The organism is Lutispora saccharofermentans (assembly GCF_024363565.1).
GTDB classification, from domain to species: domain Bacteria; phylum Bacillota; class Clostridia; order Lutisporales; family Lutisporaceae; genus Lutispora; species Lutispora saccharofermentans.
Genome location: NZ_JAJEKE010000007.1, coordinates 115343 through 170981 on the forward strand (window position 1 = coordinate 115343; position 55639 = coordinate 170981).

At 36.5% G+C, this 55639-nt stretch carries 57 protein-coding genes and 4 tRNA genes (1 of these 61 only partly in view); 47 read left to right on the forward strand and 14 right to left on the reverse strand.

Translation table 11 applies throughout. The annotated features are described in order from the left end of the window. Nucleotides 1–363 carry the start of a cardiolipin synthase gene (cls, locus tag LJD61_RS09840; protein WP_255227360.1) on the reverse strand. The gene continues 1074 nt to the left of window position 1, outside the view, so 363 of the gene's 1437 nt are visible here — the first part of the coding sequence; its start codon is at nt 361–363; its stop codon lies beyond the left edge, outside the window. 291 nt (nt 364–654) lie between these two features. On the opposite strand from cls, the gene LJD61_RS09845 reads away from it, so the two are divergent. The 17 genes from LJD61_RS09845 to LJD61_RS09925 all read left to right on the forward strand — a co-directional run bounded on the left by LJD61_RS09845 (nt 655) and on the right by LJD61_RS09925 (nt 15364). Then, complete coding sequence (locus LJD61_RS09845) at nt 655–1182, forward strand: NUDIX hydrolase (RefSeq protein WP_255227361.1); 528 nt, start codon at nt 655–657, stop codon at nt 1180–1182. A 67-nt stretch (nt 1183–1249) separates the two neighbouring features. After that, complete coding sequence (gene spoIIM / locus LJD61_RS09850) at nt 1250–1882, forward strand: stage II sporulation protein M (RefSeq protein WP_255227362.1); 633 nt, start codon at nt 1250–1252, stop codon at nt 1880–1882. Between the two features lie 98 nt (nt 1883–1980). Continuing rightward, the gene (gene xerD / locus LJD61_RS09855) at nt 1981–2862 is read left to right on the forward strand and encodes a site-specific tyrosine recombinase XerD (protein WP_255227363.1); all 882 of its coding nucleotides are present in this window, start codon (nt 1981–1983) and stop codon (nt 2860–2862) included. Between the two features lie 163 nt (nt 2863–3025). After that, nucleotides 3026–4222: a phosphopentomutase gene (locus LJD61_RS09860; protein WP_255227416.1), complete on the forward strand. Its 1197-nt coding sequence runs from the start codon at nt 3026–3028 to the stop codon at nt 4220–4222. After that, on the forward strand, nt 4206–5027 hold the full coding sequence (locus LJD61_RS09865; RefSeq protein WP_333783095.1) for a purine-nucleoside phosphorylase: 822 nt from the start codon (nt 4206–4208) through the stop codon (nt 5025–5027). Before LJD61_RS09860 ends, LJD61_RS09865 begins: the two co-directional genes overlap by 17 nt. Nucleotides 5028–5040: 13 nt before the next feature. Next, the gene (locus LJD61_RS09870; RefSeq protein WP_255227364.1) at nt 5041–5877 is read left to right on the forward strand and encodes a purine-nucleoside phosphorylase; all 837 of its coding nucleotides are present in this window, start codon (nt 5041–5043) and stop codon (nt 5875–5877) included. Further along, nucleotides 5864–7165 carry a pyrimidine-nucleoside phosphorylase gene (locus tag LJD61_RS09875; RefSeq protein WP_255227365.1) on the forward strand — a complete coding sequence of 434 codons (1302 nt, stop codon included), beginning with the start codon at nt 5864–5866 and terminating at the stop codon, nt 7163–7165. The genes LJD61_RS09870 and LJD61_RS09875 overlap by 14 nt, the downstream gene beginning before the upstream one ends. Nucleotides 7166–7236: 71 nt before the next feature. Further along, nucleotides 7237–8403 (forward strand): D-alanyl-D-alanine carboxypeptidase family protein, encoded by a 1167-nt coding sequence (locus LJD61_RS09880; protein ID WP_255227366.1) that lies wholly within the window; start codon nt 7237–7239, stop codon nt 8401–8403. A gap of 224 nt (nt 8404–8627) precedes the next feature. After that, a complete protein-coding gene (locus LJD61_RS09885; RefSeq protein ID WP_408615210.1) occupies nt 8628–9236 on the forward strand; it encodes a site-2 protease family protein in 609 nt (202 codons plus the stop codon). 122 nt (nt 9237–9358) lie between these two features. After that, entirely contained in the window at nt 9359–10108 is a 750-nt protein-coding gene (locus LJD61_RS09890) for a segregation and condensation protein A (protein ID WP_255227368.1), read from the forward strand. A 5-nt stretch (nt 10109–10113) separates the two neighbouring features. After that, the gene (gene scpB, locus LJD61_RS09895) at nt 10114–10629 is read left to right on the forward strand and encodes an SMC-Scp complex subunit ScpB (RefSeq protein WP_255227369.1); all 516 of its coding nucleotides are present in this window, start codon (nt 10114–10116) and stop codon (nt 10627–10629) included. A gap of 83 nt (nt 10630–10712) precedes the next feature. Further along, nucleotides 10713–11393, forward strand: coding sequence for a DUF2953 domain-containing protein (locus LJD61_RS09900; RefSeq protein ID WP_255227370.1), 681 nt, complete (start codon nt 10713–10715; stop codon nt 11391–11393). Then, entirely contained in the window at nt 11344–11709 is a 366-nt protein-coding gene (ytfJ, locus tag LJD61_RS09905) for a GerW family sporulation protein (RefSeq protein WP_255227371.1), read from the forward strand. The genes LJD61_RS09900 and ytfJ overlap by 50 nt, the downstream gene beginning before the upstream one ends. A 111-nt stretch (nt 11710–11820) precedes the next feature. Then, nucleotides 11821–12219, forward strand: a complete 399-nt coding sequence (locus tag LJD61_RS09910; RefSeq protein WP_255227372.1) for a nucleoside triphosphate pyrophosphohydrolase family protein — start codon at nt 11821–11823, stop codon at nt 12217–12219. A 75-nt stretch (nt 12220–12294) separates the two neighbouring features. Next, entirely contained in the window at nt 12295–13419 is a 1125-nt protein-coding gene (locus LJD61_RS09915; protein ID WP_255227373.1) for a D-alanyl-D-alanine carboxypeptidase family protein, read from the forward strand. A gap of 19 nt (nt 13420–13438) precedes the next feature. Further along, complete coding sequence (locus LJD61_RS09920) at nt 13439–13876, forward strand: GNAT family N-acetyltransferase (RefSeq protein ID WP_255227374.1); 438 nt, start codon at nt 13439–13441, stop codon at nt 13874–13876. A 90-nt stretch (nt 13877–13966) separates the two neighbouring features. Continuing rightward, nucleotides 13967–15364 carry an oxaloacetate decarboxylase subunit alpha gene (locus LJD61_RS09925; RefSeq protein ID WP_255227375.1) on the forward strand — a complete coding sequence of 466 codons (1398 nt, stop codon included), beginning with the start codon at nt 13967–13969 and terminating at the stop codon, nt 15362–15364. A 24-nt stretch (nt 15365–15388) separates the two neighbouring features. Here the strand turns inward: LJD61_RS09925 and LJD61_RS09930 are convergent, their stop codons facing one another. After that, on the reverse strand, nt 15389–16027 hold the full coding sequence (locus LJD61_RS09930; protein WP_255227376.1) for a hypothetical protein: 639 nt from the start codon (nt 16025–16027) through the stop codon (nt 15389–15391). 77 nt (nt 16028–16104) lie between these two features. Here LJD61_RS09930 and surE point away from each other — a divergent pair, with 77 nt between their 5' ends. From surE to LJD61_RS09995, 13 genes are all read left to right on the forward strand, one after another. Then, nucleotides 16105–16875, forward strand: a complete 771-nt coding sequence (gene surE, locus LJD61_RS09935; RefSeq protein ID WP_255227377.1) for a 5'/3'-nucleotidase SurE — start codon at nt 16105–16107, stop codon at nt 16873–16875. 188 nt (nt 16876–17063) lie between these two features. Continuing rightward, complete coding sequence (locus LJD61_RS09940) at nt 17064–17270, forward strand: 4Fe-4S binding protein (protein ID WP_255227378.1); 207 nt, start codon at nt 17064–17066, stop codon at nt 17268–17270. Nucleotide 17271: 1 nt separating this feature from the next. Continuing rightward, entirely contained in the window at nt 17272–18405 is a 1134-nt protein-coding gene (locus LJD61_RS09945; RefSeq protein ID WP_255227379.1) for a 2-oxoacid:acceptor oxidoreductase subunit alpha, read from the forward strand. A 1-nt stretch (nt 18406) separates the two neighbouring features. Beyond that, the gene (locus tag LJD61_RS09950) at nt 18407–19225 is read left to right on the forward strand and encodes a 2-oxoacid:ferredoxin oxidoreductase subunit beta (protein ID WP_255227380.1); all 819 of its coding nucleotides are present in this window, start codon (nt 18407–18409) and stop codon (nt 19223–19225) included. Between the two features lie 6 nt (nt 19226–19231). Continuing rightward, on the forward strand, nt 19232–19768 hold the full coding sequence (locus LJD61_RS09955) for a 2-oxoacid:acceptor oxidoreductase family protein (RefSeq protein WP_255227381.1): 537 nt from the start codon (nt 19232–19234) through the stop codon (nt 19766–19768). 13 nt (nt 19769–19781) lie between these two features. Next, nucleotides 19782–20657, forward strand: coding sequence for a MurR/RpiR family transcriptional regulator (locus LJD61_RS09960; protein ID WP_255227382.1), 876 nt, complete (start codon nt 19782–19784; stop codon nt 20655–20657). A 149-nt stretch (nt 20658–20806) separates the two neighbouring features. Next, nucleotides 20807–22060 (forward strand): Glu/Leu/Phe/Val family dehydrogenase, encoded by a 1254-nt coding sequence (locus tag LJD61_RS09965; RefSeq protein ID WP_255227383.1) that lies wholly within the window; start codon nt 20807–20809, stop codon nt 22058–22060. Nucleotides 22061–22176: 116 nt separating this feature from the next. Then, nucleotides 22177–23409 (forward strand): BaiN/RdsA family NAD(P)/FAD-dependent oxidoreductase, encoded by a 1233-nt coding sequence (locus tag LJD61_RS09970; protein ID WP_255227384.1) that lies wholly within the window; start codon nt 22177–22179, stop codon nt 23407–23409. A 64-nt stretch (nt 23410–23473) separates the two neighbouring features. Then, nucleotides 23474–23953, forward strand: coding sequence for a hypothetical protein (locus tag LJD61_RS09975; RefSeq protein ID WP_255227385.1), 480 nt, complete (start codon nt 23474–23476; stop codon nt 23951–23953). 12 nt (nt 23954–23965) lie between these two features. Continuing rightward, nucleotides 23966–24625, forward strand: coding sequence for a (d)CMP kinase (gene cmk, locus LJD61_RS09980; protein WP_255227386.1), 660 nt, complete (start codon nt 23966–23968; stop codon nt 24623–24625). A 1-nt stretch (nt 24626) separates the two neighbouring features. Continuing rightward, the gene (locus LJD61_RS09985) at nt 24627–25196 is read left to right on the forward strand and encodes a lysophospholipid acyltransferase family protein (protein ID WP_255227387.1); all 570 of its coding nucleotides are present in this window, start codon (nt 24627–24629) and stop codon (nt 25194–25196) included. 8 nt (nt 25197–25204) lie between these two features. Then, nucleotides 25205–27100, forward strand: coding sequence for a bifunctional 4-hydroxy-3-methylbut-2-enyl diphosphate reductase/30S ribosomal protein S1 (locus LJD61_RS09990; protein WP_255227388.1), 1896 nt, complete (start codon nt 25205–25207; stop codon nt 27098–27100). A 230-nt stretch (nt 27101–27330) separates the two neighbouring features. Continuing rightward, entirely contained in the window at nt 27331–28104 is a 774-nt protein-coding gene (locus LJD61_RS09995) for a CheR family methyltransferase (RefSeq protein ID WP_255227389.1), read from the forward strand. A gap of 61 nt (nt 28105–28165) precedes the next feature. On the opposite strand, the gene LJD61_RS10000 is transcribed toward LJD61_RS09995, so the two are convergent. Both LJD61_RS10000 and LJD61_RS10005 read right to left on the reverse strand, forming a co-directional pair. Continuing rightward, nucleotides 28166–28241: transfer RNA gene (locus tag LJD61_RS10000), tRNA-Phe, on the reverse strand. A gap of 5 nt (nt 28242–28246) precedes the next feature. Then, nucleotides 28247–28323 (reverse strand) — tRNA-Ile (locus LJD61_RS10005). 258 nt (nt 28324–28581) lie between these two features. Here LJD61_RS10005 and LJD61_RS10010 point away from each other — a divergent pair. After that, nucleotides 28582–29643, forward strand: coding sequence for a CotS family spore coat protein (locus tag LJD61_RS10010; RefSeq protein WP_255227390.1), 1062 nt, complete (start codon nt 28582–28584; stop codon nt 29641–29643). Here the strand turns inward: LJD61_RS10010 and LJD61_RS10015 are convergent. Beyond that, a tRNA-Pro gene (locus LJD61_RS10015) sits at nt 29644–29720 on the reverse strand. 203 nt (nt 29721–29923) lie between these two features. Here LJD61_RS10015 and LJD61_RS10020 point away from each other — a divergent pair. The 13 genes from LJD61_RS10020 to LJD61_RS10080 all read left to right on the forward strand — a co-directional run bounded on the left by LJD61_RS10020 (nt 29924) and on the right by LJD61_RS10080 (nt 46639). Continuing rightward, nucleotides 29924–31543 carry an MBL fold metallo-hydrolase RNA specificity domain-containing protein gene (locus LJD61_RS10020; protein WP_255227391.1) on the forward strand — a complete coding sequence of 540 codons (1620 nt, stop codon included), beginning with the start codon at nt 29924–29926 and terminating at the stop codon, nt 31541–31543. 83 nt (nt 31544–31626) lie between these two features. After that, the gene (locus tag LJD61_RS10025; protein ID WP_255227392.1) at nt 31627–32178 is read left to right on the forward strand and encodes a hypothetical protein; all 552 of its coding nucleotides are present in this window, start codon (nt 31627–31629) and stop codon (nt 32176–32178) included. 369 nt (nt 32179–32547) lie between these two features. Beyond that, on the forward strand, nt 32548–33438 hold the full coding sequence (locus tag LJD61_RS10030; protein ID WP_255227418.1) for a branched-chain amino acid ABC transporter permease: 891 nt from the start codon (nt 32548–32550) through the stop codon (nt 33436–33438). A gap of 3 nt (nt 33439–33441) precedes the next feature. Beyond that, nucleotides 33442–34497, forward strand: coding sequence for a branched-chain amino acid ABC transporter permease (locus LJD61_RS10035; protein ID WP_255227393.1), 1056 nt, complete (start codon nt 33442–33444; stop codon nt 34495–34497). Beyond that, nucleotides 34497–35267: an ABC transporter ATP-binding protein gene (locus tag LJD61_RS10040; RefSeq protein ID WP_255227394.1), complete on the forward strand. Its 771-nt coding sequence runs from the start codon at nt 34497–34499 to the stop codon at nt 35265–35267. The genes LJD61_RS10035 and LJD61_RS10040 overlap by 1 nt, the downstream gene beginning before the upstream one ends. Further along, a complete protein-coding gene (locus tag LJD61_RS10045) occupies nt 35260–35976 on the forward strand; it encodes an ABC transporter ATP-binding protein (protein WP_255227395.1) in 717 nt (238 codons plus the stop codon). The genes LJD61_RS10040 and LJD61_RS10045 overlap by 8 nt, the downstream gene beginning before the upstream one ends. Nucleotides 35977–35993: 17 nt before the next feature. Beyond that, the gene (miaB, locus tag LJD61_RS10050; RefSeq protein WP_255227396.1) at nt 35994–37442 is read left to right on the forward strand and encodes a tRNA (N6-isopentenyl adenosine(37)-C2)-methylthiotransferase MiaB; all 1449 of its coding nucleotides are present in this window, start codon (nt 35994–35996) and stop codon (nt 37440–37442) included. A 79-nt stretch (nt 37443–37521) separates the two neighbouring features. Continuing rightward, nucleotides 37522–40125, forward strand: a complete 2604-nt coding sequence (gene mutS / locus LJD61_RS10055; protein ID WP_255227397.1) for a DNA mismatch repair protein MutS — start codon at nt 37522–37524, stop codon at nt 40123–40125. A gap of 19 nt (nt 40126–40144) precedes the next feature. After that, a complete protein-coding gene (mutL, locus tag LJD61_RS10060; protein WP_255227398.1) occupies nt 40145–41935 on the forward strand; it encodes a DNA mismatch repair endonuclease MutL in 1791 nt (596 codons plus the stop codon). 10 nt (nt 41936–41945) lie between these two features. Further along, nucleotides 41946–42890, forward strand: a complete 945-nt coding sequence (gene miaA, locus LJD61_RS10065) for a tRNA (adenosine(37)-N6)-dimethylallyltransferase MiaA (protein WP_255227399.1) — start codon at nt 41946–41948, stop codon at nt 42888–42890. A 102-nt stretch (nt 42891–42992) separates the two neighbouring features. Continuing rightward, entirely contained in the window at nt 42993–43247 is a 255-nt protein-coding gene (gene hfq / locus LJD61_RS10070) for an RNA chaperone Hfq (protein ID WP_255227400.1), read from the forward strand. A 15-nt stretch (nt 43248–43262) separates the two neighbouring features. Next, complete coding sequence (locus LJD61_RS10075) at nt 43263–44558, forward strand: methionine gamma-lyase family protein (protein ID WP_255227401.1); 1296 nt, start codon at nt 43263–43265, stop codon at nt 44556–44558. 173 nt (nt 44559–44731) lie between these two features. Beyond that, the gene (locus tag LJD61_RS10080) at nt 44732–46639 is read left to right on the forward strand and encodes a type I glutamate--ammonia ligase (RefSeq protein ID WP_255227419.1); all 1908 of its coding nucleotides are present in this window, start codon (nt 44732–44734) and stop codon (nt 46637–46639) included. Nucleotides 46640–46696: 57 nt separating this feature from the next. On the opposite strand, the gene lexA is transcribed toward LJD61_RS10080, so the two are convergent. Then, nucleotides 46697–47317, reverse strand: a complete 621-nt coding sequence (gene lexA / locus LJD61_RS10085; protein WP_255227402.1) for a transcriptional repressor LexA — start codon at nt 47315–47317, stop codon at nt 46697–46699. A 159-nt stretch (nt 47318–47476) separates the two neighbouring features. Here lexA and yneA point away from each other — a divergent pair, with 159 nt between their 5' ends. Together yneA and LJD61_RS10095 are read left to right on the forward strand one after the other, a co-directional pair. Beyond that, nucleotides 47477–47788 carry a cell division suppressor protein YneA gene (gene yneA / locus LJD61_RS10090; protein ID WP_255227403.1) on the forward strand — a complete coding sequence of 104 codons (312 nt, stop codon included), beginning with the start codon at nt 47477–47479 and terminating at the stop codon, nt 47786–47788. A gap of 87 nt (nt 47789–47875) precedes the next feature. Continuing rightward, nucleotides 47876–48151 (forward strand): hypothetical protein, encoded by a 276-nt coding sequence (locus LJD61_RS10095; protein WP_255227404.1) that lies wholly within the window; start codon nt 47876–47878, stop codon nt 48149–48151. 41 nt (nt 48152–48192) lie between these two features. On the opposite strand, the gene LJD61_RS10100 is transcribed toward LJD61_RS10095, so the two are convergent. Then, nucleotides 48193–49161 (reverse strand): tyrosine recombinase XerC, encoded by a 969-nt coding sequence (locus tag LJD61_RS10100; protein WP_255227405.1) that lies wholly within the window; start codon nt 49159–49161, stop codon nt 48193–48195. A gap of 453 nt (nt 49162–49614) precedes the next feature. Between LJD61_RS10100 and LJD61_RS10105 the strand changes: the two genes are divergently transcribed. Next, nucleotides 49615–49690 (forward strand) — tRNA-Trp (locus tag LJD61_RS10105). Between the two features lie 200 nt (nt 49691–49890). Here LJD61_RS10105 and LJD61_RS20760 read toward each other — a convergent pair. The 7 genes from LJD61_RS20760 to rny all read right to left on the reverse strand — a co-directional run bounded on the left by LJD61_RS20760 (nt 49891) and on the right by rny (nt 55484). Further along, nucleotides 49891–50055, reverse strand: coding sequence for a putative Se/S carrier-like protein (locus tag LJD61_RS20760; RefSeq protein WP_408615213.1), 165 nt, complete (start codon nt 50053–50055; stop codon nt 49891–49893). Then, nucleotides 50003–50350: an ABC transporter substrate-binding protein gene (locus LJD61_RS10110; protein ID WP_333783098.1), complete on the reverse strand. Its 348-nt coding sequence runs from the start codon at nt 50348–50350 to the stop codon at nt 50003–50005. Before LJD61_RS10110 ends, LJD61_RS20760 begins: the two co-directional genes overlap by 53 nt. Before the next feature lie 204 nt (nt 50351–50554). Continuing rightward, nucleotides 50555–51760 (reverse strand): pyridoxal phosphate-dependent aminotransferase, encoded by a 1206-nt coding sequence (locus LJD61_RS10115; RefSeq protein WP_255227406.1) that lies wholly within the window; start codon nt 51758–51760, stop codon nt 50555–50557. Between the two features lie 28 nt (nt 51761–51788). After that, complete coding sequence (locus tag LJD61_RS10120) at nt 51789–52622, reverse strand: PHP domain-containing protein (RefSeq protein ID WP_255227407.1); 834 nt, start codon at nt 52620–52622, stop codon at nt 51789–51791. Nucleotides 52623–52739: 117 nt separating this feature from the next. Beyond that, complete coding sequence (locus LJD61_RS10125; RefSeq protein WP_255227408.1) at nt 52740–53000, reverse strand: stage V sporulation protein S; 261 nt, start codon at nt 52998–53000, stop codon at nt 52740–52742. Between the two features lie 88 nt (nt 53001–53088). Continuing rightward, the gene (locus LJD61_RS10130) at nt 53089–53859 is read right to left on the reverse strand and encodes a TIGR00282 family metallophosphoesterase (protein WP_255227409.1); all 771 of its coding nucleotides are present in this window, start codon (nt 53857–53859) and stop codon (nt 53089–53091) included. Between the two features lie 107 nt (nt 53860–53966). Next, a complete protein-coding gene (rny, locus tag LJD61_RS10135) occupies nt 53967–55484 on the reverse strand; it encodes a ribonuclease Y (protein ID WP_255227420.1) in 1518 nt (505 codons plus the stop codon). Nucleotides 55485–55639 lie beyond the last annotated feature (155 nt).

Consider the following 55639-nt stretch of genomic DNA (forward strand, 5'->3'; position numbering starts at 1 on the left):
CACTTCAAATTTTTCCTCACCATTTTTAAATATGCTTATATCATTATTGATAAAAATGGGAGAATCACTATTTTTGCCTAGCAGTTCAATCAATGATATATACTCTGAACTTTCAATTTTACATAATGCATGGTTTATCAATTCTTTAATTATCGGACTTATCTCATCATTCAATTTATGCCTTTTCCAATTCCGCCCCAGAAATATATAGAATAGTACTCCTAAAGGGGGCAAAAGTACGATAATAAGCAGCCAGGCTATGGTTTTTTCCGGCCTTTTTCTTTCCAGAATGACTACCAAAACTGTTATTATGATGTTTATCAATATAAATAATGAAATAGCTAGTTCTATTTGCTTGCTCATAGCACCCACCATCCTATCCTAATAATATTATATGATTAAAATCATGATAAGGATAGTATGGAATGAGCCAACAGTATTAATGTGGTCAATTATTGTTTTCGATGAGATATTTTTTAAGCGTGATGTTTTGATTTTGAATGTTATTTAGTATATAAATGAGATCTGAAAATTTGCCGACAAAATAAAAGCTTTTATTTGTTAAAATACTAAGCATATGTTTATTACCTCCCTTTTAAATGCTAAAATATTATATGTGTTTAATTTAAAATAATTCATTTTAGAGGTGGTACGATGGACGTTTTCGAAAAAACAATTGATAATAAAAATATATATAAAGGCAAAATAATCACTTTGGATTTAGAGACTGTATTATTGCCTAACAAAAAAACCGCTGATAGAGAGATAGTAAGGCATCCCGGCGCTGTCGCAATCATACCAGTTGATGAGTCAGGCAATATATATTTCGTTAAACAATTTAGGAAGGCTATAAACTCTGAACTGTTAGAAATACCTGCCGGTAAGCTTGAAAGAGGTGAAGAGCCATCTGAATGTGCTCTGCGGGAATTGCAGGAGGAAATAGGATATACGGCCGATAAGCTGACATTTATAACCGAGATATATACTTCCCCGGGGTTTGCAGATGAAAAAATATATATTTTTAAGGCCGAGGACCTGATTAAAAGTGAACTGGCAAAAGATGACGATGAGTTTATAAATATATATAGGCATAAGCCGGATGAGGTTTTTGAAATGATAAAGAAACGTGAAATTACAGATGCCAAAACTATTGTAGCTTTGATGACGGCCTTTAAACTATAGAGCATATTATGGCTGCCCCAGGCATATATTTTATAGAAAAGTGGACAAAATCTAAGGGGGTGGCAACTTGTTCGGCCGATTAAATTATGCGGCAGCTAAACATATCAGAGAAAATGGAATTTGGTATTTGTGTTTTTTTATTTTATTTTCTCTTGGAATAAGCTTCGGTGCTTTTTGGGTAAGCAAGCTTTCAATAGATTCAAAGGATCTGCTGATAAGATATGTTGAAGGATTTTTTAATCTTATACCAGGAGGTACCATATACAATGGGGGTACGTTCAGAATATCATTTATCAACAATATGATATGGATTGTTATGCTCTTTATATCTGGATTTACATATTTAGGTGCCGTTGTCTCTCCGTTGTATATGACCTTTAAAGGCTTTTGTTTTGGGTTCTCTGTCGCCTTTCTCGTTGAAAGCTTTGGAAGAAAAGGGCTAATTTTTTCACTGATATCCTTATTGCCTCATAGCATAGTTTTGATTCCGGGAACCATTTTTTTATGTACAATATCATTTCAATATAGTTTATTTTTATTAAAATCCAGGAATGATAAAAGATACGAGACTAAAAGACAAAGCTTTGCGAGTTATATTGTTCCATTTGCTTTTGGATTGGCTGCAGTGATATTATCCAGTATAATTGAGTCTTATATAACACCGGTTTTTATAAGGAGCCTTTCAGTTTTTATTATATAAATCTATTTACCTATTATAGTAATTTTTTCATGCCATGGAGGATTTTTTTGCTTTATGTTGAATATGTAAAACGATGATTAGAAAAAGGGGATAAAAACATGGCATATATGGAAGCTTTTGCTGATTATTTACAAAATGAAAGAAAACTTAGTAAAAATACATTTGAATCATATATTCGGGATGTTAGAGCATTCTACATATATTTGCAGAATAATGATCAAAAGATAGATTCTGTTTCAAAGACTAATATAATAACATATCTCATTTACCTGCAAAAAGACGGCAAGACAACATCGACTATATCAAGACATCTTGCATCTTTAAGGTGCTTCTTTCATTTTCTTGTAAATAGCAGATATATAGAGCACGATCCGACTGTTAATTTAGAGTCCCCGAAAGTTGAAAAAAAATTGCCTTCCATATTAACTAAAAAAGAAGTGGAAAAACTGCTGGAGCAGCCGGATGCTGCAGATGCCAAGGGCTTGAGAGATAAAACTATGCTGGAGCTTTTGTATGCTACAGGTATCAGAGTAACAGAATTGATATCCTTAGATATTGATGATATTCAATTAGAAGATGGATTGCTGCTGTGCAAAAACAGCAATGGGAAGCTTAGAACGATTCCTATAGGGAATTATTGCTTAAAGTACATAAAGCTCTTTTTAAGCGACTATAGAGATAAACTTGGACCCTCAGCTGATGAAAAAGCTCTCTTTCTTAATTTTCACGGTGGAAGAATGACGCGGCAAGGCTTCTGGAAGATAGTAAAATATTATACCAAAAAAGCAGACATCAGCAAAACCATTACTCCTCATACCTTAAGGCATTCTTTTGCAGTACATTTAATTGAAAATGGTGCAGATCTGCAATCCATACAGGAAATGTTAGGCCATTCAGATATTTCAACCACTCAAATATACAGCAAAATAAATAACACAAGAATTAGAGAAGTGTACAACAGAACACATCCAAGGGCTTAGAGCTCTTGAACGAGACTTCATTCAGTGGGAGATTTGACTGCCACTGAATATTAGTCGAGTCCATACTGGACTTAGCCGCCCTTTGTCATATACCTCCTTTCGAGGTGCTTGACTTAGGGCGGATTAGTTCAGTGTTTAATTATTAGCAGGAGGAGTTTGTGTGATAAACAGAGTGATATTGATAGTACTGGACAGCATGGGCATTGGTTATTTGCCTGATGCATATGAGTATGGCGATGAAGGCAGCGATACATTAGGCAATATAGCTAAAAGCTATAGAAATTTTAAAATTCATAATTTAACCAAGCTAGGAATCGGTAATATTGAAGGCATCAGCTCCTTCATAGAAAAAACAGACAGCCCAAAAGGAGCCTATGGAAGAGCATCAGAGGCATCAAAGGGCAAGGATACAACAACAGGACATTGGGAAATTGCCGGCCTGAAGCTATCAAATCCATTCCCAACATTTCCAAATGGATTCCCTGATGAGCTGATAATGTCTATTGAAGAAGCAATAGGCATAAAAACCATTGGGAATGAAGTTGCATCAGGAACAGAGATCATCAATCGGCTTGGAGATATTCATGTTAAAACCGGCATGCCAATAATATATACATCAGCTGACAGTGTATTACAGATAGCAGCACATGAGGAAGTTATATGCTTGAATAGGCAATATAAGATATGCAGCATAGTTCGGGACATCATGCAAGGTGCTTACGGGGCGGGAAGAATAATTGCAAGGCCATTTATCGGTGCAGCCGGTCAATACATGCGTACCAAAAACCGTAAGGATTTTTCTTTGAAGCCCTCGGGTAAAACCATGCTGGATTATATCAAAGAAGAAGGCATGGAAGTCGTGGCAGTAGGCAAAATAGAGGATATTTTTGCTTCCCAAGGAATAACTATGTCGGTCCATATCAAGGACAATATGGAAGGCGTAGATAAAACTATTGAATACATTCGGGGCGGCAACAAGGGATTAATATTTACCAATCTGGTTGATTTTGATATGCTTTATGGGCATAGGAATGATATAAATGGATATGCAAATGCTATAATGGAGTTCGATGGACGATTGCCTGATATAATGGAGGCAATGAAGGATGAGGATATTCTTATAATAACTGCTGATCATGGATGCGACCCCACGACCCCAAGCACCGATCATTCACGAGAGTATATACCTATATTGATATATGGAAAGAGTATTAAAGACAAAATAAATATAGGAACCCGAGAATGTTTCTGCGATATTGGAGCTACAATATTGGATATTCTAAATATAAAAGGTCAGATTGAAGGTTCATCCTTTAAATCATTATTGTTTGGGAGTGATTTTAATGAAAGAACTATATGAAATGATTTTGGAAGCAAAAGATTATATTGCAGGCAGTTTAGATGAAAGACCCGAAATAGGCCTTATATTAGGCTCAGGATTAGGAGTTCTGGGAGACGAAGCAGAGAAAAAAAATATAATAGATTATCACGATATACCGAACTTTCCCGTTTCTACTATTGAAGGACACAAAGGAAGATTTATTTTTGGCGAAATTGCAAATCGTAAAGTAGCGGTCATGCAGGGACGTTTTCATTATTATGAAGGATACACAATGAAAGAGGTTGCTTTTCCCGTATGGGTTATGAGAGCACTAGGAATAAAAAAGCTGATTGTTACCAATGCAGCAGGCGGTGTAAATACCGGCTACTCTCCTGGTGACTTGATGCTTATAAAAGACCATATCAATCTTATGGGCAGTAATCCTTTGATAGGACCAAACCTTGATAGTTATGGAACAAGATTTCCAGATATGTCAAATGCATATCCTATGAGCATGAGAGATATGGTTAAAAGAATTTCCGAGGTTTTGAACATACCTATCAAAGAAGGCGTTTATGCATCGATGACGGGCCCTGCTTATGAAACACCTGCCGAAATAAGGATGGCAAGAACTATGGGGGCTGATGCAGTAGGGATGTCAACAGTACCCGAGGTCATCGCAGCCAATCACTCCGGAATGGAAGTAATAGGTATTTCATGCATAACAAATATGGCCGCCGGTGTCCTGGATAAACCTTTAAGCCATGACGAGGTAATAGAGACGGCAAATGAAGTAAAAGATAAATTTATAAAGCTTGTAATGGGCATCATCAAGGAGATGTAGAGGAGGATTATTGATGAGTTATATGGAGAAAATCGATAAAGCATATGATTATATAAAAAACATCATATGCCAAAAACCTCAGATCGGAATTGTTCTTGGTACAGGTCTGGGAACTTTAGCAGACTATATTGAAAATAAAATAATTATTGATTATAAAGATATTCCGGAATTCCCTGTTTCTACGGTAGAGGGGCATGCAGGCCGTTTAATATTCGGAGATCTGGAGGGCAAAAAGATTTTGGCCATGCAAGGGCGTTTTCATTATTATGAAGGCTATACAATGAAGGAAGTAACCTTGCCTGTCAGAGTCATGAAAAAGCTTGGCATTGATATGCTGCTTCTCAGCAATGCTTGCGGTGGCCTGAACAAAGCATTTTCTGCAGGCGATATTATGATCATAAATGATCACATCAATTTAATAGGTGATAACCCGTTGATAGGGGCGAATCTATCCGTTTTCGGGCCAAGATTTCCTGATATGTCTCAGGCTTATGATGCCGAGCTTATCAGGATATGCAGTGAAGTAGCAGAAAGATTAGATATAAAAGTACATAAGGGAGTTTATACTGCCATAAGCGGCCCATATTATCTTTCAAAGGCCGAGCTTAGGATGCTTATAACTATGGGCTCTGATACTGTAGGCATGTCTACAGTGCCTGAAGCTATTGCAGCAAGACACTGCGGAATCAGAACCATAGGGCTTTCATGCATAACAGATATGGCTTTGCCCGATTCCCTGGTTCCGCCTTCCCATGAGGAGGTAGTAAGAGTAGCTGAGCTGACAAAACCGCGTTTTGTTAAGCTTGTTAGGGAGTTTATTAAAGAGGTGAAGTTTAGTGAGAGTTTATGATATCATTCTCAAAAAAAGAAATGGCCATGAATTGAGCGATGAAGAAATAAATTTTTTTATAAACGGAATTATGGATGGAAGCATTCCTGATTATCAAGCTTCTGCATTACTCATGGCAATATATTTCAAAGGCTTGAATAAGAGGGAAACAGCCCAGTTAACCATGGCTATGGTAAATTCGGGAGATGTGCTGGATTTGTCCGGTATTGCCGGTATAAAGGTTGATAAGCACTCCACAGGGGGTGTAGGCGATAAAATAAGCTTGATCGTAATACCATTGGCAGCAGCAGCAGGGGTACCTGTCGCAAAAATTTCAGGCAGAGGCCTTGGCCATACGGGCGGAACTGTAGACAAGCTGGAAGCAATATCAGGTTTTAATACTGAATTGAGCAAGGAGACTTTTTTTGATAATGTGAACAAATATAAGATGTCTATTGCAGGGCAAACAGCCAATCTCACGCCTGCGGATAAAAAACTATATGCATTGAGAGATGTAACGGCTACAGTGGATAGCATACCTTTGATAGCGAGCTCCATAATGAGCAAAAAAATAGCCTCTGGTGCAGACTGCATAGTGCTGGATGTAAAAGTGGGCTCCGGAGCATTCATGAAATCCATTGATGAGGCTGTTTTGCTTGCAGAAACAATGGTTGAGATAGGCAAATCATTAAACAAAAAAACAATAGCAGTTGTATCTGATATGAGCCAGCCCTTGGGCCATGAAGTAGGAAATGCCAACGAGGTTAAAGAAGCCATAGAGGTATTACGAGGAGACGGTGCTGAGGATGAGACCGAGGTAGCATTAACTATTGCTTCATATATGACTGTTTTGGGAGGAGCATTTAGTGAATTTAATGAAGCCTATGGATATTTGAAAGGGATTATTGAATCGGGAAAGGCATTGGATAAATTTAAGCAGCTTATATCAATACAAAGCGGGAATCCGGAGGTAGCAGATAATCCTGAGCTGCTTCCCCAGGCCAAGCATCATATAGAGATAAAATCTTCCCAGGAGGGCTTTGTTTATTCTATAGATGCTGAGAGTATAGGAGTAGCAGCTATGCTGCTCGGAGCAGGCAGGAGAAAAAAGAATGATTCAATAGATCACTCGGCAGGCATCACCATCAAGAAAAAAGTAGGAGAAAAAGTAAATCATGATGATACAATTTGCATATTGCATACAAATCTAGAAAATTGGGATGAAGCACGAGTTTCTGCTGAAAATGCATTTAAAATAATGAAGACTGCAAATAAACCTTTAAAATATATCCATGACATCATACAATAAGCACAGCATATTACGAATAACAATCCTCCTATAGGGAAATATAACAACAAAACAATTATAGGAGGGTTTTTATGACTAAGCAAAGTAGAAATCTATCCATTTTTATTTTAATATTAGCTGCAATGATGCTTAATCAGCCGATTATAGCAAAGTCAGATATTGAGATGTCCCTGAATTGTAAATCTGCACTGCTTATGGAAGCCTCAACCGGGACAATAATATATGAGAAGAGTGCCCATGATAAGCTGGAGCCTGCGAGCGTGACAAAGATAATGACCATGCTGATTGTTATGGAAGCGTTGGATTCAGGTAAAATCACTCTTGAAGATAAAGTGGTCATAAGTCAAAAAGCCAGTAAGATGATCGGCACCTGTTTGCTTTTAGAGGAAGGTGAAGTTAGGACTGTAAAAGATTTGATCACCGGAATTGCCGTAGAATCAGCGAATGATGCCAGCGTAGCAATAGCCGAATATCTTTCAGGCAGCGAAGAAGAGTTTGTAAAGCTGATGAATAAGAGGGCCCAAGAGCTGGGAATGGCTGATACGAACTTTGCGAACTCCCATGGCCTTCACGCTGAAGGACATGTTACCTCAGCTCATGATATAGCTATAATGTCAAGAGAGTTGATACAGCATGAGAGAATTTTTGACTATATTTCAATTTATATGACAAAAGTGACGGTAGGAAAGAAGAATAATGTTGTAAGAGAATTGGCAAACAAAAACAAAATGGTAAATTTTTATGATGATGTAGACGGCATAAAAACCGGATTTACAGATAATGCAATGTATTGCATATCTGCTACAGCTAAAAGAAATGATCTTAGATTTATAAGTGTCATAATGGGAGCTCCCAGTACGAATTCAAGAAATAATGATGCAAGAAAACTGCTGGACTATGGCTTCGCAAATTACTCTACATATGTTGTAGGGAAAAAAGGGGAGACTATTAAAAAAGTAGAAATTTCAAAAGGAAATAAGATAAATGCAAATGCAGTTCTTGAAAAAAATGCCAGTGTTCTCATAAAAAAAGGTGAAGAAAAGCAGATTGAAAAAAGAATAATTGTACCTGATAAAGTAGCAGCGCCTTTATCCAAAGGAGATAAGCTGGGGGAAATAATTATTTTAAAAAATGGAGAAAGCCTTGAGAGCATACCTGTAGTTATAGATGAAGATATCGGAAGAGCAGGATTTTTTAATAATATAAATAAGGCTATACGATATTGGCTAAGCGACTGATCAAAATCATATAAAAAAAGTAATGCAATTGCATTACTTTTTTTATATGATTTTTTATGTTATAATACCCAATATTAACAGTATTCTTAGTTCAGACGAAGTTTAAAGGCTTTAAGAGCTTATAGTGTGCCGCTTATAGAAAATAGCGTTAGTTAGCTATCGGACGGATTGAGACAGACAGATAGATAAATGAAAGGATGATATTTTTGCTGGGTATTGATTTCATGGATTTGCTCCATAGACTGCCTGCTGTGTTCATTGGCTTTTCATTTCATGAATTTGCACATGCTTTAGCAGCTGATGCTATGGGAGACGATACTGCAAGATTAAGCGGACGGTTGACTCTGGATCCGTTGGTTCACATTGATCCTTTAGGTATAATCATGCTGGCCGTATTCCGATTTGGGTGGGCCAAGCCTGTTCCGATAAACCCGCTCAACTTTAAAAATAGAAAAAAAGGCATGATATTGGTTTCTTTGGCAGGGCCAATGATGAATTTTATTATTGCTTTAGCTGCATTGTTTATTTATGCCATACTTTATAGTAAATTTGGATTTATCAATGAGATTGTTGACAATATATTGATCAATATTTATTTAATAAATATTGGATTAGGCGTATTTAATTTAATACCGCTTCCGCCTCTAGACGGCTCAAAGATTCTGGCAGGTTTTCTGCCGGCTAGGTTTGAATACAAATTTTACAGTTATGAACGTTACTCCTATTTGTTGCTGTTGCTTTTGATATTCACAGATGCAATCGATACAATCTTAGGCCCCATGTTTTTTTATGCAGAAATGGGCATTTCATATGTTGTCGGGCTTTTCTTTTGAACGAGACTTCATTCAGTGGAGGATTCAACTCCCGCTGAATGTTAGCCGAGTCCATGCTGGACTTAACCGTCCTTAGCCACTCGTATCCTATAGAGGCGTGGGACTTAGGGCGGGTTAGTTCAGTGTTAAAATTTAAAAATGGTGTGGTAATTATTATGTCAATAAGCATAAAACTTGAAATATTTGAAGGACCTTTTGAATTGCTTTTTCATTTAATCGAAAAGGCCCAGGTGGATATTTATGATATTCCCATAGCTGATATTGCGGATCAATATATCAGCTATTTGAACATGATGCAGAGTCTTGATATAGACTTAGCCAGTGAGTTTCTGGTCATGGCTGCAACCCTTCTTGAAATAAAATCTAAGATGCTATTGCCTAAGCCGCCTAAAGCAGATGAAACGGAAGCTGAGGACCCAAGGGATGACCTGGTGAAAAAGCTGCTTGAATACAAGGCTTATAAGGAGCTATCCTCGGTGTTGAAGGAAAGGCTTTTAGTAAATGAAAAAGCTTTATGCAAGGATTCTTGCCTGGCAGATGAGATAATAGATTCTTTTACGCTTCCTGACAGGCTTTCAGCAGAGATTTTATTTGAAAAATTCCAGGCTATAATGATGAAGAAGCATCAAGAAAAAAACCCAAGCTTTAGAAGGATTTTCAGAGATAATGTTACGGTAGAAGAAAAAATATCTTATGTTCTTAAGTACATGTCAGAAAAAAGATTGCTTTATTTTGATGATCTCATCATAGATTGCATTGATAAGCTTGAAGCCGTAGTTACTTTTCTTGCAGTTTTGGAGCTTATTAAGCGCAGAAGCATACATGTAGAGCAATCAAGGAATTTTGATAAAATTGTTATAAAAAGAAGGTAATAGTTATGGATATAAAAAAAATTAAAGCTACTGTGGAATGCCTCTTGTTTGTTTCCGGTGATCCTGTATCTTTAAAAGAGCTTTCCTCAGCTTTAGAGGTGGACCAGGCTACTCTGAAGAAGATAATCAACCAACTTACAGATGATTTTGATGATGAAGCCAGAGGAATAAAAATTGTAGAGATAAACGGCAGTTATCAGCTATGCTCAAAATCTGAGCTCTATGAATATGTGGAGAAGCTATTGAAGCCAAAAGCCAAAACCGGTTTATCCCAGGCTTCCCTGGAGACCTTATCAATTATTGCATATAAACAGCCTATTACAAAATCCAGCATAGATTCGGTGCGAGGGGTTAAATCAGATGCTTGTATAACAAGACTGGCGGAAAAAGACATGATAAAGGAAATCGGGAGGATGGAGGGCCCCGGAAGGCCTATATTATACGGAACAACCGATACTTTTCTGCGGTTATTTGGATTGAAAAGCATCGTAGAGCTTCCGCCTCTTAACAATATGGATTAAAGAATAATACTCGGCAGCGTATTATTCTTTAATTTTTTGGCAAAATACTTCAAGAATATATAATTATGCCTGGAGGAATAGCTTTGTATTTGTTATTAGCTATCACAGCATTTTCTATTGTAGCTTTAGCTTTATTTCATTCTCATCTAAAATTAAAAATATCATATAAGAGGATGGAAAATAATGATATTGTTACACTTGCTGCATCTGCGTTTTTTGGAATTATAAGATATAAAGCCGAACTGCCCTTTTTAGATTTTGTAAAAAAAATGGACAATTTTACGCTGCGATTTAGATTAAGGTTAAAATCCGGCAAAGAAATCCAGGATGAGATAAGATTGAAAAGGATTGAATCACTGGATGAATTATTGAGCAGCCTGGATGATATAATTTCTTGCTATCGTTTAAATAAAAGGGCGATAAGGTATCTGGCAAAAAAGGCACAGATCAGAGATTTCTCCCTATATTCTGCTTTCGGGTTTGATGATGCTTATATCACAGGAGTTATGTATGGTATTTTATATACAGCCATTGTAAACTTCCTTACATTCATAAAAGCCCATATTGATCTGCAGATCAAGGAAATTGATTTAAAACCGGTTTTTAACAAAGAAGTTTTTCATCTTGTGTTGAGTTGCATAATTGATATAAAGATAGGACATATTATTACTGCATTAAGAATGTTTATAAAAACTTCAAGAGGAAGTGAGATAGATGGAACAACCTATTCAAGGTCTTATGAAAACAACTATGGAAAATATTAAGGAAATGATTGATGTAAACACAGTTATAGGAGACCCTGTAGAGACCTCAGACGGTACAGTGATCATTCCTATATCTAAGGTTGGGTTCGCCTTTATATCTGGCGGAGGGGATGTAAAGAGCGATGAGACTGATCCCTCAAAATCCTTCACCGGAGGCAGCGGCGCAGGAGTATCTGTCCATCCGGTAGGCTTCCTATCCATAAATCAAGGGCAGCTCAGGATGGTCCCGGTAAATTTCAATACTGCTGTAGATAGGCTTATTGATCTGATTCCAAGATTTATTGATAAAATTGAAAAACGAAGCGATAAAATTTAAATAAGCAAGCAGCTAAATCTGGAAGAGAGGAGTTAAAATCCTCTCTTATTTATGTTATAATGAAATGTATCATGCCATAATATACCATGCATTGAATAATAGGAGGTCTTTATGGAGTTAAAGGAAGCGATGGATTTAATCTGGGAAAACAGGAAATATTTAACGGACGATCCAAAGGAAATAATGAGCCATTTAAACGAAGAGGTGGCTGAATCTTTAAAGGCTTTGCTAAAGGGTGATTCTGACAGAGCCAAAAGAGAACTGGAGGATGCATTGTCATGCTTATTTATTGCTCTTAAAGTATTTGATGTAGATCTGGATGAAGCTGTTATTCATCAAGTGGAACAGATGAAAAAGAGAGTAGGAAATGTGATGATTTTTAAGAACGATAAGGTAGAGATTTTTGTTAATGGAATTTTAAAGGGCGGATGGTCTATTTGGGGCGATGATGATATAAAGGAAGCGGAGAAAATTGCCAAGGAATTTGGATGTAAAATAATTAGAAGTTAAAGATTAACATCATACTTCAAAGTATTATATGCATCATTCTGTTAATAATAAATAAAAAGGTAACGGGGTGATTGCATGATAAAAAGAATTTCTATATTCTTATTTTTATTTGCGTTGATATTATTGTTTACAAATATATTTGTTGCCAATGCATCTGATATAGATGCAAAAGCATATATGCTCATGGATGTGAAAACAAATAGGGTTCTGTACAGCCATAATAGCTCAGCCAAGCTTCCGATGGCCAGTACAACAAAAATAATGACTGTTATTTTGGCTATTGAGAGCGGAAGGCTGGACGAAATGGTTACAATAAGCAGAGAAGCATCCATTCAGGAAGGCTCTTCCATCTATTTGAAGGAAGGAGAAAAGATCAAGCTTGAAGACCTGCTTTATGCAATAATGCTTCACTCGGGCAATGACGCTTCTGTAGCAGTGGCTGAACATCTTTGCGGTACCGTTGAAAAATTTGCAGAATTAATGAATGAAAAAGCCAGGCAAATCGGTGCCAATAATACAAATTTCAAAAACCCTCACGGATTGCCTGACGATGAGCACTATACCACTGCCTTTGATTTGGGATTGATAACATGTTATGCTTTGCGGAATGATACGTTTGCCCAAATAGTAAAGACAAAAAGGAAGACAATCCCGGGCCCTGAAGAAGAGAATTGGGATAGGGTGCTGACGAATAAAAATAAAATGCTATGGCAATTTGGGGGAGGAGACGGTGTCAAAACCGGCTATACTAAAAAGGCAGGCAGGTGCCTGGTGTCCTCTGCAACCCGCGAGGATTGGCAACTGGCGTCTGTGGTATTGAATTGCGGAGATATGTGGAACGCATCTTCTCAGCTGCTGGAATACGGCTTTAATAATTATAAAAAGATCAAAGCAATAGATAAAGATGAGCCCTTTAAAGAAATACCGGTGATCAAAGGCAAGAAGAAACTTGCCAAGGTTTATCCGGCTGAGGATTTGTATGGGCCGATCAAGATAAGCGGAAACGAGGAAGAGGTAATAATAAAAGAAAACCTTGACAATAAGGTCAAGGCTCCTATATACGAAAATAAAAAGGCAGGAACTCTGGAAGCTTATATCGGCGATTTTTGTATAGGTAAAACTGATCTGATATACAAAGAAAACATTGAATCAACTAGTATACTCTATAATGTTAAAAAGATTTTGAAAGGGTTTAAATGAAGCAAAGGGGGCTGGATTTTTGATAAGGATAAGGAAGGCTCTGTCGGGAGATATGAAAAATATACTTATGTTCCTGCAGGACAATGATTCTGAGGATAAGGATATAGATAGTGATGATTGCTTTGTATATTATGACAATGACATGCTGCTGGGCTGCGGTATATCCTTTGCAAAGGGCGATTATTGCTTTATAAAGAATATTATAGTTGCTGAAAGGTTTAGAAGAGGTAAGGTTGGCACAGCTATAGCCAAAACTATATTGAATTCATATGAATGCAATGGTGCAAAGTATGCCCTATGCCGGGGAAGATGCAATGGTTTTTGTGAAAGCCTTGGCTTTCGTTCCACGGCAGCAGATGAGCTTCCGGTTTCTGTCCGAGACATGCTGTATGACCAAGGAAATATCAAGCCATTATATTTTGCATCGCTGGCAGGCTATTTTAAAGGCTGCGGATAAATTTGAACATTTCTAATATTTAACTTGAAAAGTTTGAACATTTAACTAATAATATTGATAAGTACATACGTATAGGGGGAAATATTATTAATGGCAAAAATAAAAATTACTGAAACTGTATTAAGGGATGGACATCAATCTCTGATTGCCACAAGAATGAGAACAGATGAAATGCTGCCTATTTTAGAAATAATGGACAAAGTAGGTTACCATTCTCTGGAGATGTGGGGAGGCGCAACTTTTGACGCTTGCCTGAGGTTTTTGAATGAGGATCCCTGGGAAAGATTGAGAAAAATAAAAGCTAAATTAAGCAATACCAAGCTTCAAATGCTTTTAAGAGGTCAAAACATTTTAGGATATAAAAACTATCCTGATGATGTTTTAGTTGAGTTTATAAAGCGTTCCTTAGGAAATGGTATAGATATTATCAGAATATTTGATGCATTGAATGATTTGCGAAATATTGAAAAGGCTATTGAGACAACCAAAAAATACGGAGGACATGCGCAAGGTACCGTGGTTTATACAATAAGTCCGGTGCATAACATAGATCTATATGTTTCACTTGCAAAAAAAATTCAGGATATGGGAGCAGATTCCCTTTGTATTAAGGATATGTCAGGCATACTGACTCCATATGTTGCCTATGATTTGGTCAAGGAGCTGAAACAGCATATAGATATTCCTATCCAACTGCATAGCCATTATACAAGCGGTATGGCTTCTATGGCATATATGAAGGCTATAGAGGCGGGTGTAGACATAATTGATACTGCTATCTCACCATTTGGTTTAGGAACTTCTCAGCCTGCTACCGAGCCTATAGTAGCGGCATTGAAAAATACAGAATTTGATACAGGATTAGATCTTGGAAAATTAAGTGAAGTAGCAGAATATTTTAAGACAATCAAAGAGAAGTATATAGCTGATGGAATTTTGAATCCTAATGTATTTAACGTAGATACAAGAGTTCTGTCTTATCAGATACCGGGAGGCATGATGAGCAATTTGCTATCCCAGCTTGCATCGCAAAACGCAAGCGATAAATTTGAAGAGGTATTGGTTGAATTGCCTCGTGTAAGAGAAGATCTGGGATATCCTCCGCTGGTAACGCCCACCAGTCAGATGGTAGGAACCCAAGCTGTATTTAATGTGGTGCTTGGTGAAAGGTATAAGATGATACCGTCAGAGATAAAGGCTTATGTAAAAGGCCAGTACGGCAAGCCTGTAGTTCCGATTTCCAAAGAAATTAAGAATAAAATCATAGGCGATGAGGAAGTAATCACCGTGAGACCCGCAGATTTACTGCCTCCGCAATTAGATAACTATAAAGAAGAGATCAAAGAATTTTATGAGCAGGAGGAAGATGTTCTGACTTACGCTCTATTCCCGCAAGTCGCATTAAAATTCTTCAGTCTCAGAAAAGCTGAGAAATACAAGATTGACGAAACCCTTGTCAATAAACAAGATATGACCCATCCCGTATAATAATAAGCCCCTGTTTACAGGGGCTTAACATTTGTCATGAAGAAATATTTTTATATTTTCTCCATTGCAAATTTTGACTACTTTGACCTTTGAATTATTTTTTATTCTTTTTCCGCATTTCAAGCAGATAAAGTTGCTTTTATATATTGTATCATGATATATATTGGTAGGAAGAGAACTATATTTTACCCAGCTTTTCCAACCGGTCTTGCAGTATTTGACTCGATTATCGTAATCTGCATAAACCCATTTCAATAGTCTTTTAAGGTGAAAAGGGTATTTCGTATACATTATAAAGTCTCTTGGCAATCCCAATGAGATCGAGTATTCTTCGAAGGTTTTTTCAATCAAGGACTGGAGAGGGTCACAAATTTTAGTACCTCTATATTTATAATTCTTATTCTTCAGGTATTTTCTTGCGTCATCAAACATATATCCCTGGCAAACTTCTATTTCCTCATTTTCATTTACCTCTAATATTTCTAAAGCATTTTTTACTATTTGTGTAGTATAATATAGGTATGATTTATTCTTGAAGTTGGCATTATCATATAAAATTGGAGGAATAATTTCATAATAATATTCTCCTGTTTCGCAGCGAAGAGCCCCTATGCAAGTACCTCCGATAAGACTTCCGCTGCCTGCATCATCGATTTGTATCATTTTTTCACCTGCAATTCAAAATTCAGATAATATATTGTATGAAGTAAATATTTTTTTAAACATAAGGAGGCGCTATATTGAGAATATTAGTATCTAATGATGATGGAATTAATGCAGCCGGCATATATCAACTAGCAAAAGCTTTAACAAAGTTAGGCAAGGTAACAGTGGTCTCACCCGAATCAGAAAGAAGCGCCAGCGGTCATTCCATTACGATGCATAAGCCTTTGAGAAGCAATCGGATTGATTTATATGGCAATGATATAGATGCGTGGAGTATAAACGGAACACCCTCAGACTGTGTCAAGTTTGCTCTGGATGTATTATTAAAAAAAGAAATTGATCTGGTAGTGTCCGGAATCAACAGAGGTTCAAATATGGGAACAGATGTATTATACTCCGGAACTGTATCGGCCGCTATTGAAGGGGCGATGCATGGCAAGCCGTCCATTGCCTTATCTCTGTGCTGTTATGAAAACTGTGATTTTGAACTTGCTGCTGAGTTGGCTGTTGATATATGTAAAAAACTATATGACGCTGGAATTGAAAAAGAAATTGTCATGAATGTGAACATTCCTCATATTCCGCGGAAGCTCATAAATGGGGTGAAGATAACCAGGCTGGGAGTGAGAAAATATAAAAATTGTTTTGAGGAAAGAAAAGATCCAAGGGGGAAGAGCTATTATTGGCTTGCAGGCGAATTGGATGAAACAGAAACCAACGGAGATACCGACATAAATGCTGTAAAAGGCAATTATATATCTATAACACCTATTAAAATTGACTTAACAAGCACGGAGACCTTGGAGAAGATGAAAAATGAAAATTGGGATTTGATCATGAAATAATTATCATAAAGATTCGGTATAACTTCTATACCGAATCTTTTTAATTTTTGCTAAAAAAAATAGATTAATTATTGCAATAAAAAATATAATATTATATACTAAAAATGAAGGCAAAATTGCATTTTTTTAATATTTATAAAAAAAATGAAATATAAATTGCAATTTTATGTTTTAAGGAGGAAAGAAGTATGAATAGCAATGAAACCGTAACTGAGAAACTAACCATCAATGAAAACTGGTGCAAGGGATGCGGTATCTGTGTTAAGTTTTGCCCTAAAAAAGTATTGGGATTAGAGCACGAGAAGGTAAAAATTATAGATATTGATAAATGTATACAGTGCGGGCAATGTGAACTAAGATGCCCTGATTATGCAATATACGTAAGGGGGAAGTAAAATGAAACGTAAGGCTCAATTGATGCAAGGTAACGAAGCATGTGTAGAAGGCGCTATTGCTGCAGGAATGAGGTTTTTCGCCGGATATCCTATAACTCCTTCTACAGAAATAGCAGAAATCTCAGCAGAAAAGCTTCCTTGTGTTGGAGGAAAGTTTATTCAGATGGAAGATGAAATAGCAAGTATGGCAGCAATTATAGGAGCTTCTTTGACTGGTTTAAAAACCATGACTGCAACCAGCGGTCCAGGTTTCTCACTTAAACAGGAGAACCTTGGTTATGCATCTATATCAGAAGTTCCATGTGTAGTAGTGAATGTTCAAAGAGGAGGCCCAAGCACAGGATTACCTACTTCACCGGCCCAGGGCGAGATTATGCAAGCCCGTTGGGGAACTCACGGCGATCATCCTGTTATAGCGTTGACTCCTTCTTCAGTAAAAGAAACTTTCGAACTGACTATAAGAGCATTCAATCTTGCAGAGAAATATAGAATGCCTGTAATATTGCTTATGGATGAAGTCATAGGACATATGAGGGAAAGGGTAGAACTTCCGGACATTTCAGAATTAGAGATAATAAGCAGAAAAAGGCCAAGTGTAAGCAAAGATGCTTATAAGCCCTATAAAGCTGATGAGGATTTAATACCACCTATGGCTAACTTTGGAGAAGGATACAGGTATCATGTAACAGGACTTGTTCATGACGAAACCGGATTCCCAAGCAATAGCTCTGCTGTAGCTGACAAGCTTGTCAGAAGATTAATGGATAAAATAGAAACCCATAAAGACGATATTATTCAATGGGAAGAACAAAATACCGAGGATGCAGATATTGTTATTGTTTCTATAGGCGGTGTATCCAGAGCCGCAGATACTGCAATGAAAATGTTAAGAGCTAAAGGACTTAAAGTAGGGACATTCAGACCTATTACGGTATGGCCTTTCCCCGAAAAGAGACTTCAAGAGCTGGCAGAAAAGGTAAAGACCTTTGTTGTGGCAGAAATGAATCTCGGCCAAATGGTTTTAGAGGTTGAAAGAATAATAAAGGATAAAGCTGAAATCAAGAGAGTGAATAAAGTCAATGGAGAAGCAGTATATCCTGAAGAAATAACAGCAGTAATTGAGGAGGTGCTCTAATATGCCAAGTGCTATAGTTAATGAATATTTTAGAACCAATAAATTGCCGCAGATTTGGTGCCCCGGATGCGGTCACGGCATTATTACCAGAGCGATAACAGTTGCGATAGACAAGCTGGGGTTTGATAGAGATAAGATTTGTGTAGTATCCGGTATAGGCTGCTCTTCCAGGGCTACAGGATATTTGGACTTTGATACGCTTCACACAACTCACGGAAGGGCTTTGGCTTTTGCAACGGGAGTTAAGCTGGCAAATCCGGAGATGAAGGTCATCGTTATTACCGGAGACGGCGATGCTTCCGCTATAGGCGGCAATCATTTTATCCACGCATGCAGAAGAAATATCGGAATCACAACTATTGTTTTTAACAATAATATATACGGTATGACAGGCGGGCAGTATTCACCTACTACTCCTAAATTTGACAAAGGAACTACTGCACCTTATGGAAATATCGATAAGGCTTTTGATATACCAACTCTGGCTACTGCTGCAGGAGCAACTTATGTCGGCAGATCAACAGCTTATCATACAAACCTTCTTATTTCTCTGATAGAAAACGGTTTGAAAAATGATGGATTCTCTTTGATTGAAGCTATTAGCTCATGCCCAACTTATTACGGAAGAAAGAACAAAAAGGGATCGGCAGTTGATATGTTGGAATGGCAGAAAGATCATGCAGTTAATATATCTGCTGCTTCTAAGATGACTCCGGAAGCATTGGAAGGAAAATTCCTTATAGGAGAATTCAAAAATAGTCCGGAACCTGAGTATACAAGTGAATACCAGAAGATTATCGATAGGTTTATAAAGGAGTGATATTGAATGGATAAGCATGAAATAAGATTGAGCGGTTCAGGTGGACAGGGACTTATTCTTGCAGGAATTATTTTGGCGGAAGCTGCTATAATCGACGGCAAAAATGCTGTTCAAACTCAATCCTACGGACCGGAAGCAAGAGGCGGAGCCAGTAAGGCTGAAGTTATCATTTCTACAGAAAAAATAGATTTTCCTAAGGTAAGAAATTGTGATATATTTTTGTCTCTGACTCAGAAATCCTTTGAACAATATGGTAAAGGAATAAAAGAAGACGGTATAATAATCGTAGATAACATAGTGAATTCACAAAGTGCTAATAATAAAATATATTCGGTACCTATAATCGATACTGCTGTAAACGTAATAGGCAAGCCAATGGTTGTTAACATCGTAGCTCTGGGCGTTTTGGTTGCTCTTACTCATATAGTATCTAAAGAAGCATTGGAAGAAGCAGTATTGGATCGTGTTCCAAAGGGTACGGAAGAGCTGAATAGAAAAGCACTGGAAATGGGATATGCAATGGGGGAAAATGCTAAAAAGTAATGGGGTAGGTTAAATGAGTGAAAATCAAGATTTAATGAAGAAAATACAATTGAGCTTTCAAAGGTTAAGTAAAGGGCAGAAGATGATTGCTCAGTATATTATGGACAATTATGATAAAGCTGCTTTTATGACCGCCGCAAAGCTGGGAGAAAAAGTAGGCGTTAGTGAATCTACAGTAGTAAGATTTGCAAATGTTCTTGATTTTGAAGGCTATCCGCAATTGCAGAGTGAACTTCAGGAAATGATAAGGACCCGTTTGACTACCGTACAAAGAATAGAAATGTCTGCAGACTATTCTAGTGAGGAAAATACTTTAAAAAAGGTGCTAAAAGCAGATATAGATAATTTAAGAATAACCATGGATAGCATTGACTACAAGGTCTTTGAAGCTTCAGTAAAATCTATCACTGAAGCAAAGCATATTTATATTGTGGCATTGAGAAGCTCTACTACTTTAGCTGATTTTTTAGGCTTTTATCTCAATTTGATCAGGGATAATGTATACATTACCAGCCGATCTATTTCAGATACTTTTGAAATGCTATTCAGAGTAGATAAGGATGATTTGGTTATTGGTATAGGATTTCCCAGATATTCATCAAAAACCATTGAAGCTCTCCATTACGCAAAGTCACAGGGCGCAAAGGTTCTTGCTATAACTGACAGTATTTTGTCACCTTTGGCAGCAAACTCAGATTTTACCCTTACTGCAAAGAGCAACATGGAGTCTTTTGTAGATTCCTTAGTTGCTCCCCTAAGCTTGCTTAATGCCTTAATAGTAGCAGTTGGTATTAAAGAAAAAAATAAAGTAGCATCTTCTTTTGCTAAGCTTGAAGAGATTTGGGAACAATATAATGTATATTCCAATAAGGAAAAAAACAGTAAATAGCCAATATATCAAATTATTTTAATAATCAGGAGGATTTCAGCTAACCATATAGAATATGTTAAGGTGAATGGCCAAAGTTGCTTCATGATATTTAGAGCAGGCAGACTGCTTTAAATTATATATTATGTTATTAGGAGGTCTATTAAAATATGGCACACCAAGATAATTTAAATCCATTCTTAAACGCTCAGAAACAGGTAAAAGAAGCATGTGACAGATTAGGTTTAGAAGCAGATGTATACGAAATATTAAAGCAGCCTCTAAAAGTTCTGGAAGTTGCTATCCCTGTAAAGATGGATGACGGTAGCGTTAAAGTATTTACTGGCTACAGGGCTCAGCATAATGACGCTGTTGGTCCTACAAAAGGCGGTATCAGGTTCCATCCTAATGTGAGCAGAGATGAAGTAATGGCACTATCTATATGGATGACATTTAAGTGTTGTGTTACCGGTATTCCATATGGCGGTGGCAAAGGTGGCGTAATAGTCGATCCTAGAACCTTATCACAAGGCGAATTAGAGAGATTATCAAGAGGCTACATAGATGCTACTTATAAATTATTGGGAGAACAAGTAGACGTTCCGGCTCCTGATGTAAATACCAATGGCCAGATCATGGCTTGGATGGTTGATCAATATAACAAATTAGTAGGCAGAAGCGCTTTAGGTGTTATTACCGGAAAACCAGTAGAATTTGGCGGATCAAAGGGAAGAACTGCAGCTACAGGCTTTGGTGTTGCAGTAACTGCAAGAGAAGCTGCTAAGAGATTGGGAATAAACTTTAATGGTGCGACTATTGCATTGCAAGGCATAGGAAATGTTGGAAGCCATACCGGATACAATATGGAAAAGCTCGGCGGAAAAGTTGTGGCTGTTTGTGAATGGAATGGAACAGTTTACAAAGAAGACGGATTTGATATGCATGCTTTAGTTGATTATATGAGAAAGAATAAGACTATTGTTGGCTTCCCAGGATCTAAGGAGATCACAAAATCTGAGTTCTTTGCATTGCCTGTAGACATTTTAGTTCCTGCTGCTCTTGAAAATGAGATAACTGCAGAAGTTGCAGAGACAATTCAAGCTAAGTTCGTATGCGAAGCAGCTAATGGACCTACCACTCCTGATGGAGATGAAGTTTTGAACAGAAGAGGTATACTGTTGACGCCTGACATACTCACAAATGCTGGAGGCGTTACCGTATCATATTTTGAATGGGTACAAAACCTCTACGGCTATTATTGGACGGAAAAAGAAGTTGAAGAAAAAGAAGAAAGAGCAATGGTTGATGCATTCAATGCTATTTATAAGATTAAAGAAGAATATAATGTACCTATGAGAACTGCAGCCTATATGCACTCTGTAAAGAAAGTTGCGGCTGCAATGAAAGTTAGAGGATGGTACTAGATTTTATGATCATAAAAAACCTGTTTTTATAACAGGTTTTTTTTATGACTTTAAGTTTAGCTTTTCAATAATATGATATAATATTATAGATTTATTTTTTGGAATGGGGTTGTTTTATGACATTTGATGTTATTGTTATCGGCGGCGGGCCTTCAGGCATGATGGCGGCGGGAATTGCAGGCTCAAGAGGCAGGAATGCCTTATTAATAGAAAAAAACGATAGATTAGGCAAGAAATTATATATTACAGGCAAAGGGCGCTGCAATATAACCAATTCTGCTGAAAAAGATGATTTTATATTGCATATAACCAGAAACCCTAAATTCCTATACAGCTGCTTTAACAATTTGTTCAATGATGACCTTATAGATTTTTTTTCTGAATTAGGCCTAAGGACTAAAGTTGAAAGGGGCGGAAGGGTATTTCCTGTCTCAGATAAGTCCAGTGATGTGATTAAGGCACTTGAAAAGCATATGCAGTTGAATAATGTATCTGTTAAGCTGAATACCGCGGTTAAATCCATTGATATCCGAGACGGCAAAGCCGAAGGAGTGGTTCTTGAAAGCGGGGAAAGGATCAAAAGCTCTGCTGTTATAATAGCAACAGGAGGTCTTTCTTACCCATTGACAGGGTCCACTGGCGACGGCTATAAATTTGCAAAAAGTGCAGGGCATGAAATTACCAACCTGAGACCTTCTTTAGTTCCTCTGGTGGTCAAAGAAGAATATATAAAAGAAATTCAAGGCTTATCATTAAAAAATGTAGCTGTTAGAGCTGTTTGCGATGGTAAAATATTATTTGAAGAAATAGGAGAAATGTTATTCACCCATTATGGCTTATCAGGTCCTTTGATTTTGTCTGCAAGCTTCTACATTTCAGAAAGAGTATTCAAACACCATAGAACTTTTATATGCATTGATCTTAAACCCGGCTTGACTGATGATGAATTAGATAAAAGGATATTAAGAGATTTTGATATAAACATAAATAAACAATTTAAAAACTCATTGGATGATCTCCTGCCGAAAAAAATTATACCTGTAATCATTAAATTATCGAGTATACCTGAAAATAAACCGGTGAATCAGATATCAAAAGAAGAAAGAAAAGGATTGATTGATTTACTTAAAAATATGAAATTTGAAATTCTGGATACCAGACCTATTTCAGAGGCCATAATAACTTCCGGAGGTATAAATATCAAGGAAGTCAATCCCAGGACAATGGAATCGAAGCTGATTGAGGGATTATATTTCGCCGGCGAGGTGCTGGATGTAGACGCATTTACAGGGGGCTATAATTTGCAGATTGCTTTCTCAACAGGCTATACTGCCGGTTTAAATTGTTGACTATAAATTGACATTTTTGAGCATTATAATAGTTAGCAGTATGATTCCTTCAGGAGGCTCTGTTATGAACTCAAGACTGGACAAAAAAAAATATCAATATATAATAATGTGGGAAAGACTGGGCATTAGCTTAACGAAAGTGCTTTTGATCTTATCTTTATTGACCATAGCGATGCAGTCTATTATAGCCATTGATATTGATATATTGCCACAAAACATTACAATGGAATTGGAAGGCAAATCAGTGGTTGAGAATTATCACTATGAATCAAAAGGACAGATAAAAATAACTGCTGACAGCAAGGCCGATATTGCTTTCTTAAAAGTATTCATCAATGGGGAAATGAAGGAGAGAGGGGATAATGCCTATATAGAAATTGATGTTAGAAATAATGATATCATAGAAATTGATGGAATAGACAGCGAGAAATATATCAATATAAACATTGAAGACACCTCAGAAAATATTATTTTCCCTCAAAAGGGAATGAGATACAGGATAGAAGGCAATATTGTTGTTTTAGGGAGGGTCAAGCTTAAATAGGGGGGTTATGCTTTGAACAATAAGGTTATTGCTATAGACGGGCCTGCAGGGGCGGGTAAAAGCACTGTAGCAAGAAGACTGTCTGAAAGAATCAACTTCACTTATATAGATTCGGGCGCATTATTTAGGGCTGTTACTTTAAAGGTCCTCAAATGCGGAATAGAAACGGATGATGTGAAGAATATTCTATACTATGCTAAAAACTCTTCTCTGGATTTTATAAATAATAGTATATATCTAGATGGTGAAGATGTAAGCTCAGAGATAAGAGAAGCTTTTGTGAACTCAAAAGTTTCTTATATCGCTATGATTCCGGAGATAAGAGAAATTATTGTCAATATACAGCGAAAGATAGCTCAAAACAAAGATGTTGTTGTTGATGGAAGAGATATAGGAACAACAGTTTTTCCTCAAGCATATATTAAATTTTTTTTAACCGCTTCTGTAGAAGAAAGAGCCAAAAGAAGATATAATGAACTTTGCGATAAAAATAAATGCACTCTCGAAGAAGTAAGGGATCAAATAATAGAAAGAGATTATATTGATGCTCATAGGGAGGCTTCCCCCTTAAGGCAGGCTGAAGACGCTATATTGATCGACACAACAGGAAAAAACATAGATGAGGTCATAGCAGAGATGTTATATCATATTTCTATGAAGGGGGATGTATGAGGTGTTTTATCAAATAATTAAACTTTTGCTTAAGCCTTTATTTAATATATTTTATGTTGTCAGGGTCGAAGGCTTGGATAATTTACCTGAAGAAAACGGATACATTGTATGCGGAAATCATGCTAGAGTCATAGATCCTATTCTTATAGGAGTAAATATGCCTAAAAAAATACATTTTATGGCCAAAAATGAGCTGTTTAAGAATAAGTTGGTAGCTTTTGTTCTAAAAGGGCTTGGGGCTTTTCCTGTTAAAAGGGGGGAGGCGGATTTGAAAAGCATAAAAACCTCTCTTAAGCTGCTCCAGAATCAACAAAATATTGGCATATTCCCGGAGGGGACCAGAAATACCACAGGAGAGCTAAAAGCCGAACCAGGCATTGCTATGCTTGCTATTAAATCGAAGAGGCCGATTGTTCCCGTGGCCATAAAGACTGATTATAATTTATTCCATAGAACTGATATTGTGATTGGAAAAGCTATAAATTTGAGCGAACATTTCGATACAAAGTTAAAGAATGAAGATTATAAGGATATAAGCTTAGAAATAATGAAAAAAATTAAGAAACTATAGGTGAGCATATGAAAATAATTTTGGATAGGAATGCAGGTTTCTGTTTCGGTGTAAAAAACGCCATAGCTGAAACTTTGAAAACCATAGAAGAAAATAAGCAAAAAAAGGTATATACATATGGCCCTTTGATCCACAATAAGCAAGTCACAGAAGAATTAAGAAAAAAGGGAGTTATTGAAATTGAAAACCCTGCTGAGGATATGGGGGCGGACTCATTAGTTGTAATAAGATCTCATGGAGCACCGAAGAAAATTTTTGAAGATATAATTTCTAAAGGCTTAAAATATGTAAATTGCACCTGCCCATTCGTATCAAGAATCCACAGAATTGTGGAAGAAAAATATAATGAAGGCTATAAGATTATGATAGCTGGTGACAAGGATCATCCTGAAGTTATTGGAATAAATGGATGGTGCAATAATGAAGCTATTATATTGGACGATGAAAAAATGGTGGACAAACTCACTTATTATGATAAAATATGTTTAGTTGCACAAACAACTATTTCAAAAAATCTTTGGCATAGAATTAAGGAAAGGGTTAAAGATAAATTTAAAAATACTGAAATTTTTGATACTATCTGCAGTGCAACAGAAAACAGACAAAAATCTGTGGCAGATTTAGCAGAAAAGGTTGATGCCATGATAATAATTGGCGGGTTTAATAGTTCCAATACTCTTAAACTGTATGAAATCTCCAAAAATATTTGCCCGAAAACTTATCACATTGAAACTGCTGAGGATTTATTGAAAGAAAATCTCATGAAGGCGGAAACTATCGGAATAGCGGCAGGTGCTTCTACGCCTGATTGGATAATTAAGGAGGTTATAGAAAAAATGCAAGATTTTAGTAATGAAAATATTATGGAGGAATATGAGAAAAGTTTTAAATCCCTTCATCCAGGAGAAACAGTAAAAGGTATTGTCTTATCCTTAAATGATGAAGAGGTGATTGTTAATATAGGCTACAAAGCTGATGGAATTGTTAAGAAAGAAGACTTATCTTGGGATATGGATTTAAAAATTTCTGATCTGGTAAAAGTAGGAGATGAGATAGAAGTTAAGGTAGTCAGCATAAATGATGGAGAAGGCAATGTCGTACTATCAAAAAAATTAGTAGATGCAGATAAAAATTGGTATAAGCTAGAATATGCATATAATGAAAAAAGCTCCGTGCCCGGTATTGTCAAAGAAATAGTAAAAGGCGGAGGAATTGTTGAGATATTCGGCATAAGAACATTTATGCCCGCTTCCTTATTTGATTTGAGATATGTTAATGATTTGGAGTCATATAAAAATAGCAAAGTTGATGTCAAAATCATAGAGTTTGATAAAGATAATAAGAAAGTGCTTGTTTCAAGAAAAGGTCATTTATTAGAACAAAAAGAAGCAAAAGAAAAAGAGTTCTGGGCTCATGCAGAGGTTGGCCAGAAAATTATAGGTGAAGTAAAAAGAGTGACAAATTTTGGTGCCTTTGTAGATATCGGCGGCGTTGACGGATTGATCCATATTTCTGAGTTATCCTGGTCGAGAATAGATCATCCTTCTGAAGTTGTTAAACCAGGCGATAAAGTAGAAGTTGTAATACTATCTTTAGACAGCAATAAAAACAAAATTTCTTTAGGTCTTAAGCAAACAAAACCGGAACCATGGACAACAGTAGAAGGCAAATATAATGCAGGTGATATCATTAATGTCAGGATATTAAGATTTGCAGCCTTTGGAGCTTTTGCCGAGGTTGAACCGGGGATTGACGGACTTATACACATATCCCAGATATCTGATAAGAGGATAGACAAACCTTCGGATGTATTAACTATAAATCAAGTTGTAAAAGCAAAAATTGTAGATATTAATATTCCGGAAAGAAAGCTCAGCCTGAGTTTAAAGGAAATAGAAGAGTAAAGCCATGCCAATCTGTATTTCATATAGATTGGCGTTATTTTTTTGGAAAAATAAAATTTTTATGTATTTTTTTTAAGATTATGAAGATAATAGTTAATGACCTCACAAAATACATTGAGACCCCCTTTACATTCTGTTTTCGTGATATGTTACATATCACGACTTTTTTTTATGTTATTTTTATGTTAGAATTGGTTCAATGACTATAATATTTGATAAGGAGTATGTACATGCTTACAGGATATGAAAAATTCAAAGAGAAGATATTTAAGCTTACCGGTATAGATTTATCGTGTTATAAGGAAAGACAGATGAAAAGAAGAATTGATTCTCTGATTTCCAGAAACAGCTTTAATGATTATGATACATACTATAGTGCACTTTTGCAGGACTCCCATTTGTTCAATGAGTTTATCAACTATTTGACCATCAATGTATCAGAATTTTATAGAAATCCTGCCCAATGGGATGTTTTAGAGAAAGAAATAATTCCACGGCTGCTGGAAAATAAAAAGACCTTAAAGATATGGAGCGCAGCATGCTCTACAGGAGAAGAGCCTTATTCTTTAGTCATGTTGATGACAAAATTTATGAAGCTGGAAAACATCAGTATTTACGCTACAGATATTGATGAGGATGCTATAAATAAAGCAAAAATGGGGGTTTATAATGAAAAAAGCCTGGCAAATCTGCCGGATGGATTTGTCAGCAAGTTTTTCATAAAGAATTTAAACACTTATAAGATAAAAGACGAAGTTAAAAAATGCGTAGAATATAGAAGGCATAATCTATTGATGGACAAGTATCCCGAAAACTGCGATCTGATCACATGCAGGAACGTGCTGATATATTTTACTGAAGAAGCTAAAAATAATATATATATGCGGTTCAGCAAAGCACTGAGTCCAAACGGAATACTATTTGTAGGGAGTACAGAGCAGATCATTATGGCTCAAAGATATAATATGGAACCATTGAAAAATTTTTTTTATAAACTGATATAGAAGCTGCAATCATATATCAAAATAAATAAAAAAACAGAGATATCTCTGTTTTTTACTTTTATGGTGCCTTGGGGCGGAATCGAACCACCGACACGAGGATTTTCAGTCCTCTGCTCTACCGACTGAGCTACCAAGGCATTTATGGTGGGCCTTCAGGGACTCGAACCCCGGACCAACCGGTTATGAGCCGGTTGCTCTAACCAACTGAGCTAAAGGCCCTTTGAAACGACAGTTTTGATTTTACTATAAATTTTGCTCTATGTCAATATTATTATCTTAAAATTTTTTGATATAAGGTTTTAATGATTATATCTTTCTGCAATACGAAATATAATGTAATAAGCACTGAACTGACCTGCTCTAAGGCGAGTGCCAAAGGGCGGCTAAGTCCAGCATGGACTCGACTAACATTCAGTGGGGATTAAATCCCTCATTGAATGAAGTCTCGTTCAATAATAAGTATAGGAGCTGATATATTTGAATCTTGCTTTAAAACACATATATGAATCATCAAACATGGTCTTTTTAGAACAAATGGAAGTCAATAAGATATTAAAAAATTATGATTTGAACATCATTGACGTTCAAAAAATAAGAAGTATTTACAGGGTCGCTGCGGAGGAAGGCTTCTATTGTCTAAAAAAAATAGGAAACGGAGAAAAAAGGGCTATAAAGAGCATAAGCATAATGAACTATCTTAAAATCCAAGGCTTTGATAAGGTTACCAATCCATTATATTGTTCTTCAGGTGAGGTACTCGTTAAGAGAAAATCCTCTTCTTATTATTTAGCAGATTGGATCGATGCAGTGGAAGTAGATTTTGATAATATTGGAGACATTATGGAGAGCATACGCCTATTGGCCGAGTTTCATAATAAGGCTAAGGGCTTTCAAACAAAGATAATTAAGCTTGAAAGCAACATAGGAAAGCTGCCCAAATTGTACAATGAAAAAATAGATTTTCTTAATAGCATAAAGGAAAGCCTTGATATGAAGTCAGATAAGAACAGCTTTGACATTCTGTACCATGAAAATATAGATTATTACATTCACCAGGCTCAACTCGCAGCAAACATTTTAAAGAATTCGGATTATGACAAGCTATGCGAAAAAAATAAAAAGGAGCTATATATATGTCATGATAGCTTCTATTATCAAAATATCCTTAAGGATGAACAAAGCAACTATTATTTGATAGATCTGGAGAGTTGCCTGTATGATTTGCCACTGGCTGATCTGGGCAAATTTCTAAGGAGAATTATGGCAAACAAAAAATATTTATGGGATTTTGATTTATGCAGAAGCATGCTATTTGAATACGAAAATGTAAGGAATGTAGATGAAAAGGAATATAAGATAATATTATCTATGCTTGTTTTTCCTTATAAATTTTATAAATTAGGCAGAAAAAAATATTTGAAAAAGAAAAAGTGGAAAAATGAACGATTTTTAAGGAAACTAAATAGAATATTAGAATATAAAGAACAGAAAGAAAGATTTATAGAATCCTATATTAAATATTATAATATCAAGCTTTAATGGTCGGGGCAACAGGATTTGAACCTGCGGCCTCTTGGTCCCGAACCAAGCGCGCTACCAAGCTGCGCCATGCCCCGATTATGTGTGTTATGTGAGTACTTATTATTCAAGCCTCTAATTATGAAGCCTTTTTTATAATATACTCAAAAAGAGTTAAAGTCAATACCATAATCGCAAATTGTGAAATAATTATAAAAAGAAGGATATTAGATTATTTAGAAGAATATAAAAATTAATATTAAATATGCTGCTCGCATTAATACATATTTGGAGGTTTATTATGAAGCTTAGTTTTTATGGCGCTGCCGAGATGGTAACAGGATCATGCTATCTATTAGAGACTGACAAGCATAAAATACTTATTGATTGCGGCATGTTTCAAGGTGATGCTGATTCAGAGGATCTAAATAGAAATATGTTTGACTTTGAACCGGCAAAAATTGATTTTCTTTTATTGACTCATGCTCACATAGATCACAGCGGAAGGATACCGCTGCTAGCAAAAAGAGGCTTTAGCGGAGAGATATTAGCTACAAAGGCTACCAGGGAATTATGTGCTATAATGCTGCCTGACAGTGGATATATCCAAGAGATGGAAACTGAATGGACCAATAGAAAAAGGCTGCGAGCCGGCAGACCTTTGGTTGAACCGCTTTACACCGCTGCTGATGCTGAGGATTCCTTAAAATACTTTAGAGCGATTAATTATGATGAAACAATTGAAATAACTGAGGAAATTAAAATCAGATATAAAGATGCCGGGCATATACTTGGTTCGGCTATAATCGAATTATGGGTAAAGGAAAAAGGCGAAACAGTAAAGCTTGTATTTTCAGGAGACTTAGGCAATAAAGATATGCCCATAATGAAAAATCCGTCATTGATTGATGAAGCCGATTATTTGATCATGGAGACAACATACGGCAACAAAACTCATGATAATGCAAAGAATAATATATTGTTCCTTCTTGATATAATCATAAATACAATCGAAAATGGCGGCAACATCGTTATACCTTCCTTTGCCGTAGGAAGAACACAAGAAATTTTATATATGCTGAATATGATGAAGGAAAGCGAATTTTCTAAAATAAAAAGCATACCTGTATATGTGGATAGCCCATTGGCGATCAATGCCACTAATGTATTTCTAAATAATCAGGATTTATTTGACGATGAGACTAAGTCTTTGATAAAAATGGGAGACAATCCTTTTGAATTTCCAAACCTTGTTTTTACAAAAACAGCGGAAGAATCAAAAGCTATAAATTTTCATGAAGGGAGCAGCATAATAGTTTCTGCCAGCGGTATGTGTGATGCAGGCAGGATAAAGCATCATCTCAAGCATAACCTTTGGAGGGGAAATTCAAGTGTGGTCTTTGTAGGATATCAAGCCAAGGGGACTCTCGGCAGAAAAATCTTAGAAGGTCAAAAAAAGGTAAAGATATTTGGAGAAGATATTTATGTAAATTGTAAAATTTATAATTTAAATGGCCTATCGGGGCATGCCGATAAAAATGGGCTTATAGATTGGTTCTCATCTTTCACAAAAAAGCCTGCAAAAATATTTTTGACTCATGGAGAGGAAGATTCTTTGAAGGAATTTTCTCAAATATTGCAGGATAAATTTGATTCTAAAGCAGAGATCGTTCATATGGGCGAAACTATTGAAATCGAATCTTCAATTGACTCTATAGTCAATATACCTGAAAAATATTATGCAAAAGATAATAGGTCAGAAATGCTATTGGATGATATTAAAACCATGATGTATGCATTAAAAGAAGCGGCTATTGGCGACGAGAAGCTTGCTGATCGAAGCAAGACTATAATATTAACTAAAAAAATAGAAAATATATTATCCGGGCTCGAAGATATAGACAAGGTCATGAAAAGCTGATTGCGATGCATTTTGCCATCGACTAATATTATTAAAGCATTTGAGAAAAATAATAATAAAGAAATATTATTGAAGGTGATCAAATGCTTAACAATTTTAAAAATGAAGAACTGGTAAAAGTTCAGGGCAGGATGTTTCCGGTTGTAGGAGGCAGGTTAAGGCTTGCCCATGAGGATAATGCAAATCTCAGCATAGAAACAAAAGTCATTTCATATGATACTGAGGTAGCAATAATTCATGCCATGGTCAAAACAGAAAAAGGAGTATTCAACGGCTTGGGTAATGCTTCTGTCAAGAGAGACAGAGTCTTATCAAATGCAATTTTGGAATTAGCTGAAACGAGAGCCATAGCCAGGGCCTTACGATTTGCAGGATACGGCGTTGAATATACAGGCTTTGAAGAGGTGGAAAGCCAAAACGAAAGCGATGAAAAGGAGACGGCTTCAAAAACACAGCTTACGGATATCTTTGCATTTGCCAAAAGTGCGAACATATCTAACGAAGATTTAAAAGAACTGATCATAAGGACAACAGGCAAAGAATACACTAAGGATTTGACGAAGAAAGAAGCAAAGACTATAATCAGCATTCTTGCAAAAAGGAAAGATGAAAATAATGGTGATGTGGTAATGTGATCCATTAGTATATAAATGTATGTGTTTTCTGTTGTATGTATAAAAATTCTATAGTATAATTAACTAAATAATAAGTCAACGGCAGACATATGTCCTTGCAGCATAGACAAACCGACGCGATGTCCACTTAAGAATACACAATCTATGCTTTCATAAATATAAATCGGATCCTCCATGTTTGGCTGACGCTTTGTATAAAAGGCTTCAATTGAATAGTTAGAATAAATGAAGCCTTTTATGGTTGCATGTAACGGAAAGTGTAAATCGATGAAAGCGACACTTTCCTATGCATTATGTAATAAGCTTCCTGAAATACGGAAGCTTATTTAAATAAATCAATAAAAAACAGGTGGTGAATATATGATTAATATGACAATGGACATGTTCCTGCAACATTTAGCCAATGGGATCTCCTTAGGTAGCCTTTATGCACTTATTGCCATAGGCTATACTATGGTTTATGGAATTTTAAGATTAATAAATTTTGCACATGGCGATATTTTTATGATGGCTACATATTTCGCTTTTTTCGGTGTGTTGTTTGGCATGAAATGGTATGTTGCTTTTCCAGTCACAATTATACTTACCGCTTTACTGGGCATGCTTGTTGAGGTATCAGCCTACAGGAGTCTAAGGGATGCCCCTAAAATTTCAATTTTGATATCTGCTATAGGCGCATCTTTTCTTATCGAAAATCTTGCAATAGTTATTTTCGGCGGAAGGCCAAAAGCTTTCCCGACTCCTCCAATTCTTACGTCTGTAGTGCAAATCGGCAATATTTCTGTTCAAAGATTGACGTTCATGATACCCATTGTCACAGTGGCATTGCTTTTAGCCCTATCATACCTTATCAATAAGACTAAGACAGGAATGGCTATGAGAGCGGTTTCAAAAGACCATGAAACGGCCAGGCTTATGGGGGTCAATGTAGACAGGACAATTTCAGTCACTTTTGGTATAGGGTCTGCGTTAGCTGCCATAGGAGGCATAATGTGGGGATTGAAGTTTCCCCAAATACAGCCTTTGATGGGTGTAATGCCAGGGCTGAAATGCTTTATAGCTGCAGTTATCGGCGGAATTGGAAGCATTTCAGGCGCTGTTACGGGAGGATTTATTCTAGGTATTGGTGAGATTATGTTGGTTGCCTTTTTTCAAAGCTTAACCGGATATAGAGATGCTTTTGCATTTATACTCCTTATAGTCATACTCCTCTTTAAGCCCACGGGCATAATGGGAGAAAAAATTTCGGAGAAGGTGTAGATTATGAAAAAAAGAGATTATTTTCTTACAAGCATATCATTAATCTTACTGATAGGGTTTATATATTATGCAGATAAAAATTTTGACGCTTATATAGTAAGGATCCTTAATCTATGTGCCATATATACTGTTTTAGGTCTTAGCATGAATTTGATCAATGGATTTACCGGACTTTTCTCGTTAGGTCATGCAGGTTTCATGGCTGTTGGTGCTTATGTAACTGCCATACTTACTCTTTCAGTTAATGCTAAAATTCAAAACTTTTTTCTAAAGCCGATAGCGGCTCCGCTGAGCAATGTTGTCTGGCCATTTTTCCCTTCTCTTTTGCTGGGGGGAGTTTTAACGGCAATGGTAGGATTCTTGATCGGGGCTCCCGCCCTCAGATTAAAAGGAGATTATCTGGCTATTGCCACATTGGGTTTTGCAGAGATCATAAGGGTTATCTTCACCAATACCCAAACTATTACAAATGGTGCGTTAGGTTTAAAGGGCATACCTGCATATACGAATTTGTGGTGGAGCTTTGGTACTGCTGTTTTTACAATCGTTGCAATGAGATTGCTGATCAACAGCAGTTATGGAAGGGCTTTCAAAGCGATTAGGGAAGATGAGATTGCTGCAGAAAGCATGGGAATAGATTTATTTAAGCATAAGGTATTAGCTTTTACTATTGGAGCTTTTTTTGCAGGAATCGGTGGAGGTCTCTTGGGAAATCTTTTAGGTACGATAGATCCTTTGATGTTTAGATTCACTTTGACATTTAATATTTTATTGATTATAGTATTAGGAGGCATCGGGAGCATTACAGGAACAGTGATATCGGCATTTGTAGTAACCATCTCCCAAGAAGCTCTGCGTTTCCTTGATCAGTCCATGGATCTCGGCTTTATTGTAATACCAGGAGTTGCAGGCATGAGAATGGTAGTGTTCTCCATACTGCTGATGCTGGTAGTGCTATTTTATAGGCACGGACTCATGGGAACCAATGAGTTTAGCTGGGATAAGTTTTTAAATTTTATATCTTTTAAAAAACCTCTATTAAAAGGAGGTAAAGAATGATGGAAATACTCAAAACCAATAATATTACAATGCAATTTGGCGGCTTGACCGCTGTTAAAGATTTTAATCTTACACTAAACAAAGGAGAAATTGTTGCCTTAATCGGCCCCAACGGAGCAGGAAAAACGACTGCATTCAATATGATAACAGGCGTATATAAGCCTACAAAAGGAAAAGTATTTTATAAAGGCAATGATATAACTCAGCTTCCCCCTCATCAAATAACTAAATCAGGGATAGCCAGGACATTCCAAAACATCAGGCTTTTCAAAGATTTGAGCGTGCTGGATAATGTATTGATTGCCAATCATCTTCATATAAAATCTAACGTGTTTGAGGCACTGCTCAGATTGCCAAAATATAAGAATGAAGACAGAAAGATGATCAATAAATCTCTGGAGCTATTGGAAATCGTGGGTTTATCAGATGAGAAGAACGAAAAATCCAGCTCCTTGCCATATGGCAAACAACGCAGGCTTGAAATCGCCAGGGCATTAGCCACAAATCCTGAGCTATTGCTGTTGGATGAGCCGGCTGCCGGCATGAATCCTAAAGAAACAGAGGATCTTACAAGATTTATCAAGACGATAAGAGATGACTTTAAGCTTACAATCTTCATGATAGAGCACCATATGCAAGTGGTAATGGGAATATCTGAAAGAATATATGTCTTTGATTATGGAATTACTATCGCTCACGGCAGCCCAAAGGAAATACAGAATAATCAAAGAGTCATTGAGGCTTATTTGGGGGTGGAAGATAATGCTTAAGGTTGAAAACTTAGTCGTCGCCTATGGGGGCATTGAGGCATTAAAGGGCATAAGCCTTGAAGTTGAAGAAGGAAAAATTGTCACATTGGTTGGGGCCAACGGTGCTGGAAAAAGTACTGCTTTGAGGACAATAACCGGGCTTGTAAAGCCAAAGAGCGGCTCTATAACATATAATGGCGTCAATTTGCTGAATATGAAAACTCAGGATATAGTAAAGATGGGAATAACATTAGTGCCTGAGGGAAGAAGAATATTTCCAAACCTTACAGTGTTGGAAAACCTAAAATTAGGTGCTTTTTTCAGAAAAGATGTCAATAATATAAATAATGATCTGGATTGGGTTTATGGCCTATTTCCAAGGTTAAAGGAAAGAAATTGGCAGATGGCCGGCACTCTATCAGGAGGGGAGCAGCAAATGTTGGCTGTAGGCAGAGCCCTGATGTCAAAACCTAAACTTATGATGATGGATGAACCATCCCTCGGCTTGGCACCATTGATTGTAAAGGATATATTTAGTATAATTAAAGAAATTCATAATCAGGGTGTTACGATACTCCTGGTCGAACAAAATGCAAATGCTGCACTTCATACCGCGGATATTGGATATGTAATAGAAACAGGCCAGATAAAACTAAGAGGTGAAGGTCGGGACCTCCTTAATAATGATGAAATAAAGAATGCCTATCTGGGTGAGAATGTTGCCAATTAAATAGAGGTAGATATTTTATGATAAAAAAAGAAAGCACTCACATTTCAACTGAAGAGTTGATGAGACAAAACGATATTGCTCAAAGAATAAAAGCAAATAATGATAGCGAATACAATAATACAGGGAAGATAAAATATGCCCGAATTATTACCTATGGTTGTCAGCAAAATAATTCGGATTCTGAAAAGTTAAAGGGTATATTAAAAAGCATGGGCTATTCATATACTGATGATAATCAAAAGGCAGATGTCATTCTGTTTAACACTTGCTGTGTGAGAGAAAATGCAGAGTTAAAGCTATATGGAAATATTGGTGCCTTAAAAAATTTAAAAGCATCAAAGCCGGGAATGGTAATCGGCGTATGTGGTTGTATGATGCAGCAAAAACATGCCGTGGATATGATAAAGCGAAAATATAAACACGTAGACTTGATATTCGGAACTCATAATATATATAAATTTCCTGAGTTATTTGAAAAAGCTCTGCATGAAAAATATACCCTTATAGATATAATGGACTCTGACGGAGTCATAGTGGAGAACCTTCCTATAGAAAGAGATGAAAAGCATAAGGCCTGGATCACCATTATGTATGGCTGCAACAATTTCTGCTCCTATTGTATAGTTCCATATGTAAGAGGAAGGGAAAGAAGCCGCAACCCGGAAGATATAATAGATGAATTATCCAAGCTTTCCTATGATGGATGCAAAGAAGTAATGCTATTAGGTCAAAATGTAAACTCTTATGGAAAAGATCTTGATATAAACTTTGATTTTGCGGATCTTTTATATAAAGTTAACGAGATCAAAGGCATAGAGCGGATCAGATTCATGACCTCCCATCCCAAGGATATATCGGATAAGCTGATAACGGCAATGAAAGAGTGCGGCAAGGTATGCGAGCATTTGCATCTGCCTTTCCAGGCCGGGAGCAACAAAATATTGAAATCTATGAACAGGGTATATAGTAAAGAAGAATATCTTGAAAAGATTGCCAAAGTGAAAAAAGCAATTCCCGGCATAGCATTGACGACAGATATCATCGTTGGTTTCCCCGGAGAGACCGATGAGGACTTTGAAGAAACTCTTGATGTGGTTAGAAAGGTCGAATTTGATCAAGCATTTACCTTTATATACTCAAAAAGAGAAGGCACTCCTGCAGCAAAACTGACAAACCAGATCAGTGAAGAGAGAAAGCATATAAATTTTGATAAACTGATAGAAGTACAAAATAAAATTTCCAGAGAGATAAATGAAGGCTATAAGAATAATGTCTATGAGGTTCTTGTGGATGGCCCCAGCAAAACCAATAAAGATATAATGACAGGAAGGACCAGAACGGGCAAAATCGTCAATTTTAAAGGGGATAAAGTAAAAATAGGCGATCTGGTTTATGTAAAAATTACTGATATATTTTCTTGGTCATTAAACGGAGATCTGATAGAAAATAAAAACAACCAGAGTTAATCTCTGGTTGTTTTTATAATAGAGCTTTTATATGTCTGATTTTTTGATATAATTGATATATTAGGAAAGAGGTGGGGACATGTCACAATTGACACCAATGATGCAGCAATATATGGAGATTAAAAATCAACATAAGGATAAAATTCTCTTTTTTAGGCTTGGAGATTTCTATGAGATGTTTTTTGACGATGCGATAACAGCGTCGAGAGTTTTAGAAATTACTCTCACAGGAAGAGATTGCGGCATGGAAGAAAGAGCTCCTATGTGCGGCATACCTTATCATGCAGCGGATGCATACATTAGCAAGCTTATAGAAAATAATTTTAAAATAGCCATTTGTGAGCAGGTAGAAGATCCCGCACTAGCTAAGGGTATAGTTAAGCGCGAAGTTATCAAAGTCATTACTCCGGGGACGATAACCAGCAGTCTCATGCTCGATGATAAAGTAAACAACTATTTGATGTCCGTTTATATTTCAAATAATCATATTGCATTGTCATATATTGATTTATCTACGGGTGAGTTCTTTGCTACCATTACGGAAGAAAAGCTATGGAGTATGGCCATTGATGAAATAAATAGGATAAATCCTTCAGAAATGCTGTTAAACATCGAAAATGAAAAGCTTCAAGACCTATATAAAACCGCGACGATTTTAGATAAGAGATATTATGAGTTAGATGAATGCACCGGAAGGCTGAAAAGACAATTTAATATAGAGGCACTTGATGGCATTGGGTTGGAAAGCGAAGTATCGATAAAATCTGCAGGCTCTATTTTATTATATTTGGATGAAGTACAAAAAAATTCTCTGTATAATATAAATAAAATCAAGCCGTATAACATTTCAAATTATATGGTTTTAGATCAGAACACCAGAAGAAACCTGGAGCTTTGTGAAACTATAAGAGAGAGGAGCAAAAAAGGCTCGCTCCTGTCTGTTCTGGACAGGACAAATACATCTATGGGGGCCAGGATGCTTAGACAATGGGTGGAAAAGCCGCTTTTGTTTGTTGAAAAAATAAATGAAAGGCTGGATGCTGTTTCCGAGCTATTGGACAATTTTCTATTGCGGGAGGAATTAAAAGAATATTTAAATTCAATATATGATATAGAACGATTGGGAAGCAGAATAGCTTTAGGGACAGCAAACGCCAAGGATTTGATTGCCTTTAAGAATTCTTTGACTAATCTGCCGTACATAAAAGCCATTGTTTCAAATTTCAAAGGCTCTATGCTTGATGAAATATGCAGGCACTTTGACGACTTAAAAGATTTATATGAAATCATTGACCTCTCTATAAATGAAGATCCTCCCTTCAGCCTTAAGGAGGGTAATCTTATAAAGGATAACTATATGGAGGAGATCGATAAATACAAAAAAGCCTCTTCGAACGGCAAGCAGTGGATTATTGAATTAGAGCAAAGGGAAAAGCAGAGATCAGGAATAAAATCCTTAAAGATAGGCTATAACAAAGTCTTCGGTTATTTTATTGAAGTTACAAAATCTAATATTGAAAATATCCCTGAGGATTATATCAGAAAGCAAACCTTATCAAATGCAGAGAGATATATAACACCTGAACTAAAAGAACTGGAAGAAACGGTCCTGCATGCAGATGAAAAGCTGATTGAACTGGAATATGAGATATTTGTAAAGATAAGAGAAGAGATTGGGAATCATATAGGCAGAATACAAGAAACTGCTCAACTGCTGGCAACGCTTGATTGCTTATGCTCATATGCTGAGATATCGCAAAAAAACGGATATATAAAACCAGTGATAGGAAGCCATGGAGAGATAGAGATCAAAGATGGGCGTCATCCCGTGGTGGAGGCTCAGAGCATTAAAGGCGGCTTTGTACCTAATGATACATTATTAGATTGTGATGATAACAGGCTATTAGTAATAACAGGACCCAATATGGCCGGAAAATCCACATATATGAGGCAAATTGCCCTCATCGTTTTGATGGCTCAAATAGGCTGCTTTGTGCCTGCATCTTATGCTAAAATAGGTGTTGTAGACAGAATTTTTACCAGGGTTGGAGCTTCTGATGATCTTGCCTCCGGCCAAAGCACATTTATGGTGGAAATGACAGAGCTTGCTAACATAATAAATAGTGCAACAGATAAAAGCTTAGTTGTTTTAGATGAGATCGGAAGAGGCACAAGCACTTTTGACGGTTTAAGCCTTGCCTGGTCTACTGTGGAATATATTTCAGACAAGACTAAACTGGGATGTAAAACCTTGTTCGCTACACATTATCATGAATTGACAGAATTGGAAAGCAAATTGCCTGGAATCAAGAATTATTATATAGCCGTTGAGGAAAAGGGAAAAGATATTATTTTCTTGCGCAAAATAAAAAGAGGAAGTATCAGCGGAAGTTACGGTATACATGTAGCAAGGCTGGCCGGTGTTCCTGAAGAAATACTGGAAAGAGCTTATGATATCCTGGAGGTTCTGGATAAGTCTGAGGAAAACACTAAGATAACGGTTACCGGGAAGCAGAAAAATAAAAAAGCAAAAAGGGCAAAGGAAGAAATTAACCTTTTTAACTACAGCATTTATCAGCTGGCTGAGGAGATCAAAAATATTGATTTAGATAACCTGACACCGATTGAAGCCTTGAATAAGATCAGTATGCTTAAAGATAAGGCGAAGCACTTCTATAATTAATTAAGCTATGGAGGAAAACATGGGTAGAATAATTTTACTAGAAGAAGATACTATAAATAAAATAGCTGCAGGCGAAGTAATTGAAAGACCTGCCTCTGTGGTTAAGGAGTTAGTGGAGAATTCAATTGATGCTGAGGCTACCTCAGTTACTATCGATATAAAAGATGCAGGAAAGTCGTTGATCTCCATTATTGACAATGGAACCGGCATCATGCGCGATGACCTGCCACACGTATTTGAAAGGCATGCGACCAGCAAAATAAAAGATATTGATGACTTAATGACGGTAAGAACTCTTGGCTTTAGGGGAGAAGCGATGTCCAGCATTGCTTCCGTAGCAAATATCGAGCTGGAAAGTCAGTCGGAAAAAGATATATTGGGCAGCAGACTAGTAATAAAATCCGGTAAAATAATTGAAAACAGGGAAATAAGCACTTCTATTGGCACAAGCATTAAGGTGAAAAACTTATTTTATAATACGCCGGCCCGCTTTAAATTTTTAAAAAGCGATAAAACCGAGCTTAATTATATTTCCGATACAGTAGAGAAAATTGCTTTTTCCAATACTCATGTGGCAATAAAGTATATAGTGAATGATGATATTATATTTCATACGCCGGGAAACGGGGATCTGCTTTCAGTCATACAATGCATATTCGGCACGAAAGCAGCTAAGATGATGCTGCCGGTGAGTTACTCCAATGAGCTGCTGTCGATCAACGGGTATATATCTAAGCCTGAATTTTCTAAAGGCAATTCGACCTATATGATATTTTCGATCAATAAAAGAATTATCAAGAACAACATGCTTAAAGAAGCTGTTAAGACAGCATATAAGTCTTTTTTGATGAATAACAGGTTTCCAGTTTCAATATTGAATATCGACATCGAGCCGGATAAAATAGATGTAAATGTCCACCCTGCCAAGGCAGAGGTAAAGTTCTCCGATGATAGGAGTATTTTCAATTTGGTTTATTATTCTTTAAATCAGACATTGACCAGCAATGAGACAGTATATACAGAAAGCTTTAAGGATAGTGAAAGCTTTAGCATAAAAGAAGCAAGCATGCTGAATGATATTAAGGATTATAGGCCTTATACATCAGCTCCCACGGATTCACCGGAAAAAAGCTTTGAAATAAATCAAATTCCCAATAAACATACAAGCAGCTATATATGGGACTCTAAGCCTGACCTGAAGCCCCAGCCTATAGCAGTAAAAGACAAAGAGCTTTTATCAACGGGCCAGGTGATTGGGCAGTTGTTTAACACTTATATAATATATCAAAAAGATGACAGTTTCATGATGATAGATCAGCATGCCGCTCATGAGCGAATAGTCTATGAAGAGCTGATGAACAAGGCAAAGCTCAGAAATATTGATCAGCAGCCGCTATTAATGCCTGTTATAATAGAACTTACTCCAAAAGAGAAGAATCTGGCAGAAGCAGGGCTTAAAGTGCTGAATCACCTGGGTTTTGATATAGAGTTTTTTGGAGAAAATTCTTTGGCTGTCAGGCAAGTGCCCATAATACTGGGCCAGCCCTGCTCCGGCTTCGTGATATCTGAGCTGCTGGACACGATTGATGATTATAGAAATGATTTTTCTGTTATATATGAAAAAACTATAATACAGATTGCCTGCAAAACTGCGGTAAAAGCAGGAAATAATCTGACGACCAAAGAGATCGAAGAACTGATCGTCAGGCTGTTTAATACAAAGCAGCCCTATACTTGTCCTCATGGACGCCCCACAATAATAACAATGGATAAAACCGAGATAGAAAAGAAATTTAAGAGAATTGTATAAGGTGATTGATTTGAAGCAGAAATTATGTATAATAGCCGGGCCTACCGCTGTGGGAAAGAGCAGCATTGCTTTACGGATCGCAAAAAAGTTATCCGGTGAAATAATATCCGCAGACTCTGCCCAGGTTTATAAGTACATGGATATTGGTACCGCTAAGATAAGCAATGACGAAATGGAAGGCATAAAGCATTACATGATAGACGAATTATACCCCGATCAGGGCTTTAGCGTGGCATTATTCAGAGATAAAGCAGAGGGATATATTCATGATATAAATTTAAGGGGGAATCTGCCTATAGTTGTAGGAGGAACAGGGCTATATATAAATTCGCTCCTTGATAATTTAGATTTTACAGATTCTATCGTTGATGAAGATTATAGAAATGAAATGAAGGGGGTTGCTGCTGAAAAGGGCAATGAGTATGTCCATAGAATGTTGAAGGATATAGACGAGGCATCATATGATAAGCTTCATCCCAATGACCTTAAGAGAGTTATCAGAGCTCTGGAAGTTTATAAGTATACAGGCAAGCCTATTTCATATTTTCAGATGCTGTCAAAGCAGCAGCCGTGTAAGTATGAATACGCCTATATATGCTTAAATATGAAAAGAAGCAGATTATATGATAGAATAAATAGCAGGGTAGATCAGATGATTCAAGACGGTTTGGTAGAAGAAGTTAAGAAATTGCTTGAAATGGGCTACGGCAAAAATTATACAGCTCTTCAGGCCTTAGGATATAAGGAGATTATAGACTATTTGGAAGGTGTATACGGTTTGGATGAAGCTGTAGATAAATTGAAAAGAGATACCAGGCACTTTGCAAAAAGACAGCTTACCTGGTTTAGAAATGATGAAAGAGTATTCTGGATAGACATGGATAATCATTTTTATTTAGATTCTATACTGGAAAATATAATACGGTATACTGCAGGAAAAATTAGTTTGATATAGAATAAATATCAGTTATTATTATAATAATATATATGGCAGAGGAAAAAATTTCTTTTCATATATATAAGATAATTAAATTATTTTACTATTGGAGGGGTTAAGATGAATAAAGTAGTAATAAATTTACAGGATGTTTTTCTTAATCAAGTAAGAAAAGAGCATACGCCCATTATTATTTATCTTGTAAATGGCTTTCAGTTAAAAGGGACAGTCAAGGGTTTTGATAATTATACAATTATCTTAGACGGAGATGGAAAGCAACAGCTGGTTTATAAGCATGCAGTATCAACTTTAATACCTCAAAAGCCTGTAAATTTTACTTTTACTGATAGATCTGCTGAGAATATCAGCAAATGATCACATGGTGAAAGAATGCACAGTATTACTAAAGATTATTTAAAGAATATACTCAAGATCGACAATAGAATCATCGATCTTGCGGATAAATGCGAAGAGGAGATAAAGGCCCAATTCTCTATCATTGAGGAGATTAGAGAATATAATCAATATAAAGTTCTAGACAGCATGCGGAAAAATAGATTGAGCGACATTCATTTCAATTATTCTACAGGATATGGATATGGAGATATAGGAAGGGACACATTAGATATCATATATTCAGATGTATTCCATTGTGAAGATGCGCTGGTAAGACCTAATATAGTTTCGGGCACTCATGCCTTGTCACTTTGCCTTTTTGGTATTTTGAGGCCAGGGGATGAATTACTTGCAATCACTGGAAAGCCTTATGATACCTTAGATAACATTATTGGTATTGATAGTCCTGTTAGAGGAAGCTTGAGGGACCACAATATATCATACAAGCAAGTGGACTTACTGAATGATGGAAGCTTTGACTTTGAAGCGATAAAGGAAAGCGTAAATAAAAAAACCAGGTTAGTATTGATACAAAGATCTACAGGCTATGGATGGAGAAAATCCCTAAGCTTAAAAGATATTGAAGAAGGCATAAGCTTTGTTAAATCTTTAAATCCACAAATCTGCTGCATGGTTGATAATTGCTATGGCGAATTTCTGGATTTCTACGAACCAACACAAAAGGGCGCAGATATAATGGCAGGTTCGCTCATAAAGAATCCCGGAGGCAGCATTGCGCCTACAGGAGGTTATGTGGCCGGAAAAGCAAAGTTTGTAGAAATGGCAGCAGACAGATTGATAGCTCCGGGCATTGGCAAGGAATGCGGGGCAACTCTGGGTATTACCAGATTATTGTTTCAAGGGTTATTTTTAGCTCCTCATACAGTATCGGAAGCTGTTAAAGGAGCAGTATTTTGTTCGAAGATTTTTTCAGATCTTGGGTATGAGGTAAATCCAGGCTTTGATTCAAACAGAAGCGATATTATTCAAGCGATAAAATTTAATGATAGAAAAGCCCTGATATATTTTTGCAGGGGGATTCAGTCCGGCTCTCCCGTAGATTCCTTTGTAACGCCTGAGCCTTGGAGTATGCCCGGATATAATGATGAGGTTATAATGGCCGCAGGAGGGTTTGTTCAAGGCTCCTCCATTGAATTAAGTGCTGATGCACCTGTTAGACCACCATTTATAGCATATTTGCAGGGAGGCATAACTTATGATCATGCCAAAGTAGGCATACTATTTGCTATACAGGAGCTGCTGAAAGAAAACCTTATTAATTTAGTTTAGAATAAATATCCTATTACAACAAAAAAATATGCAGTAATATGCATATTTTTTATTTACATTGATTTTAAGTGGTGTTATAATAAAAAGGTTTTATTGAAGAATTTAAAGCAACGGTTCTTGTAAATCAAAATATAATATCGGAGGTGCATATTTTGAACTGTCTGTCTAAAGTATTGGAAGAAGATCTTCTCTTTTTAATTAAGCCATATAGCATGACCAAGGATGAGCTCGTCCAATTGATAAAAGATCATCCAGAAGTAAAATTTATATCTCTCATGGGCATAGATTTGTCCGGAAACGATACAGACGAGAAGATACCTATTAAAAACTTTTTAAGCAACACTGATGAATTTTTAAGCGGGGCAGTTCAAACTGACGGTTCCAGCGTTGTTATGCCTGGCATAGCTACACTCAATAACGGTAAGGTTGATATTGTAGCAGATCTGAATTCAAATTGGTATGTAGATTATAATTTTGAACATATAGATGGCAATATTAATAAGCCTGTAGGTACATTGCGAATACCTTCTTTTTTATATCATAATGAGATTGCAGTAGATTCACGCTCTATTTTGAAAAGAGCCATCATAAATTTCTCAGATTCATTATTGGCAATTATAAAAGAAAATCCAGATTTGCTGGAAGGAACAGCAATAAAATCAGAGGATATAAATGAAATAATTCTTACGTCAGCTACCGAATTAGAATTCTGGGTAAAAACACCTAATGATAAAGCTGATATAGAGGCATTATCTGCATCCCAGGTTTTGCATGAACAATACTGGAAAAGGACTAAGGGATCTGTCAGAACATCAATGGAGCAATCCTTATTGCTAATGGACAGATATGGACTGCATCCAGAAATGGGCCATAAAGAAGTTGGAGGAATAAAGGCCAAGCTGGATGACTCGGGAAACCTGACACATATAATGGAGCAGCTTGAAATAGATTGGAAATACTCTACCTCATTGCAAGCCGCCGACAATGACCTGGTTGTCAGGACTATAATAAAAGAGGTTTTTAGAAAAAATGGCCTTGAAGTCACTTTTCAAGCTAAGCCTATAGAAGGGGTGGCAGGAAGCGGAAAACATACACACATAGGGGTTGCAGCAAGACTCAATGATGGCAGTACAGTTAATTTATTCTCCCCGGGAGATATAAAGGAAAGCTTCTTAAATAAAATAGGATATGGTGCACTAATGGGCCTGTTGAATAATTATGAAGTTATAAACCCATTTATATCTCCGACCATAGATTCATTGAATAGGCTAAAGCCCGGCTTTGAGGCTCCTGTATGCATAGTAGCTTCATTAGGACATCATGTAGATACACCTTCGAGAAACAGGACCGTCCTGGTCGGTTTAATACGAGACATGGATAATCCTCTTGCAACAAGATTTGAGATACGCTCCCCAAACCCTATGACAAATTCTTATTTATCAATTGCGGCAGTATATCAATCTATGATAGATGGAATTAAAGCTGTATCCGGTACAGGCTATTCTCTAAACCAGCTGTACAGCAATTTGAAAAAATCAAAGGGTGAGGATAAATTTTATTTAAACCAGGATAGGGAATATATCAGTGAAAAAAATATTTATGATGAATATTCAGATGCAGAAAGAGAAAAGCTTTTTGGTGTCCATCCGGAAACAGTATATGAAAATATGATAAGCTTTAAAAAATATCCGGAAAAATCCAAAGCCCTTTTGGATAATGATGTGATGAGCCAGCCAATAATAGACAGCTTTGTAGAAGCATCACTTACAAGATGGATTACAGAAATACTAAACAGGCACATACCGGAAAATATCGATTTTGTAAGATCCTGCAAGCAAATTCATAAGGTGTACGAAGCTGCTGATATGGATATTCGTCATTGGTATAAGATAAACGAATTGCGCCATTATCTCGTGAAGGATACCATCGGTGAAAAATCTCTTATTACAAGAGTAAAAGATGCAGCGACAAGCAATAATATAGAAAAACTTTCTTTGCTTCAGCTTGAATTGAATAATAAAATCAGTGAACTAAAGTATGAATATAGCTTATATAAGAAAAATTTAATAGATATAGATTAAAATAAGAAAGGCTTCTATTAAAAATATTTTCAATAGAAGCCTTTCTTATTTATCATCTTATTTTATTTTTCTCAGCACCCCTGTGACTTTACCTATTATTGATAGGTTATCTGTAATAATAGGATCATAAATAGGATTCTCGGGCTGTAATCTAAAATGCCCTTTTTCTTTATAAAAGCGCTTAACAGTGGCTTCATCATCAATAAGTGCGACTACGATATCTCCGTTATTGGCATGAGATTGCTTCAGGACTATTACATAGTCTCCATCCAGAATGCCTGCATTGATCATGCTATCACCTTTTATAACCAATATAAAGGATACATCGTTTCCTACAAATTCCATGGGTATAGGAAAAGTATCTTCAATATTTTCTTGAGCCAATATAGGCTGACCTGCCGTAACTTTACCCACTATAGGCAATTCAACCATTTCCTTCCGAGGGAACATAAAGCTGTTTGAATCCAATACTTCTATAGCTCTTGGCTTGGTTGCATCACGCCTGATGAACCCTTTTTTTTCAAGTCTTTCCAAATGACCATGAACAGTTGAGGTAGATTTCAAATTTACAGCCTCGCATATTTCTCTTACAGAGGGAGGATAACCCTTAGAGGCCAGTTCTTTTTTTATAAAATCTAAAACTTCAATTTGTTTGCTGCTAAGATCATCTATATTCATAGATATTCACAACCTTTAAAATAATTATGTAATTTATATTCTGATTATAACAAACTATAATATAAAAATCAAACAAATGTTCGCAAATATATTGACATCGTACATATGTTCGATTATTATATAAATAGAACACATGTTCTTTCGGAGGAGGAATCAATAATGGAAAGCTTGAAACACAAAAAGTATAGAATAGTTAGCAAAAAAAGATTTTACTTATTTTTAACGACTATGTTGGTGCTTGCGTTTATAGTTTTTTATTCCTTTAAAGTAGATGCCAGGGGACTATCTGAAATAAAAACAGATGCTGTCTACGTAAACAGCGGCGATACATTATGGTCATTGTCTAAAAAATATGTTAGCAATAGCATGGATATAAGGGAATACATAGATGAAGTAATAGAATACAACAACCTGCAATCAATAAATATAAAACCAGGCCAGCTTATATATATGCCAATATACAATAAATAGTATTTTAATGATAGTAGAATGGTTTACTATTCAAATACTTTATGATATATTAATTCATATAATATTTTAATAAAGGAGCGTTTACTATTGGCTGCCTTCAATAAAGAATGTGTGCTTTATGATAGATATTGCATAGAATGCGGAGAATGCAATATCTGTGATCTGGATAAAAATAAAATATGTGATAATTGCTGCAAATGCATAGAAGATGATGCAGATTATACCGGAATTGATATAGATGACATAATAATGGAAGAAGACTGGGAAGAGCTTGAAGAATACCAAGAAAAAGATTTAGAAGAAGATTTAAAAAATCAATGGAGATATAACGAGCCTTACAGTGTAGATATCAATAAAAAATGACTGAATGAGCCGAATGATTTACATAATATATATTATGTAAATCATTCGGTTTCCTGATGTTCCTCAGATAAAGGATTAGATCTGGCCGCTTGCCTTAACCTGTCGTCATCGATATGAGTATAAATCTGGGTTGTAGCTACACTCTCATGTCCAAGTATTTGCTGCAATGCTCTAATATCTACATTTCCGTATTTGTACATAAGAGTGGCAGCAGTATGTCTGAGCTTATGGGGAGAATACTTATTATCGTCAAGTCCTGCATTTCTTATATATTTCTTAACAATTTCCTGGATGGTCCTCGGACTGATTCTTGATTTAAACCTGCTGATAAAAAGAGCTTTTTTATCTTTTTCCTTTACTTCTTCAGCAATTCTAATCTTCATATAAGCTTCTAGGGCCTTTATGCAGGCATCATTTAAATAAACTGTACGCTCCTTATTACCCTTTCCGATAACCCTTAGCGTATCACCGCTGATTTTATCTAGGTCGATACCCACAAGCTCCGACAATCTTAGACCGCAATTTAGAAACAGCATTAAAATAGCATAATCTCTTTCTTTGTATGGGCCTTCTACGGCTTTTAGTAGGATCTTGCTTTCCTCTAAAGATAAATACACAGGCTGCCGGCTGTTTATCTTTGGAGGCTCAAGCTCTAAGGCCGGATTATCATCGATAATTTTAGCCTTTGTGTGCAGAAATTTGAAGAAGGAACGGAGGCATGCTACTTTTCTCGCCCTGGCATAATTTAAATTATTTCTTTCATTGGCAGCATAGGATATAAAAGAATACAAATCGCTTAATCCAATAGTTCTCATGAAATAGCCATCGATATCACTTATGACTATCTCTTCAAAATCCATGTCCTCAGGAACAATATTCCTTTTTATCTTCATGTATTTAAAGAATAGTGTAAGGTCATAAGAATAGCCTTGAATAGTTTTTTTGGACTTACCGCGAATAGTTTCCATATATTCTAAAAAATCTTTGGCTGCAATAGGAAGATCGCTCATATGTTTACCTCTCTTTTTTGTTTAATTGCGCGAAATGTATATTTAGCGCAATTATATATTCGACGAAAAGGGAGGGTTTTCCTGCATTTTTTCTTATTTTATTAAAATATTTTTTTATAACCTTTATAACTCGTTACATTTTTCTTTAATTCACAGAAAAATAAAAATTTCCTCAGCTGATTAGAAAATATTCTTGTATAATTTTTTTCAGGCTATTTCTCAAGCATATTTCGAGGCATTTTATTGTACAGGCCAAAATTTGCATTTTAATCAGTAATTTTATTATCATAGAGCAAAATATATTATCATACAAATAAAAAGCTCTTAAAAGTCATTTAAAAAGGTCAAATATTTCTGGTTTGCCTTTTGTCCCAACAAACATAAATATGTTCAGCTTCTTGCATACAGCTATTGACATACTCTCAGTTTTTTTATATAATTGATATTGTCTTTAGGGGTATAGCTCAATTGGTAGAGTAGCGGTCTCCAAAACCGTTGGTTGCGGGTTCAAGTCCTGCTGCCCCTGCCATATTTTAGGTATTCAGCCGCAATGATCATGCGGTTTTTTTATCGCTCATTTCCAGATTCAATCTCAATTTCCTTATCATTATATTGCCTATATCAGCATAAAAATTATAGGTAATAGTTTTATACTATTACCTATAAAAGATGTCTTAAAAACGATTTAAAAGCGTCAGCATTTATTATAAATACTAAATCGAATTATAGTTAATCAAGTTTAGAAATTTTACATTTGCCGTTGCGGGTATCGACCATATAGAACTGATGCAGCCACGGATCAATATCCATGTTTGAAACGGCCATTTGTATCTTAGAAAGATCATTGGGCGAAAACCTGACAGAAAGACCGCAGCCTGCAGTAATTTCCCGCAGCGAACATCATACCGGCATTATATGGATGCTGATACATATACTTAATTGCTAAGCAATGCGCTAATACCAAACGAGTGGTCAACTCAGGATGTTCCTCAGCAAAATCCGTGTTAATAAAGTAACCGCAGTGTAAACCCCAGCCATTCTCCAGGTCATCTGAAACATGGGCGCCCCACTCAGTACCGATGATCTTGCCGAAGCCTTCCATCTCAGCTATACTCCCAAATGGATCGCAGCACATATAGCCATCCAACTGACCGGCCTTCAAGGCAATTATAGCATCATCGTCGTCCATACTAACACCTTTAGGGAGAATACATATCGTCCTCTGTAACGGTTATCCTGCTTCCTATTATTTCTTCCGGAGAATTAATATCACTTCTAATGACAAAATATTTGGATCCTCCTAGATGGCTTCCTGCAGGCATAAATACAGGAGCTCCTTTGTTTGCGTTTTTTACCATTGAACTAAAACCGGAGTAACCGCAGACCATATCGCCTATTTTTTTAAATTCTTATCCAGGAAATCCTCTAAAATATCCAAGCCCTTTACAATAGTATCCATTGAAGTGGCATAAGATAACCTGATGTAGCTGTCGGTACCAAAAGCAGCCCCGGGAATTACAGCAACATTGGCCTTCTCTAACAGCACCAGTGCTAAATCTATTGAAGAATTGATTTTTACTCCAGATAATTCTCTATTCATAAGTTCAGATATGTTTACATAAACATAAAATGCTCCTTGAGGTTTTTGACAGTTCAAATACCTGATAGAATTAATTTTTTGATACATATAGTCTCTTCTCTTCTCAAATTCCAATGCCATAGTTTTGACCTCGTCTTGAGGACCATTTAAGGCTGCCGTTGAAGCATATTGAGTAATCGAGCAGGGATGTGACACAGCATGGCTCTGGATGCTGGACATAGCCTTAATTACTCTTTCATTTGATGCTGCATATCCCAATCTCCATCCCGTCATCGCATAAGCCTTTGACATGCCGTTGATGAGTATCGTTATGTTTCTTATATCCTCAGAAAAAGAAGCAATGCTGATATGTTCTGTATTGTCATAGGTCAATCTTTCATATATTTCATCAGATACTATGTATATATTATTCTTTAGAGCAGTCTCTGCCAGGGCGCGAAGATCTTCTCTTCCATATACTGAGCCTGTAGGATTATTTGGAGTATTTAGCAGCACAGCTTTTGTTTTATCAGTTATGGCGCCTTCCAATTCTTCTTTTGTCATTTTAAAGCCGTTTTCTGCCTTTGTATTAACCAGCACAGGGGTACCGCCGTTCAGCTTAATGATCTCAGTATAGCTGACCCAATAAGGGACAGGGACGACTACTTCATCTCCCGGGTTTAGGATTGCTGCAAATGCGTTTGACAGAGAGTGCTTGGCACCACTGGATACCACTATTTCATTGGGGTTATATTTTATCCTATTTTCTCTTTCCAATTTAGAACATATGGCTTTTCTTAAATCTAAAGTTCCCTGAGCAGCAGTATATCTGGTAAAGCCAGTGTTAATTGCTTCTATTGCAGCCTTTCTGATGTATTCGGGAGTATCAAAATCGGGTTCTCCGGCACCGAAGCCATAAACCTTTATGCCTTCAGAAATCATCTGTTTCAGCTTCGAATCAATGGCTAATGTTAACGATGGATTAATCTTATCTGCTTTATCAGAAATTTTTAATTGCATTTTAAAACCTCCAGCTGTGAATAAATTTTTACTTTTTTGCCAGATCTGCAGCCCTTTTTAGATCCAGAACTTTAGTATAATCAATTGTTATGCTTCCCATAATGGGCTGCCCGTTTTGTTTCATTCCATGGCAGTCTGTTCCCCCGGTCATCAGCAGCTTTCTTTCCTTGACCATATAAAATAAGTATTTTACCATATCCGGATCATGCTTTGGATGATATACCTCAATGCCTTTTACGCCTAAATTCAAAACTTTTACTATGGCTTTTCTGTCTGCAATAAGGCCCGGGTGGGCTAAAACCGGAATTCCGCCGACTTCTTTAATCATATTTATTGCATCTTCCGTTGTGAGTTTGAATCTTTCAACATAGGCAGGGCCGCCTATTCCGATATACCTTTCAAAGGCACATGCCATACTGTCTACATACTCTTTATCCACCATAGCCCGAGCTATATGAGGGCGTCCTATACTGCTGCCTTTTGATATCTCTTCTACCTGCTTTAGATTTATGTTGACCCCTAAATGATTTAATTTATCAATCATTGTAACCGCCCGACTATACCTTGATTTCTGCATTCTTTTCAGAATATCCAAAAACCAAGGATTATTATAATCTATGTAATAACCAAGCATATGAATTTCTTTTCCATCCAATTCGGTATTGAGCTCAATCCCCGGAACAATTTCTAATTTATCAGGCGCACTATTGCTTTTAATTGCAATATCTATGCCCGATACCGTATCATGATCAGTTATGCCTATTGCACGCAGTCTTTTTTTAAAAGCCCAATCAACTACTTCTGAAGGGCTCAAAAGTCCATCCGATGCATCAGTATGTATGTGTAAATCAGCATATTCCATATAAGACACCTCTACTACAGCATTATACCCTAATTATGAAAGAATTAATATAAAATAATTTGATTCAAAAACAAAAGCACCTTAAAAGTGCTCTTGCTATTTCAACTATATTTTTGTTTATCTGGAGTTTATTATCAGCTTTATAGCTGTTCTTTCTTCTCCCTCAATGTCTATATCAGTAAATGCAGGCACACATACCAAATCCATGCCGCTTGGTGCTACAAAGCCTCTCGCTATCGCTACTGCCTTTATTGCTTGATTAAGAGCGCCGGCACCAATAGCCTGAATTTCCGCTCCGCCATTTTCCCTTAAGACCCCAGCAAGAGCTCCGGCAACCGAATTGGGATTAGATTTTGAAGATACTTTTAATACTTCCATTTATAATGCCCCCTTAAAACCACATATATTTAGTAATACATCCAAAATATTCTACATATAATGTGAAAATCCTTTTTTTAATAGCTATTTATACTAAATTTAGTCGTTTTATGTGGCTTACATGATTATTTTCATCAATTCTTAGTAAAACTGCATTCATTTGTCCTGAATCTTCCTCAGCTTCAAATCTTCCGGGAAGGCTTGATATGAATTTCTTAATTATTATGTCCTTTTTTACGCCGAGCACAGAATTCAAAGGCCCTGTCATCCCTACATCAGTTATGTAGCCTGTGCCTTTTGGCAGTATGCGTTCATCAGCGGTTTGTACATGAGTGTGAGTACCTAATACAGCCGTAATACGGCCATCAAGAAACCAGCCCATGGCAATTTTTTCAGAAGTGGCTTCTGCATGAAAATCCAGTATTTTTATTTCCGCATTATCTCCTATCTCAGAGAGGAGACTTTCAATCGTTTTGAATGGGCATTCAATGCAATCCATAAATACTCTTCCGCACATGTTGATAATCACTGCTTTGCGGCCATTTACTTCTACAATTACATAAGGCTTGCCAGGGGTTCCCTGTGGATAATTTGCAGGTCTTACCAGACGATCTGCATCATCAATAAAGTCAAAAATCTTTTTTTGCGCCCATGCATGATTCCCTAAAGTTATAACATCTATTCCATAACTGAGCAAATCTTCATATATTTCCTTTGTTATACCTACACCGCCGGCGCTGTTTTCTCCATTGGCAATGATCAAATCAACGGAATTCTCCTCTTTAATTCTTGACAGATTCTCTTTTATCAAATTTCTTCCTGTTCTTCCGAATATGTCACCAATAAATAATATGACCATTTTTACCGTCCTCCTCAAGAATATTATCATTGCTTATGTAATAAGTATTATACCATTATGTAATAATTATATATATTTTAAAAAGAACGGTTAAGACCGTTCTTTTTTCATTTTGCATATTCAATTGCCCTTGTTTCTCTGATCACATTTATTTTTATTTGACCGGGATATTCGAGTTCATCCTCTATCCTTTTCACTATATCCCTAGCGATATAAACTATTTCAGAATCGCTTATATCCTCAGGTTTTACCATAATTCTTATTTCTCTACCGGCTTGAATTGCAAAAGATTTTTCTACTCCATCAAAGGAATTTGCTATTTCCTCGAGTTTTTCAAGTCTCTTTATATAGGACTCTAATGTCTCTCTCCTGGCACCGGGCCTTGCGGCAGAAATTGCATCTGCGGCCTGCACCAGCACTGCTTCTACAGTATTTGCTTCCACATCACCATGATGGGCTAATATAGCATGTATGACTTCTGGAGACTCCTTATATTTCTTTGCCAAATCAGCACCAATTTGTACATGTGGACCTTCAACCTCATGGTCTACTGCCTTACCTATATCATGCAGTAAACCTGCTCTTTTCGCAAGATTTACATCAGCTCCTAATTCAGCGGCCATAGCTGCAGCTAAATGGGATACTTCGATGGAATGATTCAGCACGCTTTGTCCATAGCTTGTTCTGAATCTAAGCCTGCCAAGTAATTTTATGAGCTCAGGATGCAAGCCATGTACTCCTGTATCGAAAGTAGCCTGCTCTCCTTGCTCTCGGATATAATTCTCAACTTCTTTTTTTGACTTTTCAACCATTTCTTCAATTCTAGCTGGATGTATTCTGCCGTCAATTATCAGCTTTTCTAAAGCTACACGGGCGATTTCCCTTCTTATCGGGTCAAAACCGGACAAAATAACGGCTTCCGGTGTATCATCAATAATTAAGTCGACTCCTGTAAGAGTCTCTAATGTCCTAATATTTCTTCCTTCTCTTCCAATTATTCTGCCTTTCATCTCATCATTTGGCAATGATACTACAGAAACAGTTGTTTCTGCTACATGATCGGCTGCATTTTTCTGAATAGCATATGCTATTATTTCCTTTGACTTTCTATCTGCTTCTTCTTTCGCTTTCGTTTCAATGTCCTTAATCATTATAGCAGCTTCATGTCTGATTTGCTTCTCAATATCATTCAGAAGCAGTTGCCTGGCTTCTTCGGACGACAAGTTTGATATATGTTCCAGTTCTTTTAGCTGTTTATTATATAGCTCCTGAACCTCATCATGAACTTTCTGAATTTCTTTTTGCTTTTTGCTTATTATCTCTTCTCTCTGCTCAACAGCCTCAACCTTTTTATCAAAAAGCTCTTCTCTTTGCAGAAGTCTTCTCTCTATTCTCTGAATTTCATTTCTTCTATCCTTAATCTCTCTATCTAATTCAGACCTTGATTTATGAATTTCTTCTTTTGCTTCTAGCAAAATTTCTTTCTTTCTTGTCTCCGCATCCTTTTGGGCATCATCTACTATTTTTTTTGCTGCTTCCTCTGCATTTTTAATTTTTGACTCAGCAATAAATCTTCTAATAAAATACCCAGCAACAAGGCAAACTAAACCAACTGCTATACTTATAACAGTATTTATTGTAGTTATAGTATTTTCACCTCCTTAGTCTTTCAATATGAAATTATCTAAGACCATTATTATTTTGTATAATTCCTTTGATACACCATATCAAAATAATTCTATATCTTTTAGTTTTTTTTGTCAAGTTGCTGGAAATTTAG

Coding starts and splice junctions, on each gene's coding strand:
- LJD61_RS09845 (WP_255227361.1), top strand. CDS start 655: ATGGACGTTTTCGAAAAAACAATTGATAATAAAAATATATATAAAGGC.
- xerD (WP_255227363.1), top strand. CDS start 1,981: ATGGCATATATGGAAGCTTTTGCTGATTATTTACAAAATGAAAGAAAA.
- LJD61_RS09865 (WP_333783095.1), top strand. CDS start 4,206: ATGAAAGAACTATATGAAATGATTTTGGAAGCAAAAGATTATATTGCA.
- LJD61_RS09870 (WP_255227364.1), top strand. CDS start 5,041: ATGAGTTATATGGAGAAAATCGATAAAGCATATGATTATATAAAAAAC.
- LJD61_RS09880 (WP_255227366.1), top strand. CDS start 7,237: ATGACTAAGCAAAGTAGAAATCTATCCATTTTTATTTTAATATTAGCT.
- LJD61_RS09885 (WP_408615210.1), top strand. CDS start 8,628: ATGGATTTGCTCCATAGACTGCCTGCTGTGTTCATTGGCTTTTCATTT.
- scpB (WP_255227369.1), top strand. CDS start 10,114: ATGGATATAAAAAAAATTAAAGCTACTGTGGAATGCCTCTTGTTTGTT.
- ytfJ (WP_255227371.1), top strand. CDS start 11,344: ATGGAACAACCTATTCAAGGTCTTATGAAAACAACTATGGAAAATATT.
- LJD61_RS09910 (WP_255227372.1), top strand. CDS start 11,821: ATGGAGTTAAAGGAAGCGATGGATTTAATCTGGGAAAACAGGAAATAT.
- LJD61_RS09915 (WP_255227373.1), top strand. CDS start 12,295: ATGATAAAAAGAATTTCTATATTCTTATTTTTATTTGCGTTGATATTA.
- LJD61_RS09925 (WP_255227375.1), top strand. CDS start 13,967: ATGGCAAAAATAAAAATTACTGAAACTGTATTAAGGGATGGACATCAA.
- LJD61_RS09930 (WP_255227376.1), bottom strand. CDS start 16,027: ATGATACAAATCGATGATGCAGGCAGCGGAAGTCTTATCGGAGGTACT.
- LJD61_RS09940 (WP_255227378.1), top strand. CDS start 17,064: ATGAATAGCAATGAAACCGTAACTGAGAAACTAACCATCAATGAAAAC.
- LJD61_RS09945 (WP_255227379.1), top strand. CDS start 17,272: ATGAAACGTAAGGCTCAATTGATGCAAGGTAACGAAGCATGTGTAGAA.
- LJD61_RS09950 (WP_255227380.1), top strand. CDS start 18,407: ATGCCAAGTGCTATAGTTAATGAATATTTTAGAACCAATAAATTGCCG.
- LJD61_RS09955 (WP_255227381.1), top strand. CDS start 19,232: ATGGATAAGCATGAAATAAGATTGAGCGGTTCAGGTGGACAGGGACTT.
- LJD61_RS09960 (WP_255227382.1), top strand. CDS start 19,782: ATGAGTGAAAATCAAGATTTAATGAAGAAAATACAATTGAGCTTTCAA.
- LJD61_RS09965 (WP_255227383.1), top strand. CDS start 20,807: ATGGCACACCAAGATAATTTAAATCCATTCTTAAACGCTCAGAAACAG.
- LJD61_RS09970 (WP_255227384.1), top strand. CDS start 22,177: ATGACATTTGATGTTATTGTTATCGGCGGCGGGCCTTCAGGCATGATG.
- LJD61_RS09975 (WP_255227385.1), top strand. CDS start 23,474: ATGAACTCAAGACTGGACAAAAAAAAATATCAATATATAATAATGTGG.
- LJD61_RS09990 (WP_255227388.1), top strand. CDS start 25,205: ATGAAAATAATTTTGGATAGGAATGCAGGTTTCTGTTTCGGTGTAAAA.
- LJD61_RS09995 (WP_255227389.1), top strand. CDS start 27,331: ATGCTTACAGGATATGAAAAATTCAAAGAGAAGATATTTAAGCTTACC.
- LJD61_RS10020 (WP_255227391.1), top strand. CDS start 29,924: ATGAAGCTTAGTTTTTATGGCGCTGCCGAGATGGTAACAGGATCATGC.
- LJD61_RS10025 (WP_255227392.1), top strand. CDS start 31,627: ATGCTTAACAATTTTAAAAATGAAGAACTGGTAAAAGTTCAGGGCAGG.
- LJD61_RS10030 (WP_255227418.1), top strand. CDS start 32,548: ATGACAATGGACATGTTCCTGCAACATTTAGCCAATGGGATCTCCTTA.
- LJD61_RS10035 (WP_255227393.1), top strand. CDS start 33,442: ATGAAAAAAAGAGATTATTTTCTTACAAGCATATCATTAATCTTACTG.
- LJD61_RS10040 (WP_255227394.1), top strand. CDS start 34,497: ATGGAAATACTCAAAACCAATAATATTACAATGCAATTTGGCGGCTTG.
- LJD61_RS10045 (WP_255227395.1), top strand. CDS start 35,260: ATGCTTAAGGTTGAAAACTTAGTCGTCGCCTATGGGGGCATTGAGGCA.
- miaB (WP_255227396.1), top strand. CDS start 35,994: ATGATAAAAAAAGAAAGCACTCACATTTCAACTGAAGAGTTGATGAGA.
- mutS (WP_255227397.1), top strand. CDS start 37,522: ATGTCACAATTGACACCAATGATGCAGCAATATATGGAGATTAAAAAT.
- mutL (WP_255227398.1), top strand. CDS start 40,145: ATGGGTAGAATAATTTTACTAGAAGAAGATACTATAAATAAAATAGCT.
- hfq (WP_255227400.1), top strand. CDS start 42,993: ATGAATAAAGTAGTAATAAATTTACAGGATGTTTTTCTTAATCAAGTA.
- LJD61_RS10075 (WP_255227401.1), top strand. CDS start 43,263: ATGCACAGTATTACTAAAGATTATTTAAAGAATATACTCAAGATCGAC.
- lexA (WP_255227402.1), bottom strand. CDS start 47,317: ATGAATATAGATGATCTTAGCAGCAAACAAATTGAAGTTTTAGATTTT.
- yneA (WP_255227403.1), top strand. CDS start 47,477: ATGGAAAGCTTGAAACACAAAAAGTATAGAATAGTTAGCAAAAAAAGA.
- LJD61_RS10100 (WP_255227405.1), bottom strand. CDS start 49,161: ATGAGCGATCTTCCTATTGCAGCCAAAGATTTTTTAGAATATATGGAA.
- LJD61_RS10110 (WP_333783098.1), bottom strand. CDS start 50,350: ATGGACGACGATGATGCTATAATTGCCTTGAAGGCCGGTCAGTTGGAT.
- LJD61_RS10115 (WP_255227406.1), bottom strand. CDS start 51,760: ATGCAATTAAAAATTTCTGATAAAGCAGATAAGATTAATCCATCGTTA.
- LJD61_RS10120 (WP_255227407.1), bottom strand. CDS start 52,622: ATGGAATATGCTGATTTACACATACATACTGATGCATCGGATGGACTT.
- LJD61_RS10125 (WP_255227408.1), bottom strand. CDS start 53,000: ATGGAAGTATTAAAAGTATCTTCAAAATCTAATCCCAATTCGGTTGCC.
- LJD61_RS10130 (WP_255227409.1), bottom strand. CDS start 53,859: ATGGTCATATTATTTATTGGTGACATATTCGGAAGAACAGGAAGAAAT.